Source organism: Bacillus pinisoli, assembly GCF_023036475.1.
GTDB lineage: Bacteria > Bacillota > Bacilli > Bacillales > SA4 > Bacillus_BS > Bacillus_BS pinisoli.
In genome coordinates this window covers 57,672-115,342 of sequence record NZ_JAJQKI010000007.1, presented here as the reverse complement: position 1 = coordinate 115,342, position 57,671 = coordinate 57,672, and the positions used below count along the sequence as shown (strand labels likewise).

57 protein-coding genes (2 of these 57 cut by a window edge) are annotated in these 57,671 nt (G+C 35.6%); 30 read left to right on the top strand and 27 right to left on the bottom strand.

The genetic code is table 11. The features are described from left to right. From LT143_RS11915 to LT143_RS11880, 8 genes are all read left to right on the top strand, one after another. Positions 1-1,254, top strand: partial view of a 2-isopropylmalate synthase gene (locus tag LT143_RS11915; RefSeq protein WP_246943259.1) — the 3' portion only. Its footprint begins 297 nt before the window's first position; the window shows 1,254 of its 1,551 coding nt (coding positions 298-1,551); its start codon lies off the left edge, out of view; its stop codon occupies positions 1,252-1,254. Beyond that, entirely contained in the window at positions 1,251-2,342 is a 1,092-nt protein-coding gene (gene leuB, locus LT143_RS11910) for a 3-isopropylmalate dehydrogenase (protein ID WP_246943257.1), read from the top strand. Before LT143_RS11915 ends, leuB begins: the two co-directional genes overlap by 4 nt. Positions 2,343-2,368: 26 nt before the next feature. Beyond that, entirely contained in the window at positions 2,369-3,790 is a 1,422-nt protein-coding gene (gene leuC, locus LT143_RS11905; protein ID WP_246943255.1) for a 3-isopropylmalate dehydratase large subunit, read from the top strand. Next, positions 3,787-4,383, top strand: a complete 597-nt coding sequence (gene leuD / locus LT143_RS11900; protein WP_246943252.1) for a 3-isopropylmalate dehydratase small subunit — start codon at positions 3,787-3,789, stop codon at positions 4,381-4,383. The genes leuC and leuD overlap by 4 nt, the downstream gene beginning before the upstream one ends. An 82-nt stretch (positions 4,384-4,465) precedes the next feature. Then, positions 4,466-5,566 (top strand): 3-phosphoserine/phosphohydroxythreonine transaminase, encoded by a 1,101-nt coding sequence (gene serC / locus LT143_RS11895; RefSeq protein WP_246943251.1) that lies wholly within the window; start codon positions 4,466-4,468, stop codon positions 5,564-5,566. Next, positions 5,559-6,725: a phosphoglycerate dehydrogenase gene (locus LT143_RS11890; protein WP_246943249.1), complete on the top strand. Its 1,167-nt coding sequence runs from the start codon at positions 5,559-5,561 to the stop codon at positions 6,723-6,725. Before serC ends, LT143_RS11890 begins: the two co-directional genes overlap by 8 nt. Before the next feature lie 310 nt (positions 6,726-7,035). Further along, positions 7,036-7,830: an HAD family hydrolase gene (locus LT143_RS11885; protein ID WP_246943247.1), complete on the top strand. Its 795-nt coding sequence runs from the start codon at positions 7,036-7,038 to the stop codon at positions 7,828-7,830. A 171-nt stretch (positions 7,831-8,001) separates the two neighbouring features. After that, on the top strand, positions 8,002-9,240 hold the full coding sequence (locus LT143_RS11880; RefSeq protein ID WP_246943245.1) for a M20/M25/M40 family metallo-hydrolase: 1,239 nt from the start codon (positions 8,002-8,004) through the stop codon (positions 9,238-9,240). Between the two features lie 108 nt (positions 9,241-9,348). Here LT143_RS11880 and LT143_RS11875 read toward each other — a convergent pair whose 3' ends face one another. From LT143_RS11875 to LT143_RS11865, 3 genes are all read right to left on the bottom strand, one after another. Then, positions 9,349-10,623, bottom strand: a complete 1,275-nt coding sequence (locus tag LT143_RS11875) for a hemolysin family protein (protein ID WP_246943243.1) — start codon at positions 10,621-10,623, stop codon at positions 9,349-9,351. A gap of 146 nt (positions 10,624-10,769) precedes the next feature. Continuing rightward, positions 10,770-10,964 carry an alpha/beta-type small acid-soluble spore protein gene (locus LT143_RS11870; RefSeq protein WP_246943241.1) on the bottom strand — a complete coding sequence of 65 codons (195 nt, stop codon included), beginning with the start codon at positions 10,962-10,964 and terminating at the stop codon, positions 10,770-10,772. A gap of 525 nt (positions 10,965-11,489) precedes the next feature. Continuing rightward, positions 11,490-12,320: a DUF4362 domain-containing protein gene (locus LT143_RS11865; RefSeq protein ID WP_246943239.1), complete on the bottom strand. Its 831-nt coding sequence runs from the start codon at positions 12,318-12,320 to the stop codon at positions 11,490-11,492. Between the two features lie 143 nt (positions 12,321-12,463). Between LT143_RS11865 and LT143_RS11860 the strand changes: the two genes are divergently transcribed. The 4 genes from LT143_RS11860 to LT143_RS11845 all read left to right on the top strand — a co-directional run bounded on the left by LT143_RS11860 (position 12,464) and on the right by LT143_RS11845 (position 18,990). After that, positions 12,464-14,686, top strand: a complete 2,223-nt coding sequence (locus LT143_RS11860) for a UvrD-helicase domain-containing protein (protein ID WP_246943237.1) — start codon at positions 12,464-12,466, stop codon at positions 14,684-14,686. 224 nt (positions 14,687-14,910) lie between these two features. Beyond that, positions 14,911-15,384, top strand: a complete 474-nt coding sequence (locus tag LT143_RS11855) for a hypothetical protein (protein WP_246943235.1) — start codon at positions 14,911-14,913, stop codon at positions 15,382-15,384. A 417-nt stretch (positions 15,385-15,801) separates the two neighbouring features. Continuing rightward, on the top strand, positions 15,802-17,985 hold the full coding sequence (locus tag LT143_RS11850) for a DNA topoisomerase III (RefSeq protein ID WP_246943233.1): 2,184 nt from the start codon (positions 15,802-15,804) through the stop codon (positions 17,983-17,985). A 372-nt stretch (positions 17,986-18,357) separates the two neighbouring features. Then, positions 18,358-18,990 (top strand): LysE family transporter, encoded by a 633-nt coding sequence (locus LT143_RS11845; protein WP_246943231.1) that lies wholly within the window; start codon positions 18,358-18,360, stop codon positions 18,988-18,990. A 1-nt stretch (position 18,991) separates the two neighbouring features. Here LT143_RS11845 and LT143_RS11840 read toward each other — a convergent pair whose 3' ends face one another. Beyond that, a complete protein-coding gene (locus LT143_RS11840) occupies positions 18,992-19,405 on the bottom strand; it encodes a DUF485 domain-containing protein (RefSeq protein ID WP_246943229.1) in 414 nt (137 codons plus the stop codon). Between the two features lie 292 nt (positions 19,406-19,697). On the opposite strand from LT143_RS11840, the gene LT143_RS11835 reads away from it, so the two are divergent. Next, complete coding sequence (locus LT143_RS11835; RefSeq protein WP_246943227.1) at positions 19,698-21,419, top strand: methyl-accepting chemotaxis protein; 1,722 nt, start codon at positions 19,698-19,700, stop codon at positions 21,417-21,419. A 79-nt stretch (positions 21,420-21,498) separates the two neighbouring features. Here LT143_RS11835 and LT143_RS11830 read toward each other — a convergent pair whose 3' ends face one another. Next, positions 21,499-22,548: a M42 family metallopeptidase gene (locus LT143_RS11830; RefSeq protein WP_246943225.1), complete on the bottom strand. Its 1,050-nt coding sequence runs from the start codon at positions 22,546-22,548 to the stop codon at positions 21,499-21,501. Positions 22,549-22,673: 125 nt separating this feature from the next. Beyond that, complete coding sequence (locus tag LT143_RS11825) at positions 22,674-22,925, bottom strand: hypothetical protein (RefSeq protein ID WP_246943223.1); 252 nt, start codon at positions 22,923-22,925, stop codon at positions 22,674-22,676. Positions 22,926-23,218: 293 nt separating this feature from the next. Between LT143_RS11825 and LT143_RS11820 the strand changes: the two genes are divergently transcribed. From LT143_RS11820 to LT143_RS11760, 13 genes are all read left to right on the top strand, one after another. Further along, positions 23,219-24,214, top strand: a complete 996-nt coding sequence (locus LT143_RS11820) for a Gfo/Idh/MocA family protein (RefSeq protein WP_246943221.1) — start codon at positions 23,219-23,221, stop codon at positions 24,212-24,214. Between the two features lie 122 nt (positions 24,215-24,336). After that, positions 24,337-25,044, top strand: a complete 708-nt coding sequence (locus LT143_RS11815; RefSeq protein WP_246943218.1) for a DNA alkylation repair protein — start codon at positions 24,337-24,339, stop codon at positions 25,042-25,044. Positions 25,045-25,339: 295 nt separating this feature from the next. After that, entirely contained in the window at positions 25,340-25,864 is a 525-nt protein-coding gene (locus LT143_RS11810) for a DinB family protein (protein ID WP_246943216.1), read from the top strand. Positions 25,865-26,000: 136 nt separating this feature from the next. Next, positions 26,001-26,603, top strand: coding sequence for a YczE/YyaS/YitT family protein (locus LT143_RS11805; RefSeq protein WP_246943215.1), 603 nt, complete (start codon positions 26,001-26,003; stop codon positions 26,601-26,603). A gap of 175 nt (positions 26,604-26,778) precedes the next feature. Further along, positions 26,779-27,276: an NUDIX domain-containing protein gene (locus LT143_RS11800; protein WP_246943212.1), complete on the top strand. Its 498-nt coding sequence runs from the start codon at positions 26,779-26,781 to the stop codon at positions 27,274-27,276. 61 nt (positions 27,277-27,337) lie between these two features. Continuing rightward, positions 27,338-27,979, top strand: coding sequence for a pyridoxamine 5'-phosphate oxidase family protein (locus LT143_RS11795; RefSeq protein ID WP_246943210.1), 642 nt, complete (start codon positions 27,338-27,340; stop codon positions 27,977-27,979). A 19-nt stretch (positions 27,980-27,998) separates the two neighbouring features. Next, positions 27,999-28,550 carry an HD domain-containing protein gene (locus tag LT143_RS11790; RefSeq protein WP_246943208.1) on the top strand — a complete coding sequence of 184 codons (552 nt, stop codon included), beginning with the start codon at positions 27,999-28,001 and terminating at the stop codon, positions 28,548-28,550. Between the two features lie 19 nt (positions 28,551-28,569). Continuing rightward, positions 28,570-28,986, top strand: coding sequence for a VOC family protein (locus LT143_RS11785; protein WP_246943206.1), 417 nt, complete (start codon positions 28,570-28,572; stop codon positions 28,984-28,986). Between the two features lie 40 nt (positions 28,987-29,026). Then, entirely contained in the window at positions 29,027-29,191 is a 165-nt protein-coding gene (locus tag LT143_RS11780; protein ID WP_336296604.1) for a GNAT family N-acetyltransferase, read from the top strand. 420 nt (positions 29,192-29,611) lie between these two features. Next, positions 29,612-30,040 carry a cytidine deaminase gene (locus LT143_RS11775; protein ID WP_246943204.1) on the top strand — a complete coding sequence of 143 codons (429 nt, stop codon included), beginning with the start codon at positions 29,612-29,614 and terminating at the stop codon, positions 30,038-30,040. Between the two features lie 296 nt (positions 30,041-30,336). Continuing rightward, positions 30,337-31,227 carry an MBL fold metallo-hydrolase gene (locus LT143_RS11770; protein ID WP_246943202.1) on the top strand — a complete coding sequence of 297 codons (891 nt, stop codon included), beginning with the start codon at positions 30,337-30,339 and terminating at the stop codon, positions 31,225-31,227. 241 nt (positions 31,228-31,468) lie between these two features. After that, positions 31,469-32,602 carry a zinc-dependent alcohol dehydrogenase gene (locus LT143_RS11765; RefSeq protein WP_246943429.1) on the top strand — a complete coding sequence of 378 codons (1,134 nt, stop codon included), beginning with the start codon at positions 31,469-31,471 and terminating at the stop codon, positions 32,600-32,602. 198 nt (positions 32,603-32,800) lie between these two features. Further along, complete coding sequence (locus LT143_RS11760) at positions 32,801-33,103, top strand: TIGR04104 family putative zinc finger protein (protein ID WP_246943200.1); 303 nt, start codon at positions 32,801-32,803, stop codon at positions 33,101-33,103. A 31-nt stretch (positions 33,104-33,134) separates the two neighbouring features. Here the strand turns inward: LT143_RS11760 and LT143_RS11755 are convergent, their stop codons facing one another. Next, positions 33,135-34,190, bottom strand: coding sequence for a glycoside hydrolase domain-containing protein (locus LT143_RS11755; protein WP_246943198.1), 1,056 nt, complete (start codon positions 34,188-34,190; stop codon positions 33,135-33,137). A gap of 149 nt (positions 34,191-34,339) precedes the next feature. After that, the gene (locus LT143_RS11750; RefSeq protein ID WP_246943196.1) at positions 34,340-34,540 is read right to left on the bottom strand and encodes a hypothetical protein; all 201 of its coding nucleotides are present in this window, start codon (positions 34,538-34,540) and stop codon (positions 34,340-34,342) included. Between the two features lie 263 nt (positions 34,541-34,803). Between LT143_RS11750 and LT143_RS11745 the strand changes: the two genes are divergently transcribed. Then, entirely contained in the window at positions 34,804-35,910 is a 1,107-nt protein-coding gene (locus tag LT143_RS11745) for a BsuPI-related putative proteinase inhibitor (RefSeq protein ID WP_246943194.1), read from the top strand. A 183-nt stretch (positions 35,911-36,093) separates the two neighbouring features. Here the strand turns inward: LT143_RS11745 and LT143_RS11740 are convergent, their stop codons facing one another. Both LT143_RS11740 and LT143_RS11735 read right to left on the bottom strand, forming a co-directional pair. Next, entirely contained in the window at positions 36,094-36,927 is an 834-nt protein-coding gene (locus tag LT143_RS11740) for an LAGLIDADG family homing endonuclease (RefSeq protein WP_246943192.1), read from the bottom strand. 33 nt (positions 36,928-36,960) lie between these two features. Next, positions 36,961-37,296: an rRNA methyltransferase gene (locus LT143_RS11735; RefSeq protein ID WP_246943190.1), complete on the bottom strand. Its 336-nt coding sequence runs from the start codon at positions 37,294-37,296 to the stop codon at positions 36,961-36,963. 349 nt (positions 37,297-37,645) lie between these two features. Between LT143_RS11735 and LT143_RS11730 the strand changes: the two genes are divergently transcribed. Beyond that, complete coding sequence (locus tag LT143_RS11730) at positions 37,646-39,100, top strand: amidase (protein WP_246943188.1); 1,455 nt, start codon at positions 37,646-37,648, stop codon at positions 39,098-39,100. Between the two features lie 93 nt (positions 39,101-39,193). On the opposite strand, the gene LT143_RS11725 is transcribed toward LT143_RS11730, so the two are convergent. Continuing rightward, entirely contained in the window at positions 39,194-39,547 is a 354-nt protein-coding gene (locus LT143_RS11725) for a DsrE family protein (protein WP_246943186.1), read from the bottom strand. 308 nt (positions 39,548-39,855) lie between these two features. Here LT143_RS11725 and LT143_RS11720 point away from each other — a divergent pair, with 308 nt between their 5' ends. Beyond that, complete coding sequence (locus tag LT143_RS11720; protein WP_246943184.1) at positions 39,856-40,941, top strand: FAD-dependent oxidoreductase; 1,086 nt, start codon at positions 39,856-39,858, stop codon at positions 40,939-40,941. Between the two features lie 23 nt (positions 40,942-40,964). On the opposite strand, the gene LT143_RS11715 is transcribed toward LT143_RS11720, so the two are convergent. Continuing rightward, a complete protein-coding gene (locus LT143_RS11715; RefSeq protein WP_246943183.1) occupies positions 40,965-41,198 on the bottom strand; it encodes a glutaredoxin family protein in 234 nt (77 codons plus the stop codon). Between the two features lie 118 nt (positions 41,199-41,316). Here LT143_RS11715 and LT143_RS11710 point away from each other — a divergent pair, with 118 nt between their 5' ends. Continuing rightward, positions 41,317-41,997, top strand: a complete 681-nt coding sequence (locus LT143_RS11710; RefSeq protein WP_246943182.1) for a Crp/Fnr family transcriptional regulator — start codon at positions 41,317-41,319, stop codon at positions 41,995-41,997. Positions 41,998-42,225: 228 nt separating this feature from the next. Here the strand turns inward: LT143_RS11710 and LT143_RS11705 are convergent, their stop codons facing one another. The 15 genes from LT143_RS11705 to LT143_RS11635 all read right to left on the bottom strand — a co-directional run. Beyond that, entirely contained in the window at positions 42,226-43,653 is a 1,428-nt protein-coding gene (locus LT143_RS11705) for a dihydrolipoyl dehydrogenase family protein (protein WP_246943181.1), read from the bottom strand. A gap of 53 nt (positions 43,654-43,706) precedes the next feature. Then, entirely contained in the window at positions 43,707-44,288 is a 582-nt protein-coding gene (locus LT143_RS11700; RefSeq protein WP_246943180.1) for a CDP-alcohol phosphatidyltransferase family protein, read from the bottom strand. Position 44,289: 1 nt separating this feature from the next. Further along, positions 44,290-44,955 (bottom strand): TVP38/TMEM64 family protein, encoded by a 666-nt coding sequence (locus LT143_RS11695; RefSeq protein WP_246943179.1) that lies wholly within the window; start codon positions 44,953-44,955, stop codon positions 44,290-44,292. After that, positions 44,952-45,953 carry an ABC transporter ATP-binding protein gene (locus LT143_RS11690; RefSeq protein WP_246943178.1) on the bottom strand — a complete coding sequence of 334 codons (1,002 nt, stop codon included), beginning with the start codon at positions 45,951-45,953 and terminating at the stop codon, positions 44,952-44,954. Before LT143_RS11690 ends, LT143_RS11695 begins: the two co-directional genes overlap by 4 nt. A gap of 14 nt (positions 45,954-45,967) precedes the next feature. After that, positions 45,968-46,768 (bottom strand): ABC transporter permease, encoded by an 801-nt coding sequence (locus LT143_RS11685; protein ID WP_246943177.1) that lies wholly within the window; start codon positions 46,766-46,768, stop codon positions 45,968-45,970. A 1-nt stretch (position 46,769) separates the two neighbouring features. After that, entirely contained in the window at positions 46,770-47,636 is an 867-nt protein-coding gene (locus LT143_RS11680; RefSeq protein ID WP_246943176.1) for an ABC transporter permease, read from the bottom strand. Continuing rightward, positions 47,614-48,843, bottom strand: a complete 1,230-nt coding sequence (locus tag LT143_RS11675; protein WP_246943175.1) for an ABC transporter substrate-binding protein — start codon at positions 48,841-48,843, stop codon at positions 47,614-47,616. Before LT143_RS11675 ends, LT143_RS11680 begins: the two co-directional genes overlap by 23 nt. A 190-nt stretch (positions 48,844-49,033) precedes the next feature. Further along, entirely contained in the window at positions 49,034-49,762 is a 729-nt protein-coding gene (locus LT143_RS11670) for a DUF3231 family protein (RefSeq protein ID WP_336296609.1), read from the bottom strand. Positions 49,763-49,796: 34 nt separating this feature from the next. Beyond that, positions 49,797-51,383, bottom strand: a complete 1,587-nt coding sequence (locus tag LT143_RS11665) for a long-chain-fatty-acid--CoA ligase (RefSeq protein WP_246943173.1) — start codon at positions 51,381-51,383, stop codon at positions 49,797-49,799. Positions 51,384-51,564: 181 nt separating this feature from the next. Then, the gene (locus LT143_RS11660) at positions 51,565-52,299 is read right to left on the bottom strand and encodes an amino acid ABC transporter ATP-binding protein (RefSeq protein WP_246943172.1); all 735 of its coding nucleotides are present in this window, start codon (positions 52,297-52,299) and stop codon (positions 51,565-51,567) included. 17 nt (positions 52,300-52,316) lie between these two features. Further along, positions 52,317-53,018 carry an amino acid ABC transporter permease gene (locus tag LT143_RS11655; protein ID WP_272495782.1) on the bottom strand — a complete coding sequence of 234 codons (702 nt, stop codon included), beginning with the start codon at positions 53,016-53,018 and terminating at the stop codon, positions 52,317-52,319. Then, a complete protein-coding gene (locus tag LT143_RS11650; RefSeq protein ID WP_246943171.1) occupies positions 53,005-53,838 on the bottom strand; it encodes an amino acid ABC transporter substrate-binding protein in 834 nt (277 codons plus the stop codon). The genes LT143_RS11655 and LT143_RS11650 overlap by 14 nt, the downstream gene beginning before the upstream one ends. A 157-nt stretch (positions 53,839-53,995) precedes the next feature. Then, positions 53,996-54,205: a DUF1540 domain-containing protein gene (locus LT143_RS11645; protein WP_246943170.1), complete on the bottom strand. Its 210-nt coding sequence runs from the start codon at positions 54,203-54,205 to the stop codon at positions 53,996-53,998. 136 nt (positions 54,206-54,341) lie between these two features. Then, positions 54,342-56,363, bottom strand: a complete 2,022-nt coding sequence (locus LT143_RS11640; protein ID WP_246943169.1) for a prolyl oligopeptidase family serine peptidase — start codon at positions 56,361-56,363, stop codon at positions 54,342-54,344. Between the two features lie 589 nt (positions 56,364-56,952). Next, positions 56,953-57,671, bottom strand: partial view of a phosphotriesterase family protein gene (locus tag LT143_RS11635; RefSeq protein WP_246943168.1) — the 3' portion only. It continues 226 nt past the right edge of the window; the window shows 719 of its 945 coding nt (coding positions 227-945); its start codon lies off the right edge, out of view — the gene reads right to left on this strand; its stop codon occupies positions 56,953-56,955.

The following is a 57,671-nucleotide window of genomic DNA, read 5'->3' as shown; positions in this document are numbered from 1 at the left end:
GCGACTTCCCCGTTGCATATGGAATATAAGCTAAAAATGACAGAGCAACAAGTAATTGAGAAAGCTGTTTGGTCTGTTCAATATGCTTCTCAATTCTTCTCACATGTACAGTGGTCTGCTGAGGATGCCACGAGAAGTGAATGGCCTTTCTTAGCTCAAATTATTGAAAAGGTTATAGATGCAGGTGCAAAAGTCATTAACCTCCCAGACACAGTCGGATTTATAACCCCTCAAGAATACGGTGAGTTATTTACTTATATTTTAAAAACAGTTCCTAACATTGATCGTGTGAAACTCTCCTGTCATTGTCATGACGATTTAGGAATGGCTGTTGCAAATAGTTTAGCTGCAGTAAGAAGTGGGGTGCATCAAATAGAAGGTACGATTAACGGAATTGGTGAGCGTGCAGGTAATGCTGCTCTTGAAGAAATTGCTGTTGCCTTAAATATTAGAAAAGACACCTATCAAGTACAAACAAATATTGATCTCAAACAGACCATTAGAACTAGTCAACTAGTTAGTAAGTTAACAGGAATGGTGGTCCCTCAAAACAAAGCTGTCGTAGGTGCCAATGCTTTCGCGCATGAATCTGGTATCCATCAGGATGGCGTCTTAAAGAATAAACTTACTTATGAAATTATTGAGCCTGAAATGGTAGGTTTAAACTCCAATAAAATGGTTCTAGGAAAACATTCTGGAAGTCATGCATTTAAAGAGAGAATCAGAGAGTTAGGAATTAATCTAAATGAAAGCGAAGAAACGAAATTATTCCAATCCTTTAAAGAGCTAACAGCTAAAAAGAAGGAAGTAACCGAAGATGATATTTTCGCCCTTATGATGGACTCAAGCTTAAAAGGAATCGGTACTGGTTATGAGCTTGAGCAGCTGCAAGTATCTTACGGCTCCAACCTGATCCCTACAGCAACAATTCTAGTAAAAACGCCAGAAGGTACGATTGAACAAGAGTCAGGGACTGGTTCTGGAAGTGTCGAAGCTGTTTATAACACAATTGCCAGATTATTAGACCGTCCAGCACAATTAGTTGATTACCGCATTCAATCTACTACTAACGGTCATGATGCACTAGCAGAGGTATACGTAAAGCTAAACTATGACGGCTATGTAAGCAGTGGACGTGGTATAGAGCATGATGTACTAGAGGCCTCAGCCAAAGCATATTTAGATGCTGTTAACCGCAGTCTAATTAAAACTTGGTTTGGTAATCAATCAAAAGAAGGAGTAGAGGTTCTATGAACTTTCAAATCGCCATCTTAGAAGGAGACGGAGTCGGTCCAGAAATTGTAAAAGAGGCAGTTCTATTACTTCAACAAATTGGAGAGCAATACGGACATTCATTCGAATTTAACTATGGAAAAATTGGTGGTATTGCACTTGACGAAGTCGGTAATCCATTACCAGAAGAAACAATCGACCTTTGTAAAAATAGTGATGCGGTATTACTAGGGGCAGTCGGAGGACCAAAGTGGGATCAAGAACCACCAAATCGAAGACCTGAAACTGGATTATTAAAGATTCGCAAAGAGTTAGAGCTCTTTGCGAACATACGTCCTGTAAAGGTCTATGAACCATTAATCGAAACTTCACCCTTAAAAGAAGATGTCATAAAAGGTGCAGACTTTGTCATCGTGCGCGAGCTAACTGGGGGCATTTACTTTGGTACTCCACGTGAACGAAAAGTAACAGATAATGGTTTAGAAGTTATAGATACACTCGTTTATAAAGAATCAGAGATAGAAAGAATCTTAATAGAAGCTTTTGAGTTGGCGAACCAACGTAATAAGAAGTTAACATCAGTCGACAAAGCCAATGTATTGGAAAGCAGCCGTGTTTGGAGAGAAGTTGCCAATCGTATATCAGTCCAATATCCAGAGGTGGAACTACAGCATATGCTTGTTGATAACGCTGCAATGCAACTGATCAAGAACCCGACACAGTTTGACGTTATTGTAACAGAGAACATGTTTGGGGATATTCTAAGTGATGAAGCTTCAGTCATTACAGGGTCAATTGGATTACTCCCTTCGGCAAGTTTAGGGGTTGGGCCTAGTTTATATGAACCTATTCATGGTTCAGCACCTGATATCGCAGGTCAAAACGTCGCTAATCCATTAGCAACTCTGTCATCAGTTGCCTTAATGCTTCGTTATTCACTCGGACTTCATAAAGAAGCGCAAGATATTGAGGAAGCCATTGATGAAGTGTTACAAAAAGGTTTTAAAACAAAGGATATTGCTAAACAAACAGAACCATCACTAACAACAACTGAGATGGGAGAAAAGGTTCGAAATACACTAGCATCAAAAAAAATGATAGTAAACTAGCAATCTATACAAAAGTAGGTGATAAAATGAAGCCCAAAACATTAGTAGAAAAAATCTGGGAACAGCACGTTGTAGTTCAAGAAGATAACAAACCAGACTTACTTTATATTGATTTACATTTAATACACGAAGTAACCTCTCCACAGGCATTTGAAGGTATCCGCCTTGCAGGAAGGAAAGTGCGTAGACCAGACCTTACTTTTGCAACGATGGATCACAATGTTCCAACATTAGACCCTTTTAACATTAGAGACGAAATAGCCTCTAATCAAATCGAAACTCTAAAAAAGAATTGTGAAGAATTCGGTATTACACTAGCCGATCTACATAGCTCTGAGCAAGGAATTGTGCATGTGATTGGACCGGAACTTGGGTTAACTTCACCAGGAAAAACCATTGTTTGTGGTGATAGTCATACATCCACTCACGGTGCCTTTGGAGCACTTGCTTTTGGGATAGGTACTAGTGAAGTAGAGCATGTTTTATCGACTCAATGCTTATGGCAAGCCAAACCGAAAACGTTAAAAGTAGATCTAATTGGTGAACGTCCTTTAGGAATTGCATCCAAAGACATTATCTTGGGCCTTATTGCTAAATTTGGCGTTGATTTTGGAACTGGGTATATCATTGAATACACGGGTGAAGCTATTAAACAGATGACTATGGAAGAACGAATGACTGTTTGTAACATGTCAATTGAGGCTGGCGCAAAAGCAGGTCTTATACAACCAGATGAGGTAACCTTCTCCTATTTAAGAGGAAGAAAGTATTCACCTCAAGGAAAAGAATTTGATAAGGCTGTTGAATATTGGAAGACATTACAATCTGATGAGGATGCCGTTTATGATCGAGTCCTTGAATTTGACATTAGCGAACTAGAACCACAGGTTACATGGGGGACTAATCCATCCATGGGTGTTAGTGTTAACGGGGTGGTTCCAAGTCCAAATGATGTGAACGACCCTGTCCAACAAACAACGATTCAAAAAGCTCTATCGTATATGGGCCTTGATGCTGGTATGAAAATTAAAGATATAGAAGTTGATTATGTCTTTATCGGATCCTGTACCAATTCTAGAATTGAGGATTTAAGAGAAGCAGCTAAAATTGTAGAAGGTAGAAAAGTTTCTTCTAATGTGACAGCACTTGTTGTTCCCGGTTCAAAACAAGTAAAGAAAAAGGCTGAAGAAGAAGGCCTCGACGAAATTTTTGTCAAAGCAGGTTTTGAATGGAGAGAATCAGGATGTAGTATGTGTCTAAGTATGAATCCCGATGTTGTTCCACCAGGTAAACGATGTGCTTCTACCTCAAATCGCAATTTTGAAGGAAGACAAGGTAGAGGAGCCCGAACTCATTTAGTGAGTCCAGCAATGGCAGCAGCAGCTGCAGTAACCGGTCATTTTGTCGACGTAAATGAATTTGTCCAAACTAGGAGTGTCGTATCATGAAACCATTTATCACTCATACTGGATTAGTTGCGCCTTTACCCGTTGCAAATATAGATACAGATCAAATTATTCCTAAGCAGTTCCTAAAGAGAATAGAAAGAACTGGTTTTGGACAATTTTTATTTTATGACTGGAGATTTCATGAAGACGGTACACCAGTTGAAGAATTTATACTAAATAACAAAGACTATCAGGGTGCTAGCATCTTGATAGCACATAATAACTTTGGTTGTGGGTCATCACGAGAGCATGCTCCATGGGCTTTACTTGATTATGGCTTTCGTGCAGTCATTGCGCCTTCATTTGCAGATATTTTCTATAACAATTGCTTTAAGAATGGGATGTTACCGATTGTACTTAAGGAAGAAGAAATTAATAATCTCCTTAGCCTATCAAAGGAAGGTCCATTCGAAATGACAATTGATCTAGAGAAGCAGAGTTTATCAGTAAAAGGAATGCTTGAGTATTCCTTTCAAACAGATCCTTATCGAAGAAAAATGTTATTAGAGGGTCTTGATGATATAGGTCTCACAGAGAAATTCAATAATGAAATATCTGCTTATGAACAAAAACGTGAATTACTCTTCAGCTAAAATGCGATAGAGAGGTAGGTGTTCCTGCTTCTCTTTTGTATTTCTAGATATTTTTCTGAATATATAGAAAAAGGTGATTAGAATGCAAGAAACTTATAATTTTTCAGCCGGTCCATCTGTTTTGCCAAAGCCTGTCCTTGAAAAAGTTCAAAAGGAGCTTTTATCATACCAAGGTCAAGGTATGTCTGTCATGGAGATGAGCCATCGTTCCTCCTATTTTGAAGAGATTATCCAACAAGCTGAGGCACTTTTCCGTCAACTAATGCACATCCCAGATAACTATAAAGTCCTCTTTATTCAGGGTGGGGCCTCCTTGCAATTCTCAATGGTCCCTATGAATCTTCTGCATACCTTTCGTCATGCCTATTATGTCAACACTGGATCCTGGTCTGAAAAAGCCATTCACGAGGCTAAGAAAATCGGTGAAGTAACAATCCTTGCCTCATCTAAAGAGCAGCAATTTACGAAAATTCCAACCCTTGAATCTCATACTTTGAAAAACAATGTGGATTATCTTCACATCACAACTAACAATACAATTGAAGGTACGAGGTACTCAACTATTCCTGATACAGGAGAAATTCCCCTCGTAGCAGATATGTCTTCGAATATTCTATCTGAAGTCTATGATGTTACGAAGTTCGGTCTAATCTATGCGGGTGCGCAAAAGAACATCGGACCTGCAGGGTTAACCGTTGTTATTGTAAGGGAGGATTTGCTTGGTTATTACCAAAAAGATAACCCGACAATGTTGAATTATGAGACCTATTCAAACTCCCATTCACTTTATAATACACCACCAACGTTTCCTATTTATGTCACCAGGCTTGTATTAGAATGGCTAAAGGATTTAGGTGGTGTGAAGGTAATGGAGGAAATCAATCGTGAAAAAGCTTCACTGCTGTACGACTTCATTGATGAATCTGCACTGTTTGTAAATCGTGTAGAAAAAGAAAGCCGTTCTCTCATGAATATTCCTTTTACGACTTCATCTGAAGAACTAAACAAGAAGTTTCTAGAAAAGGCTGGCTCAAGGGGATTAGTCACGTTAGAAGGACATCGTTCAACAGGTGGAATGAGGGCCAGTATCTATAATGCTATGCCACTTGAAGGTGTTCAAAAGCTCGTTGAATGTATGAAAGAATTTGAAATGGAGCATCGTTTGGAGGTAAAACATGTATAATGTTCAAGTTTATAATTCAATTGCAGAAAAAGGTTTAGCTGTTCTTAACCTAGCTTCATACAATGTAGGAAATGTAGAAGCAGCAGATGCCATTTTACTTCGTAGCTATAATCTTCACGAAACACCTATTGAACCCTCTGTAAAAGCGATCGCACGTGCAGGTGTTGGTGTAAACAATATCCCACTAGATGAACTAACAGAACAAGGGGTTATTGTCTTTAATACACCTGGTGCAAATGCAAACGCAGTAAAGGAATTAGTGTTAATGAGCTTAATTGCCTCTTCCCGCAATTTGTTCCGAGCGGTAGAGTGGACAAACAGTCTCCAAGGAGAAGGTGAAACGGTCCCGGAACAAGTTGAAACAGGAAAGAAAGAATTTGTTGGCACAGAAATACAAGGAAAGAGATTAGGGGTTATCGGGGTTGGAGCAATTGGTGTGTTAGTTGCAAACGATGCAACAGCATTAGGTATGGAAGTTGTGGCATATGATCCTTTTATTTCAGTTAATACAGCCTGGCAGCTATCAAGAGATGTACAGCGCGCCCATAGTCCAGAGGAAATTTTTCAAACTTGTGATTACATCACGATGCATGTCCCACTCACTGATCAAACGAAGGAAATGTTAAATGCAAAAACCTTTCAACAAATGAAACCAGGCATGAAGGTGTTAAACTTCTCTCGGGGTGAGTTGGTACATGAAGACGACTTAAAGCGTGCGATTGAGGAGCAAATTATTGATACCTACATTACAGATTTTCCTAATGAAAAACTACTAAGTATGAAGAATGTAGTAGCAATTCCACATTTAGGAGCATCTACACATGAATCTGAAGTAAACTGTGCGGTTATGGCAGCTACTCAGTTAAAACAATTTCTTGAGACTGGTAACATTCAAAATTCGGTAAACTTCCCTAATGTGTATCTACCTTACACTGGTAGAAGACGTGTGACGGTCGTTCATCAAAATATTCCAAACATGGTTGGACAAATTACATCTTTACTTGCAAGTCAATCCATCAATATTGCTGATATGATGAATCGAAGTAAAGGACAATGGGCCTATACTCTAATAGATTTAGATCAGGATCTTGAAAATCATGATGAAGTAATTGAACAAGTAATGAAAATTAGTGGTGTTCGACATGTTCGTGTAATCTAAAGGCTCTTTTCTAAAACTTTGTTGCTTTTCAATCATATAATTCAGCAATTTCGCCATATTTAATACGATTAAACTGATTTATTAATGGTTAGAAAAAGAGCAACTCTCTAGATTTAAAGCAGAGACTTTGTACTAACAAGTAAAAATCCGGCTTCCTAAGATTTTTACGAAAGCAACAATCTATACGAAAACAGCCAATCTAAAAAATGAGGTATCTTGAAGGTGCCTCATTTTAACCAAAGACTTTTTTTAGATTGTGGCTTTCGATACACTTACCAAAAGCCAACTATTGTATGAGGAGTTTTAAATAATGATTAATGCCATTCTTTTTGATCTTGACGATACTTTACTTTGGGACAAAAAAAGTGTAAAAGTAGCCTTCCATAAAACATGCCAACTAGCCGAGAAAAAGTATGGTGTTTCGCCTGAGGAGTTAGAGAATGCTGTCCGTGAAGAAGCAACAAAACTTTACTCATCTTATGATACCTATGAATTCACAAAGTTAATCGGTATAAACCCATTTGAAGGATTATGGGGAGAATTTCTAGATGACCATGATGAATTTCGTAAAATGAAAGATATAGTACCTAACTATAGGAAAGATGCATGGACAAGAGGTTTAGCAAAACTAGGGATTGACGATAAACAACTAGGTCAAGAATTAGCTGAAACATTTCCAGTTATTCGCCGGCAAAATCCGTTTCTATATGAGGAGTCTATGAATGTTCTAAATCAACTTCAAGGTACATACAAACTCTTATTACTAACCAATGGGTCTCCTAACTTACAAACAACGAAGCTTGATATTACACCAGAATTAGTTCCTTTTTTTGATGAGATTATTATATCTGGTGCATTTGGCAAGGGGAAACCCGATCCATCTATATTTGAACATGCACTTGATAAACTTGGAGAGATAAAAGAGAATGTAATCATGGTTGGAGACAATCTTATGACAGATATTCTTGGAGCCTCCCGAGTGGGTATTACAACCGTATGGATCAACCGTGAAAACATAAAAAAAACGGAGGTAATTCCTGACTATGAAATCACACATCTTGGGGAGCTTTTTCCAATACTTGAAAAAATGAATAGTAGTCATTGATAAAACACGAGAATTTAAACTCGTGTTTTTATTCATTGGCTGTTTTTATATAGCTTCTAAAAAATAGCGTATTTTTACCCGAAAGTATATAAAACAGTTACTTAATACTTCCTTGTTTGCCATATAAAGGATTGCTAGAATAAATATAAATTAGGTGAAGGGGACTAGAAGATGATTCAAATTAATGAAGAAATATCTGATATTATTATGCGGTTATTAACGGTAGATGAAGTAAAACAAGGTCTTCAATTTATTGAGAGGAATCAAGATGTAACACTTGAAGAACAAATTCGATTAACAGCGATTCCTTCTCCAACTTTCTATGAAGAAGAAAGAGGGAGTTATTTTATTGAGAAGTTTAAGGAACTAGGTTTAGAAAATGTAAAACGAGATCGTGTGGGTAATATTCTAGGTATTAGACCTGGAAAAGGAAAAGGGCCTCGGTTAGTCGTTTCAGCGCACCTTGATACAGTTTTTCCAAAAGAAACAGAGATTAAGGTATTAAAAAAGGATGGAAAAATATATGCACCTGGGATCTCTGATGACGGAAGAGGGCTAGCCGCACTATTAACTCTAATTGAGACTTTTCAGCATCATCAGTATGATACAGATGGAGATCTTCTATTCGTTGCTACAGTAGGAGAAGAGGGCTTAGGTGATCTCCGTGGTGTAAAAGCATTATTTGAAGATATGGATGACATTGACGGTTTTATATCCATTGAACCAGGTTCTCCATCAAGAATCATCTATTTAGCCACTGGAAGTCATCGCTACCGAATTACGTTTAAAGGACCTGGTGGACATAGCTATGGAGACTTTGGTACACCTAGTGCTATTCATGCTTTAGGTAGAGCTGTTTCATATATATCTAACTTGGAGGTTCCTCGTGAACCTAAGACTACATTTAACGTTGGACAAATTTCAGGTGGAACATCGGTAAATACCATTGCACAAGAAGCGAGTATGATCTTAGATATTCGCTCAACTTCAAATGAAACACTAGTAAATATCGAAGAAAGGATTATTAATGCCATTCACCTTTCAGTAACAGAAGAAAATCAGGGATGGGGAAAAGAAGGAGTTAAGGTCGAGATCGTGCTAGTAGGTGACCGACCAGCTGGCATACAGGATTCGAAATCCTCTATTGTTCAACTAGCATTAGCTGCCACTCAAGCAGTAGGACAGGAAGCAATGCTAATTGATCCGACAAGCACAGATTCAAACGTACCCATAAGCTTAGGCATTCCAGCTGTCACTTTAGGTGGAGGAGGAGAGTGCGGAGGCATACATACCTTGGAAGAGTGGTTTGATCCAACTGATGCCCATTTAGGAATACAGCAACTATTATTAACAACTCTAGGATTGGTAGGAATAGAGAACGTGTCAAAACCGGTATTGCGAAGAAAGTGATTGACTATAATTTTATTATGTTAACTAGAGTTAGTGATTTATTTTATAAAAATATGTGTACAATCCATTTTATAAACAATAAAAAGCCCTCAGATGGGCTTTTTATGTTTATTTATCAATCATTTCCTCTGATAATGGTTTAACGATTTCAACCGTTAACTTCTTTACACGGCGATTATTTACTTCATCAACAGTAACCTTTAAGTTTTCAAAAGAGAATGTATCACCGTTAGAGGGAATAGATTCAAAGCTTTCTAGCACCCAACCGCCCAGTGTATGATAAGAAGTATCAGGCAATTCAATTTGAAGAAGTTCAGCGAAATCTTCTAAAGGGTATTGACCATCAAATTTATACATATATTCATTCTTTTTTGTAATAAGACTTGTTTTTTCATCCTGCTCATCCCAAATCTCTCCAACAATCTCCTCAAGTATATCTTCTAATGTAAGAAGGCCCGCTGTTCCACCATATTCATCTAATACGATTGCCATATGAACCTTGCTTTTTTGTAACTTGGGTAAGAGGGTAGAGATCTTCATAGATTCTACGACAAAGACAGGATCACGAAGTAACTCGCGAATATCCACTTCATTGTACATTAATAAATGCGAAAATAATTCTTTCTCTGATAAGATTCCAATTACTCTATCAATACTTTCCTCATAGACCGGTACTCTTGAAAAACGCTCTTCGAAGAAAATCCTTTTAATTTCTTCAATAGGTTGGTTAACTTCAATTGCAACCATATCAGGTCGGGGAGTTAAAATCTCTCTCGCAAGAATGTCATCAAATTCCATAGAACGATGAATTAATTCCCGTTCTTCTTTATCTATAACTCCTTCTTCTTCGCTAATGTTAATCATTGCCTTTAGTTCTTCTTCTGTCACAGAAGGCATCTCATTTTCATTTTTAAAGAATTTGGAAACAAATTCTTTCAGCTTTATAAAAAAGAAGTTAAGTGGCGAGAGTAATTTAATTAGTAGCAACAATACACCTGAGATTGTGAGGGAGTATGATTCTGCTCGTTCCTTTGCTAATGACTTAGGAAGAATCTCACCAAAGATCAGGATCAAGATGGTCATCGTTACAGTGCTAATAACAAGTCCTGTATTACCACCGAATATATCAGTTGCAAGTTTTGCAGAAATACTTGCCGCTGCAATATTAACGATATTATTTCCTACTAATATAGTAGATAAGGCTTTATCGAAGTTCTCTGCTATATAATATGCTTGCTTACTTCCTCGTCTACCTTCATCAACAAAGTTTTTTAATCGAATTTTGTTTACACTTGAAAATGCTGTCTCAGCTGAAGAGAAGAAGGCAGATAAAAATATTAAAGTAAGTAGTAAAATAACAGAGAACAATGGTATATCGTCCAAAAAAAGTCACACCCTTAGAATTTTTTCTAGAAAAAGCCTAGACTTATTTCTTTATACTATGAGAGTGTGTTTTTGTAAAGCATTTACATCAATATTTACCAAAATGAAGAGACCCTATAAAAGGGTCTCTAAGACAACTGGACCAACTACTGTATTCCTTGGTCTTTGAGGTGTTGTTCTGCCATGGCCACAAGGCGCTTTGTCATTTCGCCTCCGACAGAACCATTGGCTCGTGCGGTCGTATCAGCACCAAGTTGAACTCCAAACTCATTGGCTATTTCTTGTTTCATTTGATCAAGAACATTTCCTGCACCAGGAACCAGAAGTTTGTTTCTTGCCATGATACATCACTCCCGACGAAGTTTGGAACCACAGAAAAAGTGGTTCGAAGTATAGGATGTCCGAATATCTAGAAATTATCAGTTATTTCTTGGGAAACCGCATAATTAGACGTATTTTTTAATATTTTCTACTTAAGATCGTGCTAAATCGAAAAAGTTGTAGAAATTTGAAATTTTCTGTAAACTTCTTCTCCCGAAGATAATTTAAAATAGTTATTTACTAAAACGTCTATAGATAACCTTCGAGATTAGAACTAGCAAAAGTAAAGGTAGGACAATCATAAAAAATATAGTCCAACTAATATTTAGAATAAAGGCAACATCGTCACATCCAATAGTTCCGCACTCTGTTTTCCTAAGACCATTCACATATACAGAATAAGCATACCCAATAAGTCGTGTCCCAAATAATGTAAACCAACAATAACTAGGACTATAAGTAATAGAAACTTATGCTTATTTTTCATCATTAATCACCTAATAATAGCTTTTCACAATACCTATTTATCATGATTTTTTTGGGAATTAATCTAATTCAGGTATAGATTGGTACATATTTGTTTCTTTCAATATTTCTATAATCCCGTCTGCAAGCTGCATCATCTCTATACCATCTTCACTTTGATCACAATTTGCCCAACTAAACTTTTTGAACCCACTGTTAATCCAAATATTCAATTCATATTCTTGTTTATTCGGTTGATTACATTTTGATGTTAAAGTTTTATCATTAAGGTAATTCGCATCTATCATAAGCTTATAAATCTTATTTAATTGTTCGTTAGTAAATTGAAAGTCAGCAACATTAACAGTATTATTCTCATTTAGTTTTAACTCTAATTTGTTTTCTTTTGTATTAATTTCAACTACATCGTTGGTTCCATATTTTAATTGAAATGCAAAGAAATTCTCTTTTTCAACATCATGTGACACGTAAACAAGCTCTATTTCATTATCGTTAGGACAACCTTTTACATTATAAGAAATCTCAGTTGAAGTTATCACTCGATCTATACTCTTACAGGGATATGTTCTAACCTCTGGTGAGCCATATTTATCTTCAGTCGTGTCAATCGTTACCATTATTTCTGAACCCGTAACGCTGATATCAAAATAGATTGGGTGACCTTCAACTGTATACTTGATAAGTCGGATTCGATCTTCTTTATGCTGATCGGCAAATAATACAAACTGATCTAATCTTTCTAGATTTTCAATGCTTGTGTGTTCCACTTTAACGACATCACTTGTAGGTAGAATGTTTTTTTGTACATGATGTTCAGTTTTAATTTCAGTAAAATGCTTACAACCAGTAAGAAGTAATAACCCAATTAGTACTCCATTTATCCATCTCATTTTTATCACACTCCAAATAAATTGACGTATAAATATATATAACGTTTCAATATTGTCACACAAATTTCCATTGATTCACCTATTAAAAAAGATTGATAGTTTGTTATACTTTTAAAGCAAAGATTTTTGAAATAGGTGATAGGATGCAACAACGATTATTTAGTTATCCATTCGGCATAAAGAATGGATTGACACCCTCTGCCCAATTAGCAGAGCCTACTAATAGTTCAACGATTATCTCTTCAATCGAAACAGACTCTTCTTATTTCAGAGCTATAGAAGAGAAGGGTATTTATTTAAATCCTTCACAAATAGAAGCAGTTCGCCATAAGGACGGTCCACTATTAACACTGGCAGGAGCAGGTTCTGGTAAAACTTCTGTGTTGGTTGCACGTACAGGTTACCTAATACAAGTTCATCATGTTCATCCACGCAATATTTTACTTGTAACGTTTTCAAAAAAGGCTGCAGATGAAATGAAAGAAAGAATTAGTTTATTACCAAATATGAATAGAGGACAAGCAAATGGTGTACAAGCTAGTACCTTTCATTCTTTTTTCCTTACTATTTTAAGAAGTAGAGGATACAACGAGGAAATTATAAGTAGCGATCGATATAGACAAATGATTTTAAAACAGCTCATGCGAGAAATAGGTTTAGGTGATTCATACCAGCCTGAGACCTTATTAGCCTTATTTTCTTCTTATAAAGTAAATTTAATTGAGGAACTTCCAGATAAAACGGAGGAAGAACGTCAAATTTATAAACTTTATGTAAGATACGAAGATTGGAAAGCCCGTCATCATAAAATGGACTTTGACGACATCCTCGTTAAGTCATATGAATTATTGAAGAACAATCCTTCTCTTGTCCATTTATTACAGAGTCGTTTTCATTATATTATGGTTGATGAGTTTCAAGATACCAACCTTATTCAATATGAGTTAATCAAATACATCACAAATCCTAATCAAAATCTATTTGTAGTAGGCGACGATGATCAAACTATCTATTCCTTTAACGGTGCTCGGAACGAATTTATATTGCAGTTTGACCAAGAATTTCCAAACTCAAAAACCATTACATTAGATATTAACTATCGTTCAACGTCATCAATTGTCGGGTTAGGAAATGAAGTTATTAAACATAATCAATATCGGAAAGTTAAAACATTGAAGGCAACGAAAGAAGGTTCTGTTACACCTATGTATAGCCGTCCATCCACTACAGATGATGAAGCAAAGTGGATAGTAGATAACATAAAAGAGAAAGTACAATCCGGTAAATACACTTATCATGATTTTGCCATCTTACATCGAGCTACAAGTAATAGTCGTGCTATTTTTGAACAGCTAATGATGGAGAAAATACCTTTTATTTACTACAGTGGGAACGATAAGCTCTTTTATGATCACTGGACTATAAAGCCTATAATTGACCATTTGAGACTTACTCTTAATCCTAGAAATTTTGATGCATTAGATGGAATGATTACCACTCTTTATATCCAACGTGAAAAAGCAATGGACTTTATTTGGAATCAAGAACAGAATGGTGCAAAAAAATATCCACTCATACATCTTGTCAACTTGCCAGGGTTAAGAAGTTTTCAAGTAGAAAAAATAAAAGAACGTATACGATTACTAAAAGAATTTGCTGAAGTTGATCCTGTACATGCTATAAAAAAACTTCGACAAACTTTCTACGATAAATATCTAGAAACAGAAGGTAAGCAGCAAGCAACTGTCCAAAAAGAAGACATGAAGGAAATGTTGGATGAACTTGAGTCATCCGCTAAACGATTTACTAAAATTGATGACTTTATTCGCTTTATTGAGGAAATAGTGGAACAGCATCAGCAGATGAAACAAGGGGCTATTTCTAATGACTCTGTTTCTTTAATGACACTTCATAAGGCGAAAGGTTTAGAGTTTCGTGCGGTATTTCTAATAGGTGCATCTGAAGGTATTCTTCCACATGTAACAGCACTGGAAGCAGGCAAGTTAGAGGTGATAGGGGCGAAAGGATCATCAGTTGCCAAGGATATTATGGAACGCGCCATTGAAGAAGAAAGAAGATTAGCCTATGTAGGAGTAACACGAGCGAAAGAAGAACTTATTGTGCTATCTCCAGCATTCTACAGAGGGAAAAAGGTAGAGGTATCTCGATTTTTCTTAGAGGCCTTTCAAAAAGAGGGGCAAACAAAAACTATAAGCAAAGAAAGTGAAACTGTATTAGCATGGATTTGTACGAAGGAAGGCTGTATTGCTTGGCAAAAAGTTACTAGTCACGAAGATGCTCAAACTGACAAAAAGGAGTGCCCGCTTTGTCATGCTACGATGAAAAAAGGAGCAAAAGAAATTTAATAGGAGTTATTTATGTTAGAGCCCATGAAAGTATAGATGAATACGTTTATTAATCTCCTTTATTTGGGAGATTTTTTTATGCGAAAGTCAAACAGACAAAGGATAATCTAGCGTTGTGTAGAACACTTAAGGTAGAATATGTAATCTCATTCTATTATGCTGACATTGTACTTGCTAGTGAAATACTATACGAAAATATTAAATAATAAAAAGGAGAAATAAATATGGAAACAAATGCACTTAGTCATAAACAAATCGCTGTTAAATGTTTTAATAAAGTATGGGATTACTTAGATCAAGATAACAGAACGGTTACTGAGGAAGAAGAAATGATACATTTATGTCATACTTCTTTTTGGCATTGGACTCAGGTAGAAGAGCATACACTTAAAAACCTATCCATTGGCTATTGGCAACTTTCAAGAGTTTATTCAATAGTTGGAAATGGAAAAGAAGCAATAACCTATGCCACACGGTGTGTGTCGATCAGTAAAGAAGGCGAAATTGAACCATTTTATATTTCATATGCCTACGAAGCCCTAGCGAGAGCTCAAGTACTAGTAAACCAAATTCAAGAGGCGGAAGAAAGTCTAAAACTTGCCGATCATTATAAACAATCCGTACCGACAGACTATCAAAAGGCATTAGAAGATGATATAGCCAATGTTAGAAAGCAGCTTCTTACAAATTTGACATGATAATCATTCATAAACTTTTCTCACAACAAGGCAGAGTAGATGAAGAACTTAATGTTGCCTTCTTGATTATCATAGAGTCTTACAAAAAGCTAAGGTGGAGAAAAATGATTGTTCTTTAACTTAACAGTCATTTTTCTCCACCTGTTATTTATTTAATTATTTATTCCCTCATAACTCATCATACATTGATTTTACTCTTTGATTGCCTAAATTCTTTTTTGAATAATGGCATGACTAGCATTTTTCATTTTTTTCGTCTAATTTTTGTGATTATCGCGTATTCCATCATTACATAGCCGTACTATTCATAATTAGTTTGAACAGAAAGAGACTCACTCATTACTTATGTTATGAGTTGAAGAGTAAGCGTTAAAAGGCTATGCTTAATAGTAGATTAAAGGGAAAGGATTTGCTTCTATGAGTAAACAATTAGTCTTAGCAGAAAAGCCTTCAGTGGGACGAGACCTAGCCAGAGTGCTAGGCTGTCAAAAGAAGGGGAATGGATTTTTTGAGGGAACACACTATATCGTAACTTGGGCATTAGGCCACTTAGTGACTTTAGCAGACCCAGAAGTCTATGATGAAAAATATAAAACATGGAGGCTAGAGGATCTCCCGATGCTTCCTTCGACTTTGAAACTATCGGTTATTAAACAGACAGGAAAACAATTTCAAACAGTTAAGTCCCTACTGGGTAGAAATGATGTAAAAGAAATTATTATTGCGACAGATGCAGGACGAGAAGGAGAACTTGTTGCACGATGGATAATTGAAAAAGCACGTGTTCAAAAACCTATTAAGCGACTTTGGATTTCATCCGTAACAGACCGTGCTATTAAAGATGGTTTTTCCAAACTTCGAAACGGTAAAGAATACGAAAACCTATACGCGTCTGCAGTTGCTCGTTCAGAAGCAGATTGGTATGTAGGTTTAAACGCAACACGAGCACTAACGACAAAATATAATGCACAGTTGTCCTGCGGACGAGTTCAAACACCTACACTGGCAATCATTGCAAAGCGTGAAGAGGAAATTAAACAATTTAAGCCAAAAGCATACTACGGGATAAAAGCTCAAACTGATAAACTGACTCTAACATGGCAGGACTCAAAAACGAAAGATCAAAAAACGTTTGACCAGAATAGAATTCAAACACTTCTTTCTACATTAAAGAGTCAACAAGCTGTATTGGTTGATGTAAATAAGGTTGCTAAAAAGAGTTTTGCTCCTCAACTGTACGATCTAACAGAACTTCAGCGGGATGGACATAAATTATTTGGTTTTTCAGCAAAAGAAACTCTATCTATCATGCAAAAGCTATACGAACAACATAAGTTAGTCACTTACCCTCGAACAGATTCAAGGTACCTTTCTTCTGATATGGTCGATACACTAAAAGATCGTATTGAAGCCGTAATGATCCAGGGGTTCGCACCACTTGCAAAAAAGGCACTAACAACAATGAAAATGACTAAATCCTTTATTGATGATCAAAAAGTAACCGATCACCATGCTATTATTCCGACTGAGCAACGTGCCGACATGAGAGCATTAACTGAAAAGGAAAGAAAAATTTACGAACTAATTATCAAACGTTTCTTATCCGTATTACTTCCACCCCATGAATTTGAACAAACAACCATTACGGCTAATATTGGAACTGAAACATTTATAGCACGTGGAAAAACTGTTACTTCAAATGGCTGGAAAGAAGTTTACGGTACAACTTCTACAGAAGAAGATGAGATGCATGATCGCGAACAGGTGTTACCTCCTGTGAGTAAAGGTGACATTCTATCAGTTGTCAAACTTTCTCAAACTACAGGTGAAACAAATCCACCGAGTCGATTCAATGAAGCGACTCTTTTATCAGCAATGGAGAATCCTTCTAAATTTATGGCTGGTGAAAGCAAAGAACTCATCCAAACGATTGGGAAAACAGGAGGACTTGGAACGGTCGCAACACGAGCTGATATCATTGAAAAGCTTTTTAACAGCTTTTTAGTAGAACAAAAAGGAAAAGAAATATTTATTACCAATAAAGGTAGACAACTTTTAGAATTAGTACCTGAAGATCTCAAATCACCTGCTTTAACTGCTGAATGGGAGTTAAAGCTTGAATTGATCGCAAAAGGGAAACTTAGGCAGAATGATTTTATTAAAGAAATAAAAGAGTACACAAAAACAGCCGTTAATGAAATTAAAAATAGTGATGCGCGTTTCAAGCATGATAACTTGACCGGAACCAAATGCTCGGATTGCGGAAAACTTATGCTAGAGGTAAATGGTAAGAAAGGTAAAATGCTCGTTTGCCAAGACCGTGATTGTGGTCATAGAAAAAACATCTCAAAAGTAACAAATGCCCGTTGTCCAAATTGTCATAAAAAACTAGAGTTAAGAGGAGAAGGGGCAGGACAAACATTTTATTGTAAATGTGGACACCGTGAAGAGCTTTCCACTTTCCAGGATCGTAGAAAACAAAATCAGCATAATAAAGCCTCCAAACACGATGTAAATAAATATTTAAAAAAGCAGGATGAAGCACCTGTAAACACAGCTCTTGCGGATGCACTAGCTAAATTAAAACTTAATAAAGAATAAAAAACAAGGCTGTTTTCGTATAGATTGTTGCTTTGCGTAAAAATCCCAAAAGCCGGATTTTTCCCTTAGTATCTAGTGATTACTATACATAAACAGAGTTGCTCTTTTCTAATCCAACCTCAGTTTGCTACTAAAACTGGTTGTACACCCAGAATAATTGTAGTAAAAGTAACAAAGTTTTAGAAAAGAGCCATAAACAAAAACAAGCATCTCTATTATGAGGATGCTTGTTTTTTTATGGCTAACTTCGTATAGATTGTTGTATTGAAAATGAGCGTTGATTTTTGTGGATTCCAGATTTCTTTGTCTATTTTAGGAAGCTTGGACATAAAATGTACAAGTTTACTGAAAATGAGTTTGGAGTGATCCCCATTGAATTTAAGCATACTGATTAGCTATGTCCTTCTTGGAATTACGTTGGCGGCACCAATTGGACCCGTAAACTCGGTTCGTCTTGACAAAGGGTTAAAAAATGGATTTCTACATGCATGGGTTGTAGGTATTGGATCTATGATAGCGGACGGGATTTTTATGGCCCTTGTCTATTTTGGTATCGTTCACTTTTTAGATTCTCCGCCTATACAAGTTTTTTTATGGTTATTTGGAGGCTTTGTCTTAATCTATACAGGTATAGAAAATATCTTAAGTGCAAATAAAATAAATCTTCACCATATTAGAAGTAAGGATACCTTATTAAAGTGTTTTTTAACAGGCTTTATCATGTCAATTTCTAGTCCGTTATCGATTTTATTTTGGCTTGGTATTTATGGATCCGTTTTAGCAAAGACAGCAGTAACATACGGAACACATGAGTTGTTAGTGTATAGCTCGATGATTTTTGTGGGCCTTGCTTTGTGGGATTTGTTTGTTGCAAGTTTAACTTCTGGTTTTAGAAGATTCCTTAATCTTAAAAGTATCATTATCATATCCATCTTGTCTGGACTATCATTAATAGCATTTGGTCTTTATTTTGGTTTCCAAGGATTAAACGCTTTGTTTGGATAGATTAAAGATGTTGTTGATTACGCTCAGATAATACATCCTCAATTATTTCAACGTGAACTTTTGCCCAAGCACGCTCATGGAAGTGTAGATATATTCCGCCTAAAAGAAGTGTTACATAAATAAGAACAAAAGGGATCCATAAATTGAAATTTCCAAACAGAACCTCTAGGAGTGGTTTAGAAAAAATAAACAACAACCACGGAATAGTTGTTACAAGTAACGGTATGGAACCAGAAGCTTGTTGTTCCTTCATCATTTGATATTTCATTTTATGAAGTAAAGAGTTTTCTAAAGTTCGATAAAACATTATGATGGCAGTCATTTCTTGAACTTCTTTAATCTTTGTATATTGTTTTGGTTCAGATTTCTTGATTTTCATGAAAAATCTATGTGCATCACCACGAAATGTAAACATACCAGTACCTCCCAACATTAATGTGTCCGAATTCCGTCATTCTAAACATTAAAATAGGGGGGATTTTTTTGATATCATCACTATTTAGTCTGACACAACTAAGATTCGACGATGTGTTATGCTTTTTTCGACAAATTACACTATCTTCTTCGGTACAGGTGTTAATTTGTAGTATTAAAGAAAAAATGGCGGTTTTTGTCGATTAATAAATCTACCTATTTCGACACAGCTGAAGTATGATATTTTAGTAGTTCATTCGAACTAAGAACTTTATAATTAGTGAGGTATTTATATGCGTAAGAGTATAAAGTTTAATATGATTATTATTTTCTCAGGACTTCTATTATTATCTGGGATTATTATCAGCATGGTCATTCATAAGTCGACAACCGATTTACTTAAGGAAAGTGTAAATAAGCAAACAATTGGGATCGCAGAACACGCAGTAAATCTAATTGATATTAATGAATATCAACGTATTTCTTTAGAAACTGGCAAAACAGACTACTACGAAAAACTAAGGGAAGATTTAAATACAATTAGAGAACAAAATGGCCTAACGTATTTATATACGATGGCCCGCGTTAAAACAGGGAATGACTATCAGTACATTTACATGGTAGACGGGATGCCACTTGACTCTGAAGATGCTTCTGATCTTGGAGATATAGAAGATGCGATAAGTGAGTTTCCAAGTATCGTAAAAGCTTTTGATTCTGGAAAAACTCAAATTGAAATGAGTGTATCAGAAGAGTACGGAGCGTTAGCAACAGCTTATGTCCCTATTAAAGCAGCAACAGGGGAAGTCATTGGGATAGTTGGAGCAGATACCGATGTAACAGATATCTACGAAGCTATGGACCAAAATCAACTTCAACTAATGATTCTTACAGCAGCCATCCTATTAATAAGTGTGACTATTATCTACATATATACAACATCTATGTTAAAACCGTTAAAAGATTTAACTACTCAGGTCGAAAAAATTGGTCAAGGAAATTTATCTGTAAATATTGAAGCAACTAGAAAAGATGAGATCGGATTATTAACCATGGCATTTCATGACATGGTAGCTAATTTAAAAGACATGATTGTAAACATGAATGAAAGCTCCAACCAATTAGATAAAAATACGAACCAGTTAATTTCTAATGCTAACGACACAAAACAAGCAAGCATGGAAATTGCCAGTACAATGGAACATATTTCTGAACACTCCACTCTTCAGTATAATCGACTAATGGAAAACACCCATGTGGTAGAAGAAATGGCAAGAGGTTTATCATACATTGCTGAAGCTTCATCTGTTGCCAATGAATTATCCATTCAAACATCTTATGAGGTGGAGAGTGGTAATCTCAAACTTGAGCAGGTAGTAAACCAAATGGAGATTATCAATCAATCCGTTAACGAATCGTCGAAAGCTATCTTATTACTTAAGACACATTCAGATGAGATCGCATCAATCATTAAACTCATAAAAAATATATCTTCCCAAACAAGTCTCTTAGCTTTAAATGCAGCCATTGAAGCTGCTCGAGCAGGAGAAGCTGGGAAAGGGTTTGCGGTAGTAGCCTCTGAAGTAAGAAAGCTTGCAGAACAATCTGCATCTTCAATCGCTCATATTGAAAAAATCATTAACCGAATTAATCAACATTCAGAACAAACAGCTGGAACGATGGATATTGTGATGGAAGAGGTAAAAGAGGGAGTTACCCTTGTTCAAGAAACAGGAATAGTCTTTAGTTCTATTAAAACAGCAATGGATGGGGTAAAAATACAGATACAAGAAGTTAATTCAACATCAGAAGAAATGTCTGCATCAACTGAAGAGATGACAGCATCCGCTTTAGAAACTTCAAGAATAGCTGAATTAGCCGTTACTAGTACAAATCAAACATTTTCTATTACACACAGCCAAGATGAACTATTAAACACAATGGTAAATTCCATAGAAGAACTGTCTACTATGTCCAATCAGTTAAAAGAATTAACAAGTAAGTTCACGTTATAAGACTCATTGATGCCCAACCTCTATAAGATAACAGCCTAAAAAACAGAGTCCCGCATTTGGGGCTCTGTTTTTCTATCTACTAAAGTATCATGTCAGATTGGACGTAATGATATAAAAGCTTAGTTGTATTCTCGATGGAATCCTTATGTGTACGTTCAAACGCATGGGAAGAGTCGATTCCCGGTCCAATTAATCCATGAACAATATCATGACCTGAACGTATCGCAGCAGAAGCGTCTGAACCATAGTACGGATATATATCTAGTTTATATCCAATATTGTTTTGTTCCGCTAGAGTTGTTAGTTTTTTTCTAAAGTCATAATGGTAAGGTCCACTTGCGTCCTTTACACAGATGGATACCGTGTATTCATCTGTAGATTGACCATCACCCATTGCCCCCATATCAACAGCTAAGTACTCAATGGTCTCAGGAGTAATGTTGGAATTACCGCCATATCCTATTTCTTCATTATTAGAAATTAAGAAATGGGTAGTGTATGGTAATTCAATTTTCTCTTCCATAATTTCCTTTATTAGTCGTAAAAGGATACCTACACTTGCCTTATCGTCCAGATGCCTTGATTTAATATACCCATTAGGAAGCACTTGAACGCGAGGATCAAATGAAATAAAATCACCTACTTCAATTCCCAGTTCTCGTACCTGATCAGCGTTATGTACCTTTTCATCAATTCGCACTTCCATATTTTCTTGATTTCGCTCTGCTTTACCTGCGTCTTTATATACATGAACAGACGTTTGTCGCATCAGAATGGTTCCCGAATAAACTCTTCCTGTAGAGGTTTGAATTTGGCAATATTCACCTTCAATAGAGTTGTAACGGAACCCACCAATTAAATCAATCTTTAAACGACCATTCGCTTTTATTTCCTTTACCATCGCTCCAAGCGTATCAACATGAGCAGTAAGCATGCGGTGTTTGTTGTTCTCTCTACCTGGAATTGTCGCGATTAGTCCGCCTTTACGATTTCTCTTCGTTTCTACTTGTAATTCTGATAGATATTTATCTACATATGTAATCACTTCATTTGTATTTCCAGATGGACTGGGGATTGATACAAGGTTCTTAATCAAATCAATCGTTTCCTCAACCCTAATTTTCGTCATATCTTAAAACCTCCACGCTAGTAAAATAAGTCTTCTTTTCTATTATACATACATTTCTTGTAAAAAACGTATTTTTTAAATTGTTAAGAGGCCTTACAAAATTGGCCTCTTAACAAGATCATTTCCTAATATCCGCCGTAAAAAGGACTTCCACCTAATAGTCCTAATCCAAGACCTAGTAATCCAGCTCCAAGTGGACCTCCATAACCGTAGCCCGGGCCATATCCATACCCATAGCCGTAAAATGGTCTCGGTCTACCATATCCATAACCATAAAAAGGTCGTCTTCTTGGTCTACCTCCATATCCAAAACCATAACCTGGTCCAAAGCCACCATATCCGCCACCATAACCAAAAGGTCGTCTTTCGTTTGTCATTTTATTTGTCTCCTTTCAACTATCCAAATCATTGTTTCCATTTAGACTATGTCATTTGGATAAGAGAGGACTAGACTTTTGCCCGATTAATTATAACTTTTTCTAGGTACAAGTCTAATATGTTCTTGAAGAACGTTGTCATTTCTTTTAAACATGATGATGGAAACGGTCAAGTATAAGTTAGAAGCAACTGTAATCACATATTTCTACTTCTCCTTTTAGATAGAAGGTACATTTTGCTAGCAACTAAAGTAAAAACTAGCTAAAATGAAAGAAAGAGGAGGAATGACAGTATGAACAAAATTAAATTAGGTATAATCGGACTCGGTGCCATTGGAAATAGAATGTTAAAGCCAATTAAAGAACAATATGCAGATCAGCTTGAAGTTGTTGCAGTGTGTGATGCAAATGAGACACTAGCGAAAGAAATTGCTGAAGAATTCTCAATTCCACATTACTTTAAGTCACATCAGGAACTATTAAAGAATGCAGAACTAGACATCGTCTATATTGCAGTGCCTCCAAAATATCATGAACAAGTTGCACTTGATACCATCGAAGCCGGAGTTCATATTCTTTGTGAAAAGCCTTTAGCAAATTCTATTGAAGAAGCTAACTCCATGCTTCAGGCGGTAGAGAATACTTCCCTTATACATATGATGAACTTCCCGCTAAACTATCAGGCACAAATGTATAAAATGATGAGTCTGATCCAGTCAGGATACATTGGTTCAATTAGAAGAATTGATTTAAACCTTCACTTTCCAGAGTGGCCACGTTTTTGGCAAAAAAATAGTTGGGTTGGCAAAAGAGAACAAGGGGGTTACATTTTAGAGGTAGGTGCCCATTGGATTCAATTTATCCAGAAAAACTTTGGTCAAATAAACTTTATTCAAGGTGAAGTATCTTATCCAGAAGATGAAACCTTATGTGAAAATGGAGTAAATGCGAAACTAGTACTCGATAATGGAATTAATGTATATCTAGATGGAATTAGCCAGGTTCCTGGTCCAGAAAGAGTAGAGTTAGTTGTTCATGGTACTGAAGGCTCATTGTTTCTTGAAAACTGGGGAAATTTAAAAGGTGGAAAAGTAGGACAACCTTATGAGTCTATTTCAACTGAAGGTATACATGTAGGTACACTATTCGATCATCTGATTGAGTCGCTTAGAGGAAATACAGCTAATTTATATGATTTTACAGTGGGATATAATGTGCAGGTCGTGTTAGAGGCATTTAAAAATCCTGAATTACCGAATGGAATTTATCTCGTCAACCTTTATAAATAGAAATTCTCTTGACCGTGTAGGGATTCAATCATAGTTATTTGGCAAATCTCAGCGATATTGCCGTTCAAGTGAATTAGCTCAAACGACTAGATTAAACAAATTAGGATAAGTAGGTGGTTCATATGACAATTAGTGAAATCATGGATCAATTACAGGAATATGGATCAGAACAGACAAAGAAGATTTATCTAGCACATGGAGCAAAAGAGCCATTACATGGTGTTAAAGTTGGAGATTTGAAGAAACTAGTCAAACACGTGAAAAAGGATCAAGAACTTGGACTGGCTCTTTATTCAACAGGGAACCATGACGCCATGTATTTAGCTGGGCTGTCTGTTAATCCAAAACTAATGGAGAAAGAAGTGCTACAAGAGTGGGTTAGAGCTGCAAATTGGTATATGCTTGCTGAATATACGGTTGCAGGAGTGGCTGCTGAAAGTAGGTTCGCTTTAGAGTTAGCGAAGGAGTGGATTCTTTCCGATCAGGAGATGATTGCTGTAACAGGATGGTCTACATATGCACATTATTTATCCATCACGCCTACAGAACATTTAGATATGAATGAGATAACTAGCTACTTGCAACATGTAGAAAAAAGCATTCATGCTGAACGGAACAGAGTTAGGTATGCGATGAACCAATTCGTCATCTGTGTAGGAAGCTTCGTTGAGCCTTTACATGAGGAGGCCCTTCTTATTGCTGACAGGATTGGAAAAGTACATGTTGATGTAGGGAACACTGCGTGTAAAGTCCCCAATGCAAAGGATTATATTAATAAAATAAAAGATAAAGGCTACATTGGAAAGAAAAAGAAAACAACTATTTGCTAATATGTAATGACCAAATCTTTTGATTTGGTCACTATTTTTATGTTTAATAATATGTTTCCATTTGTTACCATATAAGCAATAGCAAGAAGTCAGTGACTTACACATGTTGGATTACGTCCAGCTAAGATATTAATACTCAAGTAGCCTAAACACTCCCTCATGATACATATATATGAATAATAGTACCGCCCATAAAATAAACCCAATAAAGATCAGTGTGTAGTATTGAATAGTTTTCATAGAAGTATGTTGTGATATTACCTCACATATTATTCAGCCATTAGGAGGAGTTACATTGAATTTTATTCTAGATGAAGCCATTGAAGTACTTAAGCGCACCCCACAATCTATGGAGCAGTTTCTGAAAGGACTTTCTCATCCTTGGTTATGTATAAATGAAGGAGAAGGAACTTGGACTATCTCTGAAGTCTTAGAACATCTTATTGAAGCAGAAAAACACAACTGGATTCCAAGGCTGAAAACTATGCTAGCAGATGGAGAGAAGAATACATTCCCACCCTTTGATCGATTCTCACATATAACTCTGAGCGAGAGATCCATTGAAGAAAAGCTTACTCAATTTAAAATAATAAGAAATGAAAATATAAACACATTAAAATCACTTATAGACACTGAGTTGCAGCTAGAGAAAACTGGATCGCATCCTGCATTTGGGGTTGTAAAGGTGAGGGAGTTAATTTCTACTTGGGTTGTACATGATCTTACACATCTGTCTCAGATTACACGAGTAATGGCAAACCGCTATAGAGAAGATGTAGGCCCTTGGAAAGAATATTTAGGAATCTTACATAAGCAATAATACTGTCATCATCTTTTCTTTCAACATTAACCTAAAGAGACTAAATAAAATATAAAACTTTTGAAATGCTATAAATGATAAGGAAAGTTAAAACATATCACTACCTAATCATACTATCAACTAAGGAGCAACAACTATGCATGCTGTCAAATTGGCCTTTTACTTAATAGGTCTCATTATCTTGTCATTTGGCGTTACCTTAACAATAAAATCAGATCTTGGGGCTGGTCCCTGGGATGCCTTGAATGTTGGACTTTCTAATACAATTGGATTCACCGTCGGTAGCTGGGTAATCATAGTAGGGTTAATCTTAATTACTGTCAACGCTTTTTTATTACGTAATAAACCCGATATTTTTGCCGTTTTTACCATTGTCATTGTAGGTGGCTTAATCGATTTTTGGTTGCTTTATGTGTTAAACGAACTTGAACCAAATACTTTTTTTATTAAATTAGTGGTATTAATCTTAGGTCTTTTGTTCCTTTCCTTTGGGATTTCTGTGTATTTACAGGCAAAATATCCACTCATCCCTATAGACCGATTTATGCTAGCGATTCAACACAGACTGAAGGTTAATTTAATGATGGCCAAAACTATAGCAGAACTAATTGCTTTAGTACTCGCCCTTTTATTCCGTGGTCCAATTGGGGTTGGTACAATCATTATTGCTTTTTCTGTTGGACCATTTGTCCAATTCTTTTTCCCAAAAGTCGAACGTTTCAGAGAGAAGTGGCAATAATTATGCTCTTATCGTAAGAATTTTTGCTTTCGTGAACACCATTTATTTAATGTTAGTGGAATGAAGCGTCTAGCAAGACAGTAGATATTTTTCTACTGTCTCTTGTTATATCTGTCTTTTAATGTAAATCTTTTAGATAGCTGTAAGCTAAGTAAAGAGGGATGGTGAACTGGCTTTGAAATGGGAAGATAGTTATGTTGGCAAAATAAGAACTGTCGTTGGAAATCAAAAACTAATCATTCCATCCATTCGAGCGATAATAGAAGATTCGGAAGGTAAGATTTTGTTCATAGAACGAAAAGGAGAAGGAAAATGGGGAATGCCAGCGGGTTCCATTGAATTAGATGAATCTATTTACGATTGCCTTGTTCGCGAGGTAAAAGAGGAAACTGGCTTAAATGTAGAATTTGCTCACGTCGTTGCCCTCTATACAAATCCAAATTACAAAATGAAAAACAGTTTTGGCGACGAATATCAGCTGTTTGAAACCTTATTCTGGGTAGAGCGCTGGACAGGTAACTTAAAGTATAAAAGCGATGAAACTAGTCAGGTAAAGTTCTTTCCTAATGACCATATACCAGAAGGCACAAATTATTTCTGGACATCCTTTCATCATAAGGTAATTGAAGATTTTAAACAGTTTAAACTGCATCAGCGTTTGATTATAGATTAAAGTAATAATGACCCTTAGGAAAATATGGTAATATGTAAGAAAAACAGTGGAGGAAACAAAAATGAATGTGAAAAAATTAGAGTTTAATAAACTTATCACTTCAGAACTAGAATTGCGTCAACTATTAGGAGAGCCTAGTAAACTCGCAGAAAATAAAGTCATTAGAAAGTTAGATAAATATAGTAAAACTCTAATTAAGCACTCACCATTTTGTGTAATCTCCACTTCTAATCAGAATGGAACGTGTGACGCTTCGCCGAGAGGGGATGGAGCTGGGTTTGTGCACATTGCCGATGACCATCACATTATTATTCCTGAAAGACCAGGCAACAAACGCGTAGATTCCGTTTATAACATCCTCTCAAACCCATATATTGGAATCATTTTTATCATTCCAGGAATGGAAGAAACGTTACGCGTAAACGGAAAAGCTTTCATTACACGTGATGAGGCTTGGTTAGAAAAACTAACCGCTCAAAACAAAGTACCTAATTTAGCAATAGTTGTTGAAGTACAAGAGGTGTTTATGCACTGTGCGAAGGCTTTTAAGCGTTCAAATTTATGGAACACCAGTAGTTGGCCAAATCGTGAAACATTACCGACCATGGCAGAAATTTTGAAGGACCATCTTAAACAAGAAGATTTAACCATTGAATCCATAAATGAGTCTTTAGATGAAAGCTATGCAAAGAGACTTTACTAAAGAAAGGGTACAAAAAACCATGGATCTAATTGAGAAAGCAAGGAACTTTGCACAACAAGCTCATGAAGGGCAATTGAGGAGATTGACAGATGATCCTTATTTTATACATCCAGAAGGTGTTGCCACTATATTACAAGAAGCTGGCATGTCTGACGAAATAATCGCTGCTGGTTATTTACATGATACAGTCGAAGATACGAACGCAACGATACTTGATATTAAGAACGAATTTGGATCTAATATTGCTTCTATTGTAGCAGGCAATACAGAAGATAAATCGAAAACATGGGAAGAACGTAAACAACACACCATTGACCTCGTCAGAACGGCAAGCTTTGAAATCAAATGTCTTGTCGCCGCTGATAAACTCGATAACTTAAGAAGTCTTATGACGAGTTCAGAAACTGTAGACGATATTTGGTCCCATTTTAAAAGAGGTGAAAAGCAACAGGCCTGGTATTATTCAGAACTAGCGCAAGCATTAGAAGAAAATTTAAATAAAGAACAAATTCCTTCTTATTTCTTTACTTACCAGAAGCTAGTCCAAACATTCTTTCGTGATCATACATAAACATAGGAGAGTGATTGAATTGGGTTCCAAGCTTATCAGAGTGGGCACAACTTATTTACCTGTAAAAGATGTTAAAGAATCAACAGAATGGTATGTAAAAAAACTTAGAGCAACACTCAGTTATCAGGACGAAACTAAGTCCATTCTAAATCTTGCAAATCAAAGTATTTTTCTTGTTAAATCAAGAGAGAAACAAAATGCAAATTTTATAGACTCATATGATAACGAGCATTTTTCCATAACATTTGAAGTAGACGGGCTTGAATGCTTACATCTGTTACATCAAGAATTTAAAGATTCTGGAATGATAGTAGGTGAGATTGAAAGTAGAGGGCACGCTGGTCAGAATTTTGTATTTCAAGATCTTGATGGGAATATCTTTGATGTATGGAGTCAGTTAAGTCCTATTTTTAAAGAGAAGTTTATGACGTTATAAGGAATAGTTTATTTGAAAAATAAATTATATTTCATTGGAGGTGGACTTAAACCGAGTAGAGATCCGTGTAGCAGATGAAAATATTAAAAGCAGAGCTATTCCAGAGAGACTTGGATTTATCAATGAAGGTAAGGTACAAAATGCAGAATGGCTGTATGATCACTATGTAGACCATATAATATATAGTAAATTAAGAGAAGATTGAAAGAACAAATAAAGTACTGTAGGCAAACTTTAAGAAATGATTAAAGACACATTCGAAATTAGAGTATGGGGTTCCGTTTTGGGAGAGAAAATTACAAATCACAGTATAAATAGCAGGCTAATTCGCATAGGGATTAGACCTGCTTTATTTGTTGGTATAACAATGTTTTTAATCAATTATGTGGCAAATTAACACTTCAAATAACATATTAATTAGCAAGTGTACAATAATTATTGTGCAGCTAAAAAATGAGGTACTAATTAGGGGGGAAATGACTTGTCAATTCGTACCCTGTTCTTGCTGATATGAGCTCTTGTAAGGAATTGTGTGATACAATTGTAAATAATGGATATTCCATTAACGGAGCAGGATTGTTGAATAATAGATAAAAATGCGCAATCAAAAGGGGAGAGCACAATTATGTTAAAAGTTAGACCTTTAGAAGATAGAGACTATCAATTGATAAAGCAAGCAGAGGAAGTAATAGAAAAGAATTATAGGTATGGTCGACATCACATCGGTTCTGCAGTTAGAACCATAAAAGGTAATGTTTTTTCAGCAGTTCACGTAGAAGCGAATGTGGGAAGAATAACAGTATGCGGAGAAGCTATGGCTATTGGTAAGTCTATCTCTGAAGGAGACCACGAATTTGAAACAATTGTAGCAGTTGCTCACCCTCATCCTCACGAAGATATAGAAAAATGTTGGGTAGTTGCACCCTGTGGTATGTGTCGAGAGTTAATTAGTGATTATGGAAAAAATACTGATGTAATTATTTCTTATAATGATAAATTAGTGAAGTGCAATGTAATGGAGTTACTACCTGAAAAATATACGAGCGATATGTAATAATATCTTCAACAAACGGGTGCTTTAACGGAACAAGTAGATAATATAGACACAAAAACCGAGAGCTAACGACTCTGGGTTTTTCACTGTTAAATTACTGTTATTTATATTGCTTTTTATGCTGCTAGTTTGGGAGGAATTTAAGGTTTTCCCTCCCTTAACGGAACCCCTTAAAATTAGAGTGTGCTTTTTTCTGTTACATTTCTTATTAATTAATGTATATTATGATATAATGAATGAGTGTTCATTCAAACTCATTTTTTTAACATAATAATTACATGAAAGAAGTGATAAGTATGAAGCGTATCGGCCCTTTATCCATTATTGAAGGTCCAAATAAAAGCAAGGTACCATTTTCAAGGAGTTTATATATTCACTCATCAGAAAAGGTACTTATAGATTCAGGAGCAGATTCTAACACCTTAATACAATTACATCAGGAAGAAGGAATAGATCTCATTATAAATACACACTACCATCCTGATCATACGCAACATAATTATTTATTTCCTCAAGCTGAAAAGTGGTTGAATACTATCGAGTTTCAACATGCAAGAACGATTGATGGCATTGCCAGATCAAACGGGATTTACCAAGAGTGGGGGCAAGCCGGTATTGAAATGTGGAAAAACAATCTTCCTGAGCAATGGATTCAAAGCATCGGCGAGATTACAAGCACTTATGAATACGAAATAGAGTATTCTTTTAGTGGAGTAAAAGTACATTTTTTACATACCCCTGGTCATACAGCTGGTCTAAGCTCTCCATACTTTCCTGAATTAGGGGTCGTATATGTAAGCGATTATGATATGACTTCTTTTGGACCTTGGTATAACGGGACGGATGGTAATATAGAGGATTTCATCACCACTGGCTCCCGCTTATTAGAATTGGATGCTGACACTTTTATAACAGGTCATCAAAAAGGAATCTTTACGAAGCAAGAGTTTAGCCGTGAGATGGAAAAATTTCTTTCAATTATTGCAAAAAGAGATGAACTGATTGAACAGTATGTCCTTCAAGGATTAACATTTGAAGAACTAACTAACATAGGTATTTTTTATCCCAAAAATACGCTTGATGTTCCCATTTTTAAAACTTGGGAACGAAGCGGGATTAGAAAACATTTACAACGGTTAGGCCTATCAGTTTACTCAGAAGATGGTCGGCTTATTGCGTTAAAATAATCCACAATTTAAATAGAAAACAGAAGCATATTAACTATAGATAAAAAGTTAATATGCTTCTGTTTTATTTGAATTACTCTTTTCTAAGTTAAATGAAACGAGACGGGTTACTCTCATCCAAACTCATAAAAAGCAACAAAGTGTGCGAAAAGAACCTTTCAAAAAATAACATAACATGGAAGAGTAAGATTATGTCATTGGATGGAAACTATATTTATATAGTTGATGGAGGTGCATGACGATAAAAGCTGTAACCTACAAAGGTCCCAACTCAGTTGAGGTAAGAGAGGTACCCGATGCGAAAATTGAAAAACAAGATGATATAATTGTAAAGATCACAACTACCGCTATTTGTGGCTCAGATTTGCATTTATACCAAGGGAACATGCCCTTGCCAGAAGGTTATATTATAGGGCATGAACCGATGGGTATCGTAGAAGAGGTAGGACCAGACGTGACCAAAGTAAAAAAAGGAGACCGGGTCGTCATTCCTTTTAATGTTTCATGTGGAGAATGTTTTTATTGTCAGCATGAAATGGAAAGTCAATGCGATAACTCTAACCCACACTATGATTCAGGTGGTTATTTTGGATATACAGAAAAATTTGGTGACCATCCAGGTGGGCAAGCCGAATATCTAAAGGTACCCTACGGAAACTTTACACCTTTCCTTGTACCAGAATCCTGTGAACTTGAGGATGAATCCTTATTATTCTTAAGTGATGTCCTACCTACTGCCTATTGGAGTGTTCTTCATGCCGGTGTAAAAAAAGGGGATACAGTTGTAGTTTTAGGTTGTGGACCAGTTGGACTCATGGCTCAAAAATTCGCTTGGATGGAAGGAGCCAAACGTGTCATCGCAGTTGATTATTTAGGCTACCGATTACATCATGCGAAGCAAACGAATAAGGTGGAGACGTTCGATTTCACTGAATATCCAGATATGGGAGAGCATATTAAAGAAATCACTGGTGGCGGTGCTGACGTTGTCATTGATTGTGTTGGAATGGATGGGAAGAAATCACCACTTGAATATATTGAGCAGAAATTGAAGCTTCAAGGTGGAACACTAGGTGCTATCCAAATCGCAACAAAGGCCGTACGGAAATTTGGAACCGTTCAATTAACTGGCGTCTATGGTGCAAACTACAATAATTTCCCACTTGGTGCCTTTTTCTCACGAAATATAACCGTTAAAATGGGACAAGCTCCTGTCATTCATTTAATGCCTGAACTGTATAAAAAGATAATAAATAAAGAGTTTGATCCAAAAGACATGATCACACATAAACTCAATCTAAATGAAGCGAGTCACGGGTATAAAATATTCAATGACCGTGAGGATGATTGCATTAAAGTGGTGCTAAAGCCGTAAAGCTGCTCAGATTTGAGCAGCTTTTTTGGTGTTTAGGCAACTAAAGTAATTTCTTATAATTTGGCTCTTGCGTGAGCTCCTTGAGGTCTAAAAACGTGACGCTGACACCATGTTGTTATAATTGCTAGATTTTTGACATGTAAGTCAGGATAGAATTGTGTTAAAGTGAAAGTAAACGAATATTTAGGATGATGACTTTTGAATAATCACACATGTATTGAATGTGGCCATGCATTTACCTGGAAGAATATATTTAAAAATATATGGACGGCATACAAACCAATGAAATGCCAAAAATGTAGTAAAACCTATAAAGTAACAAATGGCTCACAAGCCTTAGTAACATTACTTGTAATTGTACCGATGTTGGTATTTGGCGAGTTATTGTCTATGCTATCGCTTTTGCCAAAACTATCGATTATGATTTTTGTAGGTTTTTTTATCTCTTTGTTTGTTCCGTTTTTACTAAAATATAAACAAGAGCCTGTTAATAAAAATTAACGTCTTCTAATTTTGAAGAGGTTAATTTTTATTATTTTGATCCAGGTCCCCAAAGAGATTGAATAATCTCGCGTTTAAAGAGATTTGTGTCAATATTGCAAGCCTCTGCATCAATTCCATATTGCCATCCCCAAGCAAGAGATCCTTCTGGTGCCTCAGGATTGAAATCAGGCGCATTCTCCTCTGTTGTGATACCTGTATTAGGAGATGCTGTCCAAATGATATTATTTTCTTGAATATTAGGATCCTCTGCGACTGCATTGTTATAGGCAGTATAAAGGTCACGTGCAGGGTCAAAAATACCATAAATACCAGATTTATAATCCGACGCTGCAATCGTCTCATACCATCCTTTAATGAAAGCTGAGTCAACCGGGTAGTTAGGTTCAATGTCTGCAAAGAGTGCCACTCCAGATGGTACACCAACTTCCTCAGCAAAACGAATTGCTTCTTCTGCTTCTGTAACACCTTTCTCATAACCTGTTGCATGATTAAAATGATTAAAGATTGGTAGAATATAATCTCCTTTTTCATGGATTAGATTTACCTGTTCTGTTGTAAGGCCTGCTGACACACCTTCTCGTTCACCTAGGTAGCGACCAAACACTACAGGATTTCCAAAATTATCACTTACACATCGATAGAATTCTTCTGTTGTTTCACTTGCAGAGTCAATTCCCCAAATAATCTCTGGTAAATCCCCTGAATTTAAATCTACCTTGTTAGTATTACCTGAGTTATTCCCATCAGCATTAGTATTTTCTTCTTCGCTATTAGGTGTTGAGTTCTTTAACTTGTTATTAATTCTATTCGTAACTTCTACAGCTCTTTCTTTACTAAATTCATGTGTAAGTTCGTTGGAGTCATTACCCGTATTATTTAATAGCAAATTGTTGTTAGTCTGGTTGTCAAGTAATCCTTGTACATTGCCAGTTAAAAACCTTTCAAACGCGTTAACGATTTGCGGTTGACCTTGTGATTGAGGAGTAGTTTGATTAGAATGGTTTCCACCTGAGCATAAGAGAGCGCCCAAACTAACAGAAACGAATAAGAAGAAAAAAATAACTTTATCATGATTGAATTTCAACCAACTCACTCCTGGTCATAAAAAGTCCAAATGGTAATAACGAAACCATCAGGCGTTTTTATACTATGAGACAAGAGTTAGCAAGGTGTGGGCTTATTGGTAATGGAGAAAGGAGGGAAGAGCGGATTGTTAGTTTTCAAGTCATTCAGTTATGCAAAATAAAAAGAACCATCATTTCCTTGATTGGAATGTTGGTTCTTATATTTATTACGATAGAGTAGATCTTTCTTGGTTTTTGTTTTCTTTGTCGTTAAGTCCATAAAAGCAAAGGGGCTTCTACTGTTCTCAGGATTCCTTTTTCCTTCGCGAACTAGTTTTTCTCTACATTTTTTAGCTTTAGATTTAGCCATTTTCATTCACTCCTTAACAAAGTAGTTTCCTCATTATATATGATAATCTATTTAATTGGTACAGCTTTAAATACTAATTAATATTAGCGATACCTATCCATCCTCAGAATTGTTAGATTCAGCTTTTGATTTTTTTGGTTTCTACATGATGTAACAGATCTTACGAATGAAACAATTGTAAAAAAATAACATGACTTTGTAACAGATTCCGTCTTACCACGTCTAAGATTATGTAAATGATCACTATGAAGGAGATAGAGAATATGAAACATAAAAAAATGATACTATTGGTTAGTTCTGCATTAACCATTGCATTTGCTAGCGGGTGTGGATCTTCCATTGAAGAAGTAAGTGGTAGGAATTCAGTTGAAGACTCAAAAGAAGTGTTAACTACGTTTAAAACGTATGTGAAAGCGGAAGAGGTGAATCATGAGATTCATGTTGTCTATAAAGTTGAAAATATTTCAAATGAAGAGCAGATACTTACTTTTTCAAGCGAATTGTATGCAGACTTAATAATCTACGATGTAAATGGTCAAAAGGTTTATCAACATTCAGTTGAGAACCCCACAGTTACTCAAGGAGAAAAAGAAGTAGTAATTAAATCTAAAGACTTAATAGAAAAAGAATTTATCCTACCATCTTTACCAAAAGGAAAATATGTTACAGAAGCTTTTTTAACAACTAAAGAAGAGCATGGTAAAGTGATGATGGACTTGATTGTGGAAAAATCTATTTTCAAAGGGAATGGAAAGCTTGTAGGGGTCATTGATTCTCGGTCTGTAAAAATTGACAGTAACGGAATTTTTTCTACCTTCCAGTTAACAGATGAAGCTTTTTCTCAACTGCAACAATTCATCCCAGATGGATCTGAAATTGAATATTTATATACTGAAACTGAAAATAACCAAAAGGTAATTCATAAATTTATCACAGATCAACCAATTAAAGTTCAGCTTGATAAATCTCTATTAATACTAGAAGACAAATTAGTCCATATTTTTGAAATTTTTAAAGAGAATAAAGAAAAAAAACCAGTTTTATTAGCGAATTTACAGCCGTTTGATGTATTTAAACTGTATATGTACACGCAAGCAGGACAGGATTTTGAAACATTATATTATTACCATGATCTAAATAAAGATAGCATTTCAATTGACCAATATGTAGCAGAGTCTAAGAATGTAGCTAATGTAAAAAATATTGATACGTTTATGAGAAAACTTGGTAAAGTAAGAGAATTTACTATTAATCATGTAAGTCCAAATCGTACAAATATAGAGTTTATACAAGATGGTGAGATTCTACAATTTAAATTAGAGAAAGACAATAATAATGTGTGGTGTGTAATGTGGATGCCATTTCAATAGTTAGTGTAAAGACTTTAGAAAACTCTAAGGTCTTTTTATTTTAATTTTTTATCTCAAAATCGAGTTTACTTATGATTATGAGATATATTTTTGTTTTAATTAATTGTTACCGATAATAGATATTATGTAAACTAGAAAAAATGTAAAAGTAAAAAAACTTATACAATCGTAAGCTCTTCTACTCTACAATTTATTTATTATTATAAAGTTTTGGAATTTTATCAGATCTTCTAAATAATGCATCTGTTCCTTAGAATGTTGTGACATATTTAATCTTTTATAGTTAATAAAAGTACCAATTTCAATAACGTATAGTATATTTGATAAGCGCATCAAATCATTCTTACCAATTACATGAATTCTATAAACAGGATTACCTATTTGAGTTTTATATTCTCTTATACATGCATTAAGATTCCATGATCTAAACACATCCAATAAACCTTTAGAAAATAACATGCTTGCGGAAGTAATTGTTAACTTATAACCTTCTGGATCAACCCATCCATCTCCATCAATAACTCCCCTTATAAATGAAGGTACATAATGTGATGGAACTTCCGGAAACTCAACTGATAATGATTTATTTGGATGTATCCCCAACTTACCAAGGTCTTCTTTAATAACTTTTGAATTAATTTGTAAAGTTGGTGTCTTTAGACCACTAGCCAAAATGTAATCTGCATCCATAAGTTTTGCTACTAATTGGATAATTCGTTCGTCTTTTTGTGTAATGGTTACGCTATGATGTTTTTTGCTAATACAACCGTCTGTCACAATGAGTCCTAAAATCCACGCCATCTCATGTGACCATTTCTTAAAAAAGTCTGTATTAACTTTATGTTTCCGTGGTTGTCCCGAGTATTGCATACGATTCATTTCTATATTGTGTTTATATAAAATATTTCGAATAGACCTTGATGAGATTCCAACTATATTTTCCAGATCTTTGAAAGGTATACCATTCTTATACATACTAATAATTTCCCTATCGGTAATACCCTTATTCCTAGTCATCTCACCTTACCTCCTCTTCATTTAGACAAAAAGTTATTCTTGTATAATTAAACCCATGCTGTATTCAATTAGTTGATTTACGTGTATTTTATTTTTTTTTGCATAATCTCTTACTTGTTCTAGTAATTCTTTATCATAAGTGGTCTTGTACTGAATTCTATCTTTGGGCTTAACCATTGTATTGGTAATAATAACATCATTTAGAATAAGGGTTTTTAAAGCCATTTCAATAATGTGATTTTTGGGGATTTCATATTTAAGGGACAATCTATCTACTTCTAATAAGACTAATTCACTGATATTAGTTCTAAATTTTACTCTTGATGAAACTTTCTTTTGTACTAACTTTCCATTGATTAGTTCCCACATATAAAAAATCTCCTTTAATTGAAAAATTTGATTTCGAGAAGAGTGTTAAGTACTTCCCTCTTTAAGTTTTGAAAAGAACAAAGACTTAGAAAAAATATAGGAGAAAATTCCAGCTAATTCTTAGCAAAATGAAGTTAAAGTGGATGATTTAGTGGTTATATATAACAATTATATAGAACAAATGTTCTTATTTCAATATAAAATAACTGAGAAGTTCTATTATGTTAATTACGACTAGTATCAAAATAAAATCTATCATATACTAATTAATAAATATTTCGTCTCTCTAAATAGTAAAATACATAAGGCCAATCCGCACCTTATATACCCCACTAAAGGAGGTTGAACCATGTCGTTTAAACTTGAGGAAGCTACAATCCTTGAATTACAACACGCTATGTCACAAGGAAATATTACATCCAAACAACTTGTCCAAATGTACTTAGATAGAATTGAGAAATATGATTCTATTATTCATGCAATTACCATTATCAACAGGAAAGCCCTTGAAACGGCTGCTGAGCTGGACGAAGAACGATTACAAAAAGGGCCCCGCGGAATTTTACATGGCATACCTATCATTGTCAAAGATAATTATGATACATACGATATGCCAACAACTGCTGGATCTAAGTCACTTGAAGGGTCTGTTCCACCTGATGATGCCTATCAAGTTGCAAAATTACGTGAAGCAGGCGCCGTTATTATAGCAAAGTCTAATATGGCTGAATTTGCATTTAGTCCAAACGAAACCGTTAGCTCTATCGGTGGAACAACTTTAAATCCTTATGACATTGAAAGGGTTCCTGCTGGATCAAGTGGCGGTACAGCTGCTGCAATTGCTGCAAACTTTGCAGCCGTTGGCCTTGGAACCGACACAGGTAATTCAATTAGAGGACCCGGTGCTCATACTAGCTTAGTCGGGATCCGTTCAACAATGGGACTTACTAGTCGCGATGGGATTGTTCCTATCATTTTAGGTCAAGACATTGGTGGTCCATTAGCTAGAACTGTTACAGATGCAGCAATCATTTTAGAGGCAATCGCTGGATACGACACGAATGATCCTATTACAGCAAAAAGTATAGGAAATACCGTTGGGAGTTACTTAGATTATTTGGATAAAAACGGTCTTAAGGATGCAAAAATTGGTGTTCTTCGCCAGTACTTTCCTACTGACCAAATAGATCCTGAGGTAAGAGAAATAATGGAAAAAGCCATTCAGGATATAGAAAATCAAGGTGCTAAAATTGTAGATGACTTTCACATCTCAAACTTAGAGAAACTTTTTGAAGATACAAACGGACCTTTTACGATGAAAAAGGATATCAATGCATACCTAGAAACACTCGGACCCAATGCACCTGTAAAAACCCTTGACGATATCATTAATTCTGGTCAATACCACCCTTCTATTCAAAAAGGGTTGAAATATGCCCAAAGTGTAGAGCTTCCACTTGAGGGGAATCCAGACTTTTTCAAATCCGAGGTAAATCGTGAGGTCTACCGTCTGGCTATCTTAAAAGCAATGACGGATCAAGATGTGGACATCATTATTTTTCCAACTTGGAACTATCCTCCTCGAAAAGTAGGTGATTTGGAAAGTCCACATGGAAACAATAGCTATCAAATGAGTCCACCAACAGGCTTCCCTGCGCTAACAGTTCCTATGGGGTATAGCTATGGAACACTTCCAGCAGGATTGCAAATGGTAGGACGCCCATTCAGTGAACCAATACTAATTAAATATGCTTATGCTTATGAACAAGCAACCAATCATAGACGTTCACCAAAATTAGAGTAATAGTTTTACAGCAAACTGTAATGTAACCCCTTCCTTTTATCACCTAGAAAAAAAGTAATGTGACCATTTGAGCCACATTACTTTTTTTGTTACTTATAATGTTATAATTTGATACCCTTCTTCGATAAACTTGACTAAACTCGGATGTCCATTAATGTCACCCAATGAGACATGTCCGGATTGCTTAACTTCTTCATTTACACCGTATGCGCCAGCGCAAAACTCACAGACGCCTTCAATGACTCCAAGTTTTTTTACTACTTTGTATAATGGATTAAATTTGTGATGCGGGTCTTCAAACAATTTAACCCAGACGGTTCCCGCTCCATCAAAAATAACTTTTACTTGATGACCTGCTTCATGAAGCTCTTGTGCATATAATAACGAATGTAATGCTTTAGCTCCTTCAGTTTCAGATGCATGTACGAAGATTGCAAATTTCTTCACAAATCTCACTCCTTAATTAGTTTTAATTTCATTGTTAATTCTATTACTTTTTCACTCTGCAATCAGTAAGTTACCTTACATTTTTAACACTTCTTTTGCAAAGCTCGTATCGAAAAGTCATCTATACTCCACGTTAAAATTTATGTAAGATAGGTTACAGAAATCATTTAGTGTTTCTTAGTATGATTGAATAAGAAAATTTTGTGTTTAAACACAACTCTCTAGGTAGTAAAAGAGGATTACTTCTTGATTTTTTAAGAATCAGGCGGCTATTTCTTTTAAGTCCGTAGTAGTGGCAGGAGGATGATATGAAGACTATTGTGTTAGTTGGTGCTGGACATGCCCATTTATATTGCCTAAAAAAGATCAAAGAAGAAAAAGACTTAAATGGTATTAAGTTTATCGTCATATCCCCTTCTCCATTTCAATATTATTCTGGAATGTTTTCTGGATACTCAGAGGGTCTCTATTCTATTGACGAGATCAGGATAGATATACGCAAGTTTACCATTCACCCTTCTATTGAATTTATTGAAGAATATGTAGGTAAAATAGAACCTAATCTTAAATATATTGAATGCTCTTCTGGAAGAAAAGTGTATTTTGACATCGTTTCATTTGATATAGGATCCATCGGTGAAAATCCCCCTAATTTTATTGATAATATTTATCCAATAAAACCAACGTTTATGTATCCTGAAAGTATAAATAAGTTGAGGGTAAAGGAACAACCAATCATTGTAGGTGGTGGAGCATCCGCTTTAGAATTAGCCCTTTCGATTAAGGCCTATCAACGACGAAATCAAATTCAGTCAAACGTAACACTAATTTGCTCCAATCAGTTGTTAAGTAACTACCCAAAAAAAATCACGAATGTGGTAAAAGATTTAGCACGAAAAAAAGAAGTTCATATTTATGAACATGAACGTGTCTCCTATGTTAATGAAAGTAAAGTCAAAACGGAATCAGGCTTAGCCATAAGTCATAATGGTTTGTTATGGCTAACGGGTCCCAAAGCTCCGTTACTCTTTAAGCATTCTAACCTACAAGTGAGCTCAGATAACTTCCTACTTGTAAACCAGTATTTACAAAATGAGCAGTACCCTTTTATATTCGGTGCTGGTGACTGTGTAACTCTAATGAATTATAAAAGTCTCCCTAAAAACGGTGTATATGCTGTTAGGCAAAGTCCTATTCTTTGGAATAATATCATAGCTTGTGTAAACGATGAACCTTTAACATCTTTTCAACCACAAAAGAACTATTTGTCCATTATTTCAACAGGTCAAAAAGAGGGATTATTATTGTATAACAAATACTATTTTCACCATAGCTTAGCATGGTATCTTAAAAATAAAATTGATCAGAACTTTATCCAAACATTTAAGAGTTAAGTGTTTACCTAACCAGAAGATGATTATTCACATATCGTCTTCTGGTTTTTTAATTCATGCCATAATAGCACTTGATTATTCTTTAGATTTAGTAGAACAGGTGCGACTAATTCGTTTACATGTTTCAATAACTCTATCCTTGCATCAACGTCTAGAAGAATATTTTTCTCAATATAAGAATAACGATATTCGTTTAGCAATTTCTTCGCTTCTAAACACTTTAAACATCCATTCATTGTAAATAACACATACTCCATATTCCTACCTCCTTCTAAGAGATTCTACTTTTAATACTAAGCTAATTTACTACGAATCTTGTAAAAATACTTTATAATAGGAATAACCTAGTTTCATTAGAAAGAAGGAATTAACTAGATGGATAAATTATTTCTACTCTCTCAAATTAGTTTGTTAGATGAATTGCCAATGGAGGAACTGCAAATAATTGATGAAATGAGTGAAATGAAACCAGTCAAAAAAGGAACAATTATTTTCTCTCCTGAACAACCAATAGAAGCATTATTTCTGTTAAAAAAGGGTCAAGTAAGATTATTTAAAACAAATCAAAATGGAAAACAGTTTACTTTAGATATTTTAGTAGACGGAAATATATTCGGTGAAACATCATCCTTAGCCCTTACTGATGACGATACGTATGCAGAAGCAATGACAGAAACGTATTTATGCATGATTAGTAAAGCTGAGTTTGAAACATTCATTGAAAAAAATCCGAAAATAGCTATTAAATTGATTAATATTCTTTCAACAAGACTAAAAGATCTTTACAGTCTTAGTGAAAAAATAGCACTAGGTGACGTGAAATATAGAATTATCTACTTACTTCTTAAACTAAGTGAAAAAACAGGTAGACGTAAAAATGAATGGCAAACAATTGAAATGAAATTAACGCATCAAGATGTGGCAAACATGGTTGGCTCCTCAAGAGAGACCACTAGCGCCATCATGAGTCAGCTAAAAAAAGAAGGCATCATAAAAAAAACTTTACGACTTTCTATCCATGTTGAGCGGAGCAATCAGTTATTAAGTGAGCTTTAAAATTTAGGCTCTTTTCTAAAACTTTGTTGCTTTTAGTACAATTATTCTGGGTATATAACCGGTTTTAGAAGCAAATCGAGGTAGAATCAGAAAAGAGCAACTCTCTTTATGTATAGAAGTATCTAGATACTAAGGTAAAAATCCGGCTTTTGGGATTTTTACGCAAAGCAACAATCTATACGAAAACAGCCAAGATTTATGAGTGAGTATCATGTACTCACTCATTTGTTATGATCTAAACCACTTTACATACATTTTAACGATTTTCGGAATCCAGCCTGTAAATAAGGCCTCTCTCCAATATAAATCCGCCGCTCGTTGTACAGCTGCTGCATGATTTGGATATGGATGAATCACTTGAGATATATCTCTTAACTTCCTTCTAAACTGTTTAGCTAGTACTACCTCTTGCATCCAGTCTCCAGCACCCTTTCCAATTGCATGGGCGCCAATGATAAAACCTTTTTGATCCGTTAATATTTTCACAAAACCGCTCATGTCATGATCTGATACAAACCGATCGACATCATTTAAATCGACTTTAAAGACTTTATAAGATATCTTCTTGGATTTAGCTTCTTCTTCTGTTAACCCTAAATGGAATATTTCTGGTGCTGTATAGGTATTCCATGGAATTGATTCATAATTTGCCTTTCTTTTTAAACCTAAGACAGCATTTTGGACAATTAACTTTCCTTCCATACCGGCAACATGAGTAAACGGCATGGTTCCTACTACATCTCCAATTGCGTAAATCGAAGGTATATTAGTTTGCAGATAATTGTTCACTTTTATAAACCCTCGATCGTCTGAATTAATGTTGGCATTTTGTAGTTCTAGTGAATCTGAATTAGGAACCCTACCAACTGCAACCAGGATTTCATCTACTTTGAGTTCAATATGCTCTTTCTCTCTATGAACCGTCACTATTTTTTCCTGTTCAATTACTTCTACTTTTTCTACATTAGAATTAGTGAGAATGGTCATCTCCTTAGAGAGCAAATGACGAGCTGTTTTTCTAATTTCATAGTCTTCACGGAGTAAAATGTCAGAAGAACGTTCTACCACCGTCACATTACTACCAAGTCTTGCCATTGCTTGTGCCAACTCTAAACCGATAGGACCACCGCCGACAACTAGTAGGTTTTTAGGTACATAATCTAAGTTAAAAATGGATTCATTTGTTATGAAGCCTGCTTCTTTTAATCCTTTAATAGGTGGTATAAAAGGTCTGGAACCAGTAGAAATCACCACTCTCTTTCCATGAAGGACATGGCCATCGCTAACTCTTACTTCTTGAGAAGATTTGAAACTACCTTTTCCCCTATAAACATCTATACCAAGTTGTTGAAAACGATCTACGCTATCATGTTTCTGTATCAATTGAATCGCGGCCATGGTTCTTTGTTTAACTTGCTCCATATTGACAGAACCTTCCACTTTTAGTCCAAGTTGTGTAGCTTTATGAGTGTCATGTACTATTTTTGCTGTTTCAATTAATGCTTTTGATGGAATACATCCATAGTGTAAACAATCTCCGCCTAATTGTTCTTCTTTATCTATTAATGCAACTTTTGCACCTAATGAAGCGGCTCCAGCAGCTACTGTTAATCCCCCAGCACCACCACCTATGACAATGAGATCGTACTTCTTCATAAATAAACTCTCCCTTGTGTTTGAACCTTTATTTATCTCAATATCCTTAAAATCTATCTTAATATTCTCTTAGCCTCCAAGAACCTTTGACAACCTGTAAATACTTCAATAACAAAAAACAACAATGTAATGATTAATACATATTTAGGTAGGACCATCATTAAAGTGAGGAAAATAAATCCTTCTGTTCTTTCAGCTAATCCCGCTTGATAATAAAAACTTTTCATACCTTGTCTCTCTGAAACCGCACCAACCGTTAAAAAAATAGTAATTGAAAAAATAATTGAAACACTTAACAGTAAAAGCGCCCACTGGATTTCCGGGTAAACAAAGGCGATACCTAGTATGACACTAATTTCTACTAATCGATCAAATGTAACATCCATCACTGTGCCAAAAGGAGATGTTTCGGTCTCCCTTGCCATAGTTCCATCGACTGCATCTAGAAATCCGGATAGCCATAGAACAAATACCGCTAACCATGGATAACTGAAATAATAAAATACGCCTGAGGAAGCACCGATTAAGAATGAAATAAAAGTTACTTGGTTAGGTGTTAAACCTATTTTTAATAAGATTTTTGCCGCACGACCAATGATTGGTTGCACATATCTCCGTCCATGTGTATCAAGCATGTTATTGATCTCCATTCTTGGAAAAACCAAGTTTTTCTCTAAGTGTTGAACTAATTAGAAGAGGGACAATCGTTACCGTTGCAAACAAGATAATAGCTATAGTAATGACCCACCAAGAAGAGGCTAGTAGGCTTGAACCTAGGAAATTGTAAGCAAAAGTCCCTGGAATAATCCCAATGATGGTTGCTATAACGAAATGTGAAAATTTTACTTTCGATAAACCTGACAAATAACTAATCATATCAAAATTAAAAAGTGGAATGAGTCTAAGTAATAAGACATATAAAAATCCATTTTGTGTTAACTGTTTTTCAATCACTTCTTTTCGACCTTTCCATTCTTTCTTCTGAAAACTTTTGCCAAGCTTCCTAGATATAAAGAAGGCAAGGACTGCTCCACCAGTGGCTCCAATAATGGTATATACAGTGCCCCACAAAGGACCAAACGCTAGACCCGCAGATAATGATAATAACGAAGCGGGAAACAATACAATCGGTCTTACTGTGTACAACAAAATATAAATAATAGGAGAAAGTATACCAAAAGATAAAATCCACTTACGAATGGACTGAGGTTCAATTGAAAGATAGTTTTGATTAAACCAGATAAGCACCATGACTATAACCACCACTATGCCAATTTTTACTGCTCCCTTTGGATTTTTCATTGTTTCATCGCCTTTTCAAAGAGTATTAAATCTTCTTCTTTTAATACTCCGATCGTAATTTCGCTATTTTTTTCTATTTTATCTTGACTAGTCATCATTATTGATTGATCTAGTTCTTCAATAAAGATCGACACATAAGTAAGTCCATGCTTATAAAAAGAGTTTGCAACCTTACCTTTCCATGAAAGATAGAATTCCTTTTTCTCCTGCATAGTTAATTTATTGACATGTACAAAACGGTTTTCGTCAATTAGCACACCTTCCGAGAAGTATTTTGCTACATATTTATTTTTAGGATGGTAATGCAACTCCTCTGGATGTCCAATCTGCTGTATACCACCATTTGCAAACACTGCGATACGATCACCCATGATCATAGCTTCCTCCATATCATGAGTAACAAATATAGCTGAGACTTCTTGTTCTTTTATCATTGTTTTTACCCATATTCTTAGCTGTTGTCGTAACTCTTTATCTAAACTGCTAAAGGGCTCATCTAATAAGAGTAGGTCAGGTTTAAGGATGAGTGCGCGTGCTAAGGCTGCACGTTGTTTTTGACCACCAGATAGTTCATGTGGATAAGCTTCAGCGTAAGAATCTAAGTCAACCTTCTTTAAAAATTCTTCTACTACTTTGTTTCTCTCTTCAGTTGGCATTTTTGAAAAAAGCAGTCCATACTCAACGTTCTCCTTCAAAGTCATATGTGGAAATAATAAAGATTGTTGAAACATCATGACAAATGGCCTCTTATTTGCTGGTTCATTTGTTAAATCAGTCCCTCCACTTAAAACCTTGCCTTTCGTAACAGATTCTAAACCTGATATACACTTTAAAAAGGTCGACTTACCTGTACCTGAGGGTCCAACAATACTTATAATTTCTGAAGGTTCTATAACTAAACTTACTTCCTTGAACAGCTCTGTTGACTTAAATTGTTTACTTAAAGACTGTATTTCAATTACTTTACCTGTAATGGTGAACACCTCCTTCTGTTTCATATAAAAGTAATAAATTAGTAGAAAAGGGACTTGCGATATGGTATCAACAGTTGTATTAAAATTTCAATTACTAGAAGGACAAGAAATGGAATGATACCAAACAATAGAGAAAAGCTAGCGATCAAATTTTCATTAACTGTTGATAAATAGGGAAAGTAAATCATAGCAAGTGTCATAACATTTCCTCCACCTATGATTGCTGTTAAGGCATATTGGCTTAAGGAAATTACCGTTGTAAGAAAAATGACACTTCTCACACTTGGCAATAAAAGCGGAAAGTAAATATGGTAAAATACTCTTCTTTTACTCGCCCCAAGTGATATTGCCTGTAATTCAAGATGTGGTCCTAAGTGTTCGAAAGCCGCTCGGAAAATACGTATTGAGTAAGGGACCGTCGGAATAAGATGAACTAAACTAACACCTATCCAATGATCGGTTAAGCCTAGTTTTATCATGGTAATATGGATACCCATAACCATGGCTAAGCTCGGAAATAGAATCGGTAATTGAAGAATAGTATCAACGAAGGCTTTCCCTTTAAAATCTCTAAAAGCCAACTCTTTTGCAGCAGGCAAACTAATGATTACATTTAATAGAATAACGACTAGACTGATCGTGACAGATGTTAATATGGCCCTGTTTATATCGTAGTTGCCTAATAACTCCGTCCAGCCATCTATGTTTATGCTAATGAAGTCAAAGCTCTCCCATCTCCACCCAATCGTAATACTTCTTATGAGGAGATACATGACCGGAACTACAAATAAAAGGATGAAAAAAAGGAAAAACCAATTGTATAAGATTTTCTTAAACATGCTAGCTTCCATTTCCTTTCATCATTCTATAACGATTTTTTTGCATCACCCATTGTACTAATAGCATTATAGAAATAATAAATAGCGATACGATCGTCATTGTTGCATAAGAGAGACCTCTGTTACTCCAATCGCCTTCAAAAAACCAATCATAAGATAAGACAGATAAAGTTTTGGGGTATGTGACTCCTAAAAGTAAAGGTACCTCTACAGCAGATAATACAAACGAAAATATAATGATTGATGTCTCTAATACAACTGGTAAAATCCTTGGCCATTCTACTGTCTTAAATACATCCCATTCATTTCCGCCTAACGTCCTCACCACATTTACTTCATCTTGATTAATTTGACTAAGTATAGGAAGAAGCATTAATACCGCAAATGGTGTTTCCTTCCATACATAAGTTAGTATGATACCTAATCCCGTCTGCTCTCTAAAAATGATTGGAAAATCTTCCATCTTATCAATCATACCTAATTCGAATAATAAGCTAGAAATGAAACCTGATTGAGATAAGAGAAGATACAGAATGTACCCCCATACAAAATGAGGAAACAGCATCGGTATCCAGATAAGAAGCCTTGAGAAATTCTTTCTTATTCCGCGATAGAGTACTTTTGAAATAATAATCCCTAGTATGATAGAAATGGTTGTTGATACGAACGTTATATACAAACTATAAGGTAATGAATGTAGGAAACTCTTATTTTTAAAAAGTAATAGATAATTTTCCAAAGTCCAATTACCATCATCGTAGATACTATATAGAACAGACATTCCTACACCATATCCAACAAACAGAAACGTCAATGCTACTGCCGGGAGTAAGGCCCAAATCCAACTATCTTGTTTGAACAACTTCACTTAACCAATTCTCCTTGATCCATTCTACATATTTTGCATCCACTTCAGGTAATAGGCTTTTCTTTAGGGTTTCCGGCGATAGCACAGAATTCCCTCTGTTAATAGAAGCTAATTTGCTTTGGTCTGCTTTAGATAACCTTGAAGGGTCTAAAGATAAATTTTCTCCCCAATATGTTGATTCATATTTTGTTAACTGAGCTTCTGGTGATAGTAAAAAATTAATAGTGGTTAGTGCTCCAACTTTATTAGGACTGTTAAAGGGTATCGCTAAAAAATGAGTATTACCAATTGAACCAGTATCTAGCACAAATGAGCGTGTTGATTTTGGAAAAATCCCATCATTTATTTGACTTTCCGCTCTTGCTTCATTGTAGCCCATCGTCATCCACACTTCACCTTGACTATAAAGCCGATCCAAGTCGGAAAGCGTTGTTGGATAAGTTTTACCTTGCCTCCACAAATTTGGCTTAATATCATTTAAATAGTTCCACATAAACTCAGTCGAATTACTGACTTTACTTTCCTGATAACCCTCTTCTAATAAAATCTCAGGTCCCCCTATGGATTCATAGAGTAAGTGTCTTAAAAATGCGTTTCCTGTAAAGTCTCCAGCATCAGGGTATGTAAATTTACCGGGATTTTTTTGTATCCATTCTTTTAGCTCACTAAAATTGCTCGGTGGATCCTCGATCTTAGCACTGTCGTATAAGAATACAAATTGAACCTTTCCCCAAGGAGCTTCCATACCGTCAATCTTTGTTCCAAAATCAAATTGACTTTCGAGACTTTCCGTATCTATAAATTGAGAATAATTAGGGAGTTTTTCTACAAATGGTCCAAATAGTAAGTCTTGTTCTTTAGCGTTCTTAAAATTTTCTCCGTTAATCCAAATGACATCAATTGTACCTTCTTCTTTGTTTGCTTTCTTTTCGCTCATTAGCTTTTGTAAAATTTCATTCGTGTCCATAGGTATTCTTTCTAGATTAATACCGTAGTTATTCATCAGTCTTGGCTTTACCCATTGATCCATGTAAGAATTGATACCTTCATCGCCACCCCACATAAACATTCTGACAGTTGTATTCTGGGCCTGTTTTTCCGACTCTTCATAACTTTGTTCAAGTGTAAGTGATTGATCAGTAGTAATGGTTGATTGACTGCATGCGGTTAAGAAAAAAATAAAACTTAGTAGCAACATTCTACTCATTCATTCGTTCCTCCCATTCAATTTCGTCTACTATTATTCTTAAGTTTACAAGAAGAACTAAATGATTTCTGTAAGCTCTCTTACAAAAGGATCTTCTCTAAATATACTATATGAATACAGCCCACAAAAAAAAACGGGCACAATAGTGTACCCGTTAGTCAATGTAATTTCCTTAATAAGAAAATTACTTTTAATTGACCTTCCCTTTACCAAGAGGCGGTTGTTCCATCCAGCCATAGTGAATGAGTAATTTTGAACCTTCTTCTGCATATTGTCCTACTTCAGCCGCTAAGCGCGCAAAATCTGAGGCTAGATCTTTCCGGAACGAATTTGAGATTGCTTCACCATAATTACTAATACCTTGATTATTTAATAAACTAATCAAGGAAAGTATTAATTTCTCTGAAAAAGGAGAAACTTTCGAGGCAGTTACTCCTCCATTCCAAGAAGCTGCTGGAAGTAAGTCGTCCTTTTTTAATAATTGGGTAAATACTTCAATATGCTTCTCAGCAATTGCTTTTCCTCTCTTAATGAAGTCATGAATATCTCCTTTTTCGGTAACTTGAAGGAATCCATTCATTAAAGTAACACCAATAGAATTAGTGACGACATTATAGAATAAGCTCCCGATTTCAATACCAGAAAGGGGCCTTTGATCACCAAACCACGTTTGTAAGAAACGTTCTTTTTTAACAAATTCTACTTCTTTAGGAACCGGTATATATGGGGATCGCTGCCAAACCCCCTTTACTAGAAGCAATTCTTTTGTACTTTTCAACATCTTTAACCCATTTGTGATATACGTTTCATAAAAGCTAAAGATATCATCTCGTGCAATGGTATTTATTGCAGAAGAACCATAGTTCATTTTCCCTTTATTGACAAACCAAAGAAATAATAAAATAAAGGTGTCGGTTATGACAAATTCTATCTATCTTCTCGTAATTGGTTATTTAGTTTACAAACCTTCCTTGTTTATCCCAAAATTGTTTCCGGATTTCTACTTTCTGGATTTTACCAGAAGCCGTTTTAGGGAGTTCCGAGCGAAATGAAATGGATGCTGGAATCTTAAACTTAGCCAGATTGTTACCAGCAAATGATAAGAGTTCCTCTTCAGAAACCATGCAGTCATTACGTAAAACAACGACAGCATGAGGTCGTTCACCCCATTTTTCATCAGGAATTGCAATTACGGCTACTTCGAGTACGGCAGGATGCTCATATAATACGCCCTCTACCTCAATAGAAGATATATTCTCTCCGCCGCTAATAATAACGTCTTTTTTTCTGTCTACTATTTGAATATTACCTCGTTCATCTACAATGGCCATATCTCCTGTGTACAGCCAACCATTTTTGATGGTATCTTTCGTTGCTTCTGGATTCTTCCAGTATCCTTCCATTACACCATTTGTTCTGGTAATAATTTCTCCTATTTCACAGCCATTACGAGTAACCTCAGCCCCGTCATCGTTAACAACCTTTACTTCAGATCCAATCATTCCATACCCTGCTTGCGCCTTCATTTTATACTGCTCTTCCTTTGATACATTTATATGATGCGAGCGAATAACAGAAGTTGTAATTAATGGTGAGATTTCAGTCATTCCATACACCTGGATAAACTCCCATCCCATTTCTTCTTCCACTTTTCGAACAAATGCTTGTGCTGGAGCTGAGCCAGCGATAACTACTCTAACAGAGTGTGATAGTTGAATTTTATGTTCTTGATAAAATTGTATTAAGCTATTTAATACGGTTGGGGCCATATGCAACACAGTAATCTTGTGTTGCTCGATTAATCTAAAGATAGATTCTGCATCTACTTTTCTTAGCATCACATGAGTAGCACCATTTCCTGTATAGTAAAATGGACCTCCCCATCCGTTTACATGAAACATAGGTAAAACATGTAAATAAATATCGTCATCTGATACCCTTAAATGATGCATTGCACTTAATGCATGCAAATAATTACTTCTATGACTGAGCATGACACCTTTAGGATTACCGGTTGTCCCGCTTGTATATAATAAACTTGCGATGTCAGTTTCTTCTAACTCAACACGCGGAAAAGTAGTTGAAGGAAATTTAGCTAGCCAATGATCATAATGAATAACACCTGGATAAGTCTTCTTTCCATTAATAAGAATGATATTTTCAATTGTTTCTAGTTGATCAACGATTATTTCAATTTGTGGAAAGAGTTCTTCATCTACGAACAGAATTCTACTTTCACTATGGTTTAGAATAAATAAATAGTCTTTTGGTTGAAGTCTTGTATTCAGCGGTGTCATCACAGCACCTAGCTGATACACTCCGTAAAAGCCCTCAAGCATCTCTAGAATATTAGGAGCCAAGTAAGCAACCTTATCTCCTTTTTGTATATTAAGCGCTTTCAATCCATGCGATAACTGATTCACTCGGTTATGTAATTCTGAGTAGGTTAAACTTCTAGTTTCATCAATAACCCCCACTTTCTCTCCATAAAGTTGAACGGCACGGTCAAGAAAATGGGTTAATGTTAATGGAACATGCATGAAGATTCCTCCTTTATTAGAAATCTGATTATTATAAATATTATAACAACACTATCTTTGTTTTTCCATTTTTATGTAAATAAAACGGAGGATTAGCGTATCACTCCATAAAAAAAACCCTAAACCTTATGTTCCAAGCGGTTTAGGGTTAGGGCTATTTAAAGATGTTAAATGGTGAAAACTATTTTAATAAGTTTAAAAATTGTCGAGTTCGTTCTTCTTTTGGATTTGAAAAAAGATCAGCTGGTGTACCTCTCTCAATAATTTTACCTTGATCCATAAATATTACTTCATCAGCTACTTCTTTCGCAAAGCTCATTTCATGAGTAACAACAATCATAGTCATACCATCATTTGCTAAATCTTTCATTACTTTTAGAACTTCACCAACTAGTTCTGGATCTAGAGCAGAGGTCGGCTCATCAAACAACATCACTTCTGGACCAATAGCCAGAGCTCTAGCTATTCCAACTCGTTGCTGTTGTCCACCTGACAATTGAAAAGGATACTGATTAATTTTTTCTTTCAATCCAACCTTTTCTAGTAACATTTCAGCATTTTGTTTCGCTTCATCTTTTCGCATTTTCTTTACCGTTACTGGTCCTTCAATCACGTTCTCCAATGCCGTAAAATGTGGAAATAAGTTATAGTTTTGAAACACCATACCCGTCAACTTACGAAAAGATTGAATTTCACTTTTTGATACCTTTTGATTAAAATTCAGAGCTACGTCTCCTATTTTCACTGTCCCAATAGTAGGAGTCTCTAAAATATTTAAACAACGGAGTAATGTAGTCTTTCCTGAACCTGAAGGCCCAATGACGACAACGACCTTTCCTTTTTCAATGTTTAAGTTTATTCCTTTTAATACCTTTAAGCTTCCAAACTGCTTATGTAATTCTCGAATTTCAATCATCTTGAAACTCCTTTATCTTATTTTGCAACATATCGATCTAATCTGTTTTCAAGTCTGTCTTGAATAATAGACAGTCCAAAACATATAATCCAGTATAGGACCGCTGCCTCTGTATATAAATATAAAAATTCATATGTTTGTGCAGCAATTTCCTGTGCTCGCCGAAACATTTCCGTTACTAGAATAAGAGACGCGAGTGAAGTATCTTTAACAAGGCTAATAAATGTATTAGATAAAGGCGGTATAGATACACGTGAGGCTTGTGGTAGGATAATTCGTCTTAATGCTTGTTGATAGTTCATACCAATAGAATATGCAGCCTCCCATTGTCCTTTAGGAGTGGATAAGATTGCCGCTCTAATAATCTCAGAAGCATACGCACCCACGTTCAATGAAAAACCAATAACCGCAGAAGGAAATGGATCAATGATGATTCCAATTGTCGGTAAACCATAAAATATGATGAACAACTGAACTAACAGAGGTGTTCCCCTAATGATGGATACATATGTTCTAGCTGGTGCAGAGAGTAGCGGGTTTCCGGAAATCCTAGCAAGTGCCGTTAATACAGCGAAAATTAGTCCAACGATAAATGATATAAGTGTTAATGGAACCGTATGATAAAGAGCTCCCTCCACTAAAGGTGGAAAGGAACTCCATAAAATTGATAATAACCGGTCCATTTTTTCTGGGTCAGTAAATATATTACTTAGAAACATCTTCACCAAACCATTTTTCAGAAATTTTAAGATAAGTTCCGTCTTCTATCATTTCTGCGAGTGCTTTATTCGCTGCATCAACCAATGTCTTATTACCTTTTCTAAACATTAATCCACTTTGAGAAGCATCTTCAGAAGTTGCAGCAATTTTAATTGGTGCATCTGGTTTTTGCTTTAAGTAATCAAGTACTGAAAGTTTATCATTAATTGTAACATCTACACGTTGTGAGCTTAATAACTCAATTGCTTGATTAAATCCTTCTACTCCTTGAATCTCTGCACCGTTCTCTCTTGCAAGATCCGCATAATTACTTGTTAATGATTGTGCTGCTTTAAGTCCATTAATGTCCTCAAACTTATTTACAGTTTCATTATCTTTTCTCGTAACCAAAACAGCAGCAGAAGAAATATATGGATCAGAGAAATCATATTTTTCTTGACGATCTGGTCTAATTCCAACTTGGTTGGCAATCATATCAAAACGTTCTGCGTCTAATCCTGCAAACATAGCATCCCACTGTGTTTCTAAGAATACCGGTTCTACATTTAAACGTGCTGCAATTTCACGAGCGATTTCCACGTCAAAACCAGTAAGTTCTCCTGATTCATCATGGAATGTAAATGGTGGATATGTACCTTCAGTTCCTATTTTTAATTCTCCACTTTCTTGGATCGTAGAGAGCAAATCACCCTCAGCTGTTGTCAAATCATCAGTTGCTTGCTCATCATTCACTTGCTCATCCGTCTTTCCACTGTCTTCTCCTCCACAAGCAGAAAGAATAAATGTTAATCCTAGTAATACTATTAAAAACTTCTTCACACTTTAAACCCCCGTATTCTGATTGGTTTTATATACTTTAGTCAACAATGGCAATCTTATAAAATATAATGTAATTTGTCAATGAGAATGACTTAGTAATAGCCATACAATCTAAAAAAGACGTACAAAAACTTATTTTGTACGCTTCCAATAATTCTTAATGTTTTGGCTTAAAGGTTTTGCAACAAGTTTCAGCTGAGTTGCCAGCCTGATCTATATGATTTTTTTCAGATAATTCAGATGCCATTTCTGTATCATATCGGTAATGTTTATCTAATTCGACCATAATCTTTTCGGCCGTACAAATATTACCTTCTCCATAGAATGTGCAGTTTGAGATTGCACAGGAAACTTCAACTTTAGGCATGAAAGAAACCTCCTTCTAGTGAACTTTACATTTATATTCTCTACAATCATCGTAATTTTAATCAACATGATTAGGTTGGAGTGAAAAGCAAATAAAAAAGTGCACATGAAAGAATTTTTCATGTACACGAATTGGGTTATACGAGCTCCTTATCAAGGAAGGTATAAAAATCTGCCCACTCATCTATTAGTTTAGATGTAGGCTTCCCTAAACCATGTCCTGCCTTTGATTCAAGGCGAAGAAGCATCGTTGAAGATGGGTTCGCCTTCTCTTTTAATGTAGCAGCAAATTTCTTAGCATGTGCAGGAACTACGCGGTCATCACTATCAGCAGTAGCAATTAATATTGCTGGATACTTTTCTCCCTCTTTTACATTATGAAGTGGTGAGTAGGCATATAAAAACGGAAAATGCTCTGCCACTTCTGCATTTCCATACTCAGGGATCCAATAACGACCAATGGTAAACTTATGATAACGAAGCATATCAATCACAGGTACCCTACAAATGACTGCACCGAATAGATCTGGACGTTGTACCATACAGGCAGCAACTAGTAAACCACCGTTCGATCCACCCATAATCGATAATTTTTGCTTGGACGTGTAGTTATTCTTTACAAGAAATTCTCCTGCTGAGATAAAATCATCAAAAACATTTTGTTTCTTTTCTAACATTCCTGCCTTATGCCATTCTTCACCATATTCTGAACCACCTCTTAGGTTGGCTACGGCATAAATGCCACCCTTTTCTAACCAACGAAGAATGGCAGGATTAAACGATGGAGTGATATTAACATTGAATCCACCATATCCATAAAGAATAACTGGATTTTGACCGTTTAGTTGCAATCCTTTCTTGTGAGTTAAGAACATTGGTATAGAAGTGCCATCCTTTGACAGATAAAACACTTGCGTTGTTTCATATTCCGAAACATCAAATAAAAGATTGGTCTCCGCTAGTGTCTGAAGTGTACCATTCTCTAGCTCATATTTATACACGGTAGTAGGGTGAAGGAAAGATGTCATGCCGAAGTATAGCTCCGCTTCATCTCTATTAACCGATAACTCAGTTAATGAACCAATAAAAGGAAAATTAATTTCCTCTTTTAGCAAGCCATCTTTCTGGAAGAGTTGAATCCCATGTTGAGCATCTCTTAAGACAGTAATGACAAACGTATCCTTTACATACTTAATTTGATCCAACACGTACTCTTGCTCAGGAATAATCTCTTTCCAATTTTCCTTTTCCGGTCTTTCCAAATCAATTGCAATCACACGTCCTTTAGGTGCTTCTAAGTCGGTTTTAAAATAGAATACACGATCTTCATTCGTAATGTAGGAATACTCTGCATCTTGTTCATCAAGAAGCTTCACAATAGGTCCATCCTCTTCTAGATTCTTTAAGTAGAACCGATTTTCAGCTGCTGTTCCAAAGCTCACATGTAAACATAAATACGTTTTATCTTCAGAGAGTAAGGGAGAAAACATTAATTCTTTATTATCTGGTTGTTCGTAAATCAATTGATCTTTTGCTTGTTCTGTTTGAAGTTGATGATAATAAACTTTATTATAATTACTTTCATCTTCTTGACTTACAGTACCTGGCTCAGGAAACCTGCTATAAAAGAAACCATGATCATCAGGACTCCATGTAATGGTTGAAAACTTCACCCATTTAATGACATCATTTAAATCTTCGCCAGTCTCTATATCACGCACTCTTATTTCTTGCCAATCACTTCCGTTTGTAGATGTAGCATAAGCGATATATCGACCATCACCACTAAATGAATAATTTGTCATCGCAACTGTACCATCTTCTGATAGATGATTCGGATCTAATAATACCTTCTCTACTTCATTTTCTCTCACATAAAGAACTGCTTGATTTTGAAGACCATCATTCTTTTGATAAAAGAGTTTCTCTTTCACTTTTTTTGGTACGAAATACTTAGGATAATTCCATAGATCTGTAAGCCTTTCTTTATCAATAGAACGTGTGTTTGACTCTAAAAAATATTGCTCACTTTCTTGTTTAAGTGCTTGTTCCCATTCAATTACATCTACGCTACCTGTTTCTTCTAACCATCGATAAGGATCTGCAACCATCGTTCCATGGAAATTTTCAATCACATTACTTGTCTTAATCGTCTTCATAAAAATCCTCCTTTATTGGGATGTTTCTAAATTTCGACATACGAAATAAAAACACCTTCAAAGGAATAAAAAAAACGCACTTTATATTCAAGTACGTTTGAAAAGCAACTATCATTTATCAATCCACTTTTTAACATGTTCTTTAAACAGCTCGTTAGAAAATATCGTGACAATCCAATTTAAAGAAAATAGCATTAACACAATTGGAGTTACATTGTTCGTCAGGAGGGCTAATATAAAAATCAGAGTAGCACCAATTACAACATAGATACCCATTAAATTAAGGTAATACTTAAATTTATATAAATCCATCCACCCACGTCCACTCTATTTATATTAGGGTACGAAAAATTCATTACATAACCATATGATTTTATCTGGAGTAATGTTTTTAAGTAACCATATTCTAGGAAAAATATTTATACTTACACCATTTTTTCCAGAATATACTTTTTCATACATATTTAAAAGAAAATAAGTAGACATGAAGGTCTGACTAGGGTTCTTTCCTATTAAGCGAACCTTAACTTGGTAACTTATTTGAGTAATACGTAGAGTTTAATACCGTTTGGACGAAAATCAATTTTAATTAACTCCCTTCGAACCAACGACGCGCATTGTGATTTAACATATCCTCAATTTGCTCGTTCGTGACACCATGTTTTTTTAACTTAGGTATCACTTCTTCTAATACAAAACTCATCGTCCACTTTGGAAACATCATACCAGGTGTATGCTCTGGATACCAATCAAGTGAACAGCAATAATCTTGAGAAAGAAACATACGATTGGAAAACCCTAGCTTTGTTAGTTCGATAACGATTGCATTACGGTCTTCCGTTGTGCACTCACTCGTTAGTCCATAACGATCCATACCGATAAATGCTCCGCTTTCAAGAACCTTTAATATATACTCAAGATTATTTGTATCACCAGTGTGACCAATAAGCACTTGTTTTGTGTTAACACCTTCTTCTTTTAGTATCTCTAATTGCATTAAACCCGTACCACTTGCAGGGTGTGAATGTGTCATGATAGGTACCCCTGTTCTCAAGTGTGCACGAGCAACGGCTCGATTCACTTTTTCAACGTCTGGAGTAATCCCTTGTTTATCAGCTGCGCATTTTAAGAAACCTGCCTTAATAGATGTGTTTTGAACCCCCACTTCAATGTCTCTAATAAATAAATCCGCCATATAATCTATGCTACGGTTCTGGAAATGAGGGGGTATATAGTGGTAGGAGTATATACCGGTTGCTGCAATAATCTGCATATCTGATTCTAGTGCTACTCTCTCAATAAAGCGAA

What these genes read in the sequence shown, in the direction of transcription:
- LT143_RS11820 (WP_246943221.1), top strand. Translation starts at nt 23,219, where the DNA reads ATGAACAAAATTAAATTAGGTATAATCGGACTCGGTGCCATTGGAAAT.
- leuD (WP_246943252.1), top strand. Translation starts at nt 3,787, where the DNA reads ATGAAACCATTTATCACTCATACTGGATTAGTTGCGCCTTTACCCGTT.
- LT143_RS11740 (WP_246943192.1), bottom strand. Translation starts at nt 36,927, where the DNA reads ATGACTAGGAATAAGGGTATTACCGATAGGGAAATTATTAGTATGTAT.
- LT143_RS11885 (WP_246943247.1), top strand. Translation starts at nt 7,036, where the DNA reads ATGATTAATGCCATTCTTTTTGATCTTGACGATACTTTACTTTGGGAC.
- LT143_RS11685 (WP_246943177.1), bottom strand. Translation starts at nt 46,768, where the DNA reads ATGTTTAAGAAAATCTTATACAATTGGTTTTTCCTTTTTTTCATCCTT.
- LT143_RS11715 (WP_246943183.1), bottom strand. Translation starts at nt 41,198, where the DNA reads ATGGAGTATGTGTTATTTACAATGAATGGATGTTTAAAGTGTTTAGAA.
- LT143_RS11880 (WP_246943245.1), top strand. Translation starts at nt 8,002, where the DNA reads ATGATTCAAATTAATGAAGAAATATCTGATATTATTATGCGGTTATTA.
- LT143_RS11805 (WP_246943215.1), top strand. Translation starts at nt 26,001, where the DNA reads ATGCATGCTGTCAAATTGGCCTTTTACTTAATAGGTCTCATTATCTTG.
- leuC (WP_246943255.1), top strand. Translation starts at nt 2,369, where the DNA reads ATGAAGCCCAAAACATTAGTAGAAAAAATCTGGGAACAGCACGTTGTA.
- LT143_RS11835 (WP_246943227.1), top strand. Translation starts at nt 19,698, where the DNA reads ATGCGTAAGAGTATAAAGTTTAATATGATTATTATTTTCTCAGGACTT.
- LT143_RS11855 (WP_246943235.1), top strand. Translation starts at nt 14,911, where the DNA reads ATGGAAACAAATGCACTTAGTCATAAACAAATCGCTGTTAAATGTTTT.
- LT143_RS11865 (WP_246943239.1), bottom strand. Translation starts at nt 12,320, where the DNA reads ATGAGATGGATAAATGGAGTACTAATTGGGTTATTACTTCTTACTGGT.
- LT143_RS11645 (WP_246943170.1), bottom strand. Translation starts at nt 54,205, where the DNA reads ATGCCTAAAGTTGAAGTTTCCTGTGCAATCTCAAACTGCACATTCTAT.
- LT143_RS11710 (WP_246943182.1), top strand. Translation starts at nt 41,317, where the DNA reads ATGGATAAATTATTTCTACTCTCTCAAATTAGTTTGTTAGATGAATTG.
- LT143_RS11815 (WP_246943218.1), top strand. Translation starts at nt 24,337, where the DNA reads ATGACAATTAGTGAAATCATGGATCAATTACAGGAATATGGATCAGAA.
- LT143_RS11750 (WP_246943196.1), bottom strand. Translation starts at nt 34,540, where the DNA reads ATGGCTAAATCTAAAGCTAAAAAATGTAGAGAAAAACTAGTTCGCGAA.
- LT143_RS11790 (WP_246943208.1), top strand. Translation starts at nt 27,999, where the DNA reads ATGGATCTAATTGAGAAAGCAAGGAACTTTGCACAACAAGCTCATGAA.
- leuB (WP_246943257.1), top strand. Translation starts at nt 1,251, where the DNA reads ATGAACTTTCAAATCGCCATCTTAGAAGGAGACGGAGTCGGTCCAGAA.
- LT143_RS11695 (WP_246943179.1), bottom strand. Translation starts at nt 44,955, where the DNA reads ATGAAAAATCCAAAGGGAGCAGTAAAAATTGGCATAGTGGTGGTTATA.
- LT143_RS11665 (WP_246943173.1), bottom strand. Translation starts at nt 51,383, where the DNA reads ATGCATGTTCCATTAACATTAACCCATTTTCTTGACCGTGCCGTTCAA.
- LT143_RS11770 (WP_246943202.1), top strand. Translation starts at nt 30,337, where the DNA reads ATGAAGCGTATCGGCCCTTTATCCATTATTGAAGGTCCAAATAAAAGC.
- LT143_RS11860 (WP_246943237.1), top strand. Translation starts at nt 12,464, where the DNA reads ATGCAACAACGATTATTTAGTTATCCATTCGGCATAAAGAATGGATTG.
- LT143_RS11730 (WP_246943188.1), top strand. Translation starts at nt 37,646, where the DNA reads ATGTCGTTTAAACTTGAGGAAGCTACAATCCTTGAATTACAACACGCT.
- LT143_RS11840 (WP_246943229.1), bottom strand. Translation starts at nt 19,405, where the DNA reads ATGTTTACATTTCGTGGTGATGCACATAGATTTTTCATGAAAATCAAG.
- LT143_RS11775 (WP_246943204.1), top strand. Translation starts at nt 29,612, where the DNA reads ATGTTAAAAGTTAGACCTTTAGAAGATAGAGACTATCAATTGATAAAG.
- LT143_RS11825 (WP_246943223.1), bottom strand. Translation starts at nt 22,925, where the DNA reads ATGACAAACGAAAGACGACCTTTTGGTTATGGTGGCGGATATGGTGGC.
- LT143_RS11745 (WP_246943194.1), top strand. Translation starts at nt 34,804, where the DNA reads ATGAAACATAAAAAAATGATACTATTGGTTAGTTCTGCATTAACCATT.
- LT143_RS11870 (WP_246943241.1), bottom strand. Translation starts at nt 10,964, where the DNA reads ATGGCAAGAAACAAACTTCTGGTTCCTGGTGCAGGAAATGTTCTTGAT.
- LT143_RS11675 (WP_246943175.1), bottom strand. Translation starts at nt 48,843, where the DNA reads ATGAGTAGAATGTTGCTACTAAGTTTTATTTTTTTCTTAACCGCATGC.
- LT143_RS11705 (WP_246943181.1), bottom strand. Translation starts at nt 43,653, where the DNA reads ATGAAGAAGTACGATCTCATTGTCATAGGTGGTGGTGCTGGGGGATTA.
- LT143_RS11690 (WP_246943178.1), bottom strand. Translation starts at nt 45,953, where the DNA reads ATGAAACAGAAGGAGGTGTTCACCATTACAGGTAAAGTAATTGAAATA.
- LT143_RS11735 (WP_246943190.1), bottom strand. Translation starts at nt 37,296, where the DNA reads ATGTGGGAACTAATCAATGGAAAGTTAGTACAAAAGAAAGTTTCATCA.
- LT143_RS11700 (WP_246943180.1), bottom strand. Translation starts at nt 44,288, where the DNA reads ATGCTTGATACACATGGACGGAGATATGTGCAACCAATCATTGGTCGT.
- LT143_RS11660 (WP_246943172.1), bottom strand. Translation starts at nt 52,299, where the DNA reads ATGATTGAAATTCGAGAATTACATAAGCAGTTTGGAAGCTTAAAGGTA.
- LT143_RS11850 (WP_246943233.1), top strand. Translation starts at nt 15,802, where the DNA reads ATGAGTAAACAATTAGTCTTAGCAGAAAAGCCTTCAGTGGGACGAGAC.
- LT143_RS11640 (WP_246943169.1), bottom strand. Translation starts at nt 56,363, where the DNA reads ATGAAGACGATTAAGACAAGTAATGTGATTGAAAATTTCCATGGAACG.
- serC (WP_246943251.1), top strand. Translation starts at nt 4,466, where the DNA reads ATGCAAGAAACTTATAATTTTTCAGCCGGTCCATCTGTTTTGCCAAAG.
- LT143_RS11830 (WP_246943225.1), bottom strand. Translation starts at nt 22,548, where the DNA reads ATGACGAAAATTAGGGTTGAGGAAACGATTGATTTGATTAAGAACCTT.
- LT143_RS11720 (WP_246943184.1), top strand. Translation starts at nt 39,856, where the DNA reads ATGAAGACTATTGTGTTAGTTGGTGCTGGACATGCCCATTTATATTGC.
- LT143_RS11890 (WP_246943249.1), top strand. Translation starts at nt 5,559, where the DNA reads ATGTATAATGTTCAAGTTTATAATTCAATTGCAGAAAAAGGTTTAGCT.
- LT143_RS11795 (WP_246943210.1), top strand. Translation starts at nt 27,338, where the DNA reads ATGAATGTGAAAAAATTAGAGTTTAATAAACTTATCACTTCAGAACTA.
- LT143_RS11655 (WP_272495782.1), bottom strand. Translation starts at nt 53,018, where the DNA reads ATGTTTCTAAGTAATATATTTACTGACCCAGAAAAAATGGACCGGTTA.